Below are 45,631 nucleotides of genomic sequence, written 5' to 3' on the forward strand. Positions count from 1 at the left end.
GAGAGGACTTGAACCTCCACATCCGTAAGGATACTAGCACCTGAAGCTAGCGCGTCTACCAATTCCGCCACCTGGGCGCATCATGCTGTCGTCGTGTTCGGGCGCATCGCATGGAGCGATGGTGCCCAGGAGAGGACTTGAACCTCCACATCCGTAAGGATACTAGCACCTGAAGCTAGCGCGTCTACCAATTCCGCCACCTGGGCGAACACGAATGACTCGAGCTGACAAAGAGCGTGGGAGTGAACTCCCGGATATCCGATCGAAGATCGACGGGATATCGATGGTGCCCAGAAGAGGACTTGAACCTCCACGTCCGTTAGGACACTAGCACCTGAAGCTAGCGCGTCTACCAATTCCGCCATCTGGGCAAGCGAGGCGTATGGTACCGGATTCATTCGGTGATGCAAGCGGGAGAGCGATGGAAAAGCCGGTTTTTTTGTAGCCGGCCGGGAGTTCGTGGCGCCACCATGGTTGGGTGATGGGGGCGCCAGCGCTATACTGCGCGCATGACAAACTACACGAAACGCCAGATGCCACGCGCCGGACGCCGTCCCGGCGCTCTTTTGATCACGCTGCCCATGATGCCGCCAAGGATGCCTTCCGCATGACCCACTGGACGCTCAGCGACGATCCGCACGCGAAACGCGAAGCTCACAAGTACGACAAGCCTGCACCCAGCCGTGAATACCTGCTGGCGCGTCTCGAAGAGGCCGGCAAGCCGCTGACCCACGAGGCGATGAGTCAACAGCTGGGTCTCGAGGACGAGGACCTCCAGGAGGCGGTGCGGCGTCGCCTGGCGGCGATGGAGCGCGATGGGCAGGTGCTGCGCAATCGGCGCAACGCCTATGCGCTGATCGACAAGCTCGATCTGATCAAGGGCAAGGTACTTGGGCATCGTGACGGCTTCGGCTTCCTGCTGCGGGACGACGGCAAGAAACCGGATCTGGTCATGCCGCCCCGCCAGATGCGTCGCGTCTTCCACGGCGACCACGTGCTGGTGCGCGTCAGCGGCCGCGATCGCCGTGGGCGCGACGAGGCGACCATCGTCGAGGTGCTGGCGCGCAACACCCAGGAGATCGTCGGCGTCTATCGGGCCAACACGCCGGAATTCGGGGTGTTGATTCCCGAGAACCCGCGCATCACCCAGGAGATCATCATCCCCCACAGCGCCTTCGGTGGCGCGCAGGATGGCCAGGTGATCTCCGCGAAGATCACCCAGCAGCCCGAGACCCGGGTGCAGCCGGTGGGCGAAGTGATCGAGGTGCTTGGCGAGCGCATGGATCCCGGCATGGAGATCGACATCGCCATTCGCAGCTATGAGATTCCCGCCGAGTTCCCGCCCGAGGTCAACGACCAGATTGCCGGCATGTCGGCCGAGGTGGATGAGGCAGACAAGGGGAACCGCATCGACCTGCGTCACGTGCCGCTGGTGACCATCGATGACGAGACCGCCAAGGACTTCGATGACGCCGTCTGCGCCTGGAAGACCAAGTCGGGCAGCTGGAAGCTGCTGGTGGCCATCGCCGACGTCTCCCACTACGTGCGTCCGGGCAGCGCCCTGGATCAGGAGGCCATCACCCGCGGCAATTCGGTCTACTTCCCGGGGCAGGTGGTGCCGATGCTGCCGGAGCTGCTCTCCAACGGGCTCTGCTCGCTGAATCCGGCCGTCGATCGCCTGGCGCTGGTCTGCGAGATGAACATCTCCCAGAGCGGGGCGATCAGCCGCTACCGCTTCTACGAGGCGGTCTTTCAGTCTCACGCGCGCCTGACCTATAACAAGGTCGCCTCCATCCTCGACGACGAGGGCGAGCAGGGCAAAGCCCTGCGCGAGGAGTACAGCGAGCTGGTGCCGTCACTGAAGAACCTGCACTCGCTCTACCAGCTGCTGCGCGAGGCCCGCGTGGAGCGCGGTGCCCTCGACTTCGAGACCACCGAGACGGCGATCGTCTTCAACGACGAGCGCAAGATCGAGAAGATCGTGCCGCGCAGTCGTAACGACGCCCACAAGATCATCGAGGAGTGCATGCTGGCGGCCAACGTCGCCACGGCGCGCTTCCTCGACAAGCACGACCTGCCGGCGCTCTACCGCATCCACGAGAAGCCCTCGCCGGAGCGGCTCGACAAGCTGCGCCTGTTCCTCAACGAGCTGGGCCTGTCGCTGCCGGGCGGCGACGACCCGAGTCCCCAGGACTATCGCGACCTGGCCGAGGCCATCAAGGGCCGCGACGACGCCGACGTGATCCAGACGGTGATGCTGCGCTCGATGAGCCGGGCGGTCTATTCGCCGCAGAACGACGGCCACTTCGGCCTGGCCTATCCGGCCTATGCGCACTTCACCTCGCCGATCCGCCGCTATCCGGACCTGCTGGTCCACCGCGCCATCCGCTCGGTGATTCGCGGGCCGCGCCAGACCAATACCGTGCTGCGCGCCGAGGGCGCCGCGGTCGAGCCGCCGAGCAAGTGGTCGCCCTACACCTTCGAGCAGATGCTCGAACTCGGTGAGCACTGCTCGATGACCGAGCGTCGTGCCGATGACGCCACCCGCGACGTCGAGGACTGGCTCAAGTGCGAGTTCATGTCCGACAAGCTCGGCGAGGTCTACGACGGCAGCATCGCCTCGGTGACCCAGTTCGGTATCTTCGTGCGCCTCGACGAGGTGTACGTCGAGGGGCTGGTGCACGTCACCTCGCTGCCCTCTGACTACTACCACTACGAGCCCGAGAAGCATCGCCTCAAGGGCGAGCGCAGCGGGATCAGCTATCGCCTCGGCGACGGTGTCTCCGTGCAGGTGGCCCGCGTCGACCTCGACGACCGCAAGATCGATTTCGAGCTGGCCGACGAGAAGCCGCGTCCCAAGCGCCAGCCGCGCAAGCCTCGCGGCGGCTCGGGTGGCGGCGGCGCCGACAAGGGCGGCCGGTCCGACGACAAGGCGGGCAAGGGCGGCAAGCGTCGCCGCGGCCCGCGGCGGTCGAAGGGCCGCGGCTGATGGCGGCAGGGCACAGGAAACCCCGCGCCTCTCGCGGCGCCCCGCGTCGGGCGCCGTCGACGCCCGGCGGGCTCGAGGCCGTGTTCGGCGTGCACGCGGTGCGGGCGCTGCTCGATCGCGGTGAGACGCCCCGTGAGGTCTGGGTGCAGGAGGGCAGCGCCGGGGCCCGCCTGGCCGATCTGGTCGAGGCCGCGCGCCAGGGCGGCGCGCGCCTGCAGTCACGGCCCCGTGACGAGCTCGACCAGCTCGCCCAGGGGGCTTCTCATCAGGGCATCATCGCCTTTGCCACCCCGCTCGCCTTCGAGGGCGAGGCCTCGCTGTGGCTCAGGCTCGAGGGCTGGCCGCATGCGGCGCCGCCGCTGCTGCTGGTGCTCGACGGCGTCACCGACGTGCACAACTTTGGCGCCTGCCTGCGCAGCGCCGATGCCGCCGGGGTCCACGGCGTCATCGTGCCCAAGGACAAGGCGGCGCCGCTCAATGCCGCGGTGCGCAAGGTGGCCTGCGGGGCCGCCGAGAGCATGCCGGTCTATCAGGTCACCAACCTGGCGCGGACCCTGGCCAAGATGAAGGAGTTGGGGGTGTGGATCACCGGCACCGCCGGCGAGGCCGAGGCGAGCCTCTATGAGGCCGACTTCACCGGCCCCGCAGCCCTGGTGATGGGCGCCGAGGGCAAGGGCATGCGACGACTGACCCGCGAGGGCTGCGATACCCTGGTCAAGTTGCCCATGGCCGGCAGCGTCTCCAGCCTCAACGTCTCGGTGGCCACCGGCATTTGCCTGTTCGAGGCGGTGCGCCAGCGACAGGGCAAAAGCCGCTGAGCAGCCTTGCCTTGCCAGTCGGGCCGCAGATCATTAGAATACTTGCGCCCGCTCGCCTTGCGAGCGGGCATTCCTGTCTTCTGACAACCCGTCTTTTGACAATCACTCCTTGCTTCCCCTGAGCGACCCGAGGTTGCCACTGTGGAAGCTGCCAAACCGCAAGGAGATCCCATGCGTCACTACGAGATCGTCTTCATGGTCCACCCGGACCAGAGCGAACAGGTCCCGGCCATGGTCGAGCGCTACACCGGCCTCGTCACCGAGAACGGCGGCACCGTGCATCGCCTCGAAGATTGGGGCCGTCGCCACATGGCCTACCCGATCAACAAGATCCACAAGGCTCACTACGTGCTGATGAACGTCGAGTGCAGCGGCGAGACTCTCGACGAAATCGAGAACATCTTCCGCTTCAACGATGCCATCATCCGCAGCCTGGTGGTTCGCGCCAAGGAAGCCGTCACCGAGGCCTCTCCGATGATGAAGCCGGTGGAAGAGAAGCGTGTCCGTCGCGACGAGAAGCCGCGCAGCACCGAATCCGCCTGAGCACACCCATCGCACCTCTGAAGGAGTCTTCCCATGGCACGCTTTTTCCGTCGCCGTAAGTTCTGCCGCTTTACCGCTGAAGGCGTGAAGCAGATCGACTACAAGGATCTGGACACGCTCAAGGCCTACATCACCGAGACCGGCAAGATCGTTCCCAGCCGCATCACCGGGACCAAGGCCCGTTACCAGCGCCAGCTGTCCACCGCCATCAAGCGGGCACGCTACCTGGCACTGCTGCCCTACACCGACAGCCACCAGTAAGCACTGCGCGTGATGTTGCCCGTCGCCCGCTGGATGATGCGCGGCACGCCCTACGCGGCTCTCGGAGCCGCCGCGGGCATCGCCATTCCCTGGCTGTTCTGGCTGGGGGCCGCCGTGGTGGCCCTGGTCACGCTGCGCCAGGGCATGGCCGCCTCGCTGCCGGTGATTCTCGCCGCGGCGATACCCGCCGGCCTCTGGTGGACCCAGGGAGACGTCATTCCGCTCGCCAGCGTGCTGCTGGTGACGCTGATGGCGGTGGTGTTGCGTGCCCGTCTGAGCTGGAGTGAGGCGATCATCGCCGGCACCCTGGCCGGGTCGGGCATGATCCAGCTGGGCATCTTCCTGCCGCCGGGCGGGGCCGCCTTCGTGCTGGAGCAGCTGCGCCAGGGCTCGCCGGACATCGCGGCGATGCTCAGCGAGCTCTCGGCTCAGGGCATGGACACCGAGCAGCTGGCCGGCCTGATGATCAGCGGCGTGACCGCGCTGATCGTGCTGCTCGCCGCCGTGGCCTGCCTGGCCCTGGCGCGGGGCTGGCAGGCCGGGCTCTACAACCCGGGCGGGTTTCGCGAGGAGTTCCACGCGCTGCGCCTGCTGCCCCGGGAGCTCGCCCTGCTGGTGCTGCTCGGGATTCTCGGCGGCGTGCTGGGGCTTCCGGCCCTGGGCATGCTGGCCTGGGTGCCGCTGCTGGTGGCCGGCATCGCGCTGGTGCATGGTGTTATCGGATTGAAGGGAATGAACGGGCTGTGGCTGGTCGCCTTCTATGTGCTGCTGATCACCACCTGGCCCATGATTCTCATTGTGCTGCTCATGGCCTTCATCGACACGTTCGCGGATTTCCGTGGACGACTGGCCCGCAGCCACTGACAAGAGGTTTACGAGAATGGACGTCATTCTGCTCGACAAGATTGGCAAGCTGGGCGGTCTGGGTGACCAGGTCACCGTCAAGCCCGGTTACGGCCGCAACTACCTGGTGCCCTACGGTCTCGCCGTTCCGGCCACCAAGGACAACATCGAGGCCTTCCAGGCGCAGCGTGCCGAGCTCGAGGCCGAGGCCGCCGAGCGCAAGGCCGTCGCCGAGGCGCGTGCCGAACAGCTCAACGACATCGAACTCTCTCTGGTCTCCAAGGCCGGCGACGAGGGCAAGCTGTTCGGTTCCATCGGTCCGCGCGATCTGGCCGATGCCATCTCCAGCGCCGGGATCGAAGTGGCCAAGAGCGAAGTGCGCATGCCGCAAGGCCCGATCCGCCAGACCGGCGAGTACGACATCGACCTGCGCCTGCATGCCGAAGTCGATGCCACTGTGCGCGTGGTGGTAGTGGCCGAGTAAGGCCATGGCCAGCGGCACGCGCTTCGGGGCGTGCCGTGACCAAGGGGGCGAGGAGCGAATCCTCGCCCTTTTTTTCGTCCCCGTTTTTCGTTCCCTGCCTGTCGTCGCGTTTCGTCCCCTGCGCAGGAGCCGGGCGACGCCCGGGCATGGGGTCGCCGCCGCCCATCGGGTAGAATGTGTTGGCCCCGTCTCCCCCCTGAAGGTCCGCGTACCATGAACGAATCTCTTCCCCTCGATCGGGAAACCGCCGCCCTCAAGGTGCCGCCCCACTCCGTGGAGGCCGAGCAGTCGGTGCTCGGTGGCCTGATGCTCGACAACCAGGCGTGGGACAACGTGGCCGACCGCCTGGTGGCGGACGACTTCCATCGCTACGAGCATCGCCTGGTCTTCAACGTCATGGCGAGCCTGGCCGAGTCGGGACGGCCGCTGGACGTGGTGACCCTCTCCGAGGCGCTGGAGGGGCGCGACCAGCTGGATACCGTGGGGGGGCTGGCCTACCTCGCCGAGCTGGCGCGCAACACGCCCTCGGCCAGCAATATCCGCGCCTATGCCGATATCGTTCGCGAGCGCGCCACCCTGCGCAAGCTGATCCGCGCGGCCAGCCAGATCGCCGACGGCGCCTTCAGCCCCCAGGGGCGCCCCGCCGATGAGCTGGTCGACGAGGCCGAGCGGCTGGTCTTCCAGATCAGCGAGGAGCGTCCCAAGTCGGGTGGCCCCATCGGCATGAGCGAGCTTCTGACCAAGGCGGTCGACCGCATCGACGAGCTGTTCAACATGCAGGGCGAGATGACCGGACTCTCGACCGGCTTTCGCGATCTCGACGAGATGACCTCGGGCCTGCAGCCCTCGGATCTGGTGATCATTGCCGGGCGCCCCTCCATGGGCAAGACCACCTTCGCCATGAACCTGGTCGAGCACGCGGTGATCTCCAGCGACAAGCCGGTGATGGTGTTTTCCATGGAGATGCCCGCAGACTCGCTGATGCTGCGCATGCTCTCCTCGCTGGGTCGCATCGACCAGACCCGGGTGCGCACCGGCCAGCTCGAGGACGAGGACTGGCCGCGGCTGACCTCGGCGGTGAACCTGCTCAAGGACAAGCAGTTGTTCATCGACGACACCGCGGCGCTCTCGCCCAGCGAGATGCGCTCGCGCATCCGCCGCGTGGTGCGCGAACAGGGCAACCTGGGACTGATCATGATCGACTATCTGCAGCTGATGCAGATTCCGGGCTTCTCGGAGAACCGGACCGGCGAGATATCGGAGATATCCCGCTCGCTCAAGGGGCTGGCCAAGGAGTTCGGCTGCCCGGTGGTGGCGCTCTCCCAGCTCAACCGCTCCCTGGAGCAGCGTCCCAACAAGCGCCCGGTGATGTCGGACCTGCGCGAGTCCGGCGCCATCGAGCAGGACGCCGATATCATCGGCTTCGTCTATCGTGACGAGGTCTACAATCCGGATAACCCCGACAATCAGGGGCTGGCCGAGGTGATCATCGGCAAGCAGCGTAACGGTCCCATCGGCACGGTGCACATGGCCTTCATCGGCAAGTACACTCGCTTCGAGGACCTGGCGCCGGACAGCTATCGCGAGGCCTTCGGCGAGTGACGGCGTCCTTGAGTCCCGTTGGCGGCCCCGTATAATGCCGTTCCCTTGAACCACACAGGAAGGAGACACCATGGCAGGCGGATTTCGACGCGGCAATCGCCAGCGCATCCCGAAACTCGAGGGGCGCGGCGAGCTCCAGTCGATGGAGCGTGAGGGTCCCTTCAAGGAGTGGCTGGGGATGCCCGATCTCTATCGCTACTACCTGCAGGTGGACGGCGAGGCCTATAGCTATCAGACCGAGGATTCCGAGCTGCCGGTGAAGGTCGGCGACAAGGTGGTGTTCCGCTACAAGGAGACCAAGGCCGGCAAGTGGGTCGACCGCAACTCCCTGGGCAAGGCCATCGATCCCTCCGAATATCAGTAGCGCCGGAACCTCGCCCGGGAGGCCAGGGTCACTGGAAGGACACATCGGCGACACGCGATCGTCATCGGGATGTCTCAGGCTGTCCCGAGCGTGTACTCCGACACTACCGACCGGACATCAGGAGGATGGCCCATGGATTTCCAGGCGTTGAAGGCCTTCGTGGCTCACCACGACAATTTCGAGATACGCGTGATCGGCCACGCCGGCAGCCGCTTCTACCAGGTCGAACTCGAGAATGTGGAGGGAAGCCGCCACATGCTGACGCGTGCCGGCAAGCCGATCCTGTTCCGCTCGCTGGACGATGTCTACAACGAGCTCCGACGTGCCGGCATCCACCGTGCCTATCTCGTGCAGCAGGTGCCCCACGACGAGGTCATCGGGCGCGAGACGCACTACCACGACCCCTTGACCTCGCGCATGCCGCTGGTCTTCTGAGCCAGCGATTGCTGACCGGCCTTTCGAGCCGGTCCTTCGACTCAGCCCCTCGATCCAGCCTTGCCCCGCCGTTGAAGCCAGCGCCCCAGGCGCAGACGACGGCGGGCGAACCAGCGGTATCCCGCATCCATCATCCCGCCGACCCCCGGCAGGGTGCTCAGCCAGACCAGTCGTCGATAGCCCAGCACCGCATAGAGCGCGCGGCTGGCGTCCATGCCCACGTACCAGCGTCCGTCCTCGTCGCGGACGTGCAGCCGCCCCATCATCGCCGCGAAGCTGCTGTCGAGGCGTTCGGCATCGAAGTCCGGCGCCTGGATATCCACCAGCTTGACGCGTTCACGGCGCGGATGACGCGATAGCCAGGCGACCTCGCGCTGGCACAGCGGGCAGTGGCCGTCGTGAAAGAGGGTCACCGGGGCCCGGGCAAGGAGCGTGGCGCGGCGGCTCATGGCGTCGTCTCCTTGGCGGTGGTGGGGGCGTGGCGGGAGCCGGCATCGCCATAGCCCGCGCGGTGTTCCCCGGCGGGTGCATAGGCGGGCGCGGCATCGAGCTGTTCGAGAAAAGCGCCGGCCTGCTCACGCATGGCGGCGCGCTTGTCATCGCTCATCCGCGACAGGCTGCCGTAGATCAGCTTCATGCGCGGATTGGCGCCGAGGTTCTCGGCGTGGCGCTCGAGGAAGTCCCAGTAGAGGCTGTTGAACGGGCAGGCATCGGGGCCCGTGACCTTTTTCGGGTCGAAGCGGCAGTGTTGGCAGTGATCCGACATGCGATCGATGTACTTGCCCGAGGCGCAGTAGGGCTTGGAGCCCATCAGCCCGCCGTCGGCGTGCAGCACCATCCCCAGGGTGTTGGGCAGCTCCACCCACTCGCAGGCGTCGGCGTAGACGGCCAGATACCAGTCGCAGAGCGCCTCGGGCGCTACGTCGCAGAGCAGCGCGAAGTTGCCGGTGACCATCAGCCGCTGGATGTGGTGGGCATAGGCGTGGTTGCGGGTCATCTCGATGGCGCGACGCAGGCAGCGCATCTCGGTCTCGCCGTTCCAGAAGAAACTCGGCAGGCCGCGGCTGGCGCCCAGGGTGTTGCTGCGCTTGTAGTCGGGCATGCGCGTCCAGTAGAGCCCGCGCACGTACTCCCGCCAGCCCAGCACCTGGCGGATGAAGCCCTCGACGGCATTCAGCGGGGCGCGCCCCTCGGAGTATTCGCGCTCTACGGCCTCGCACACCTCGCGGGGCGAGAGCAGCCCGAGGTTGAGCGCCGCGGCGAGCCGAGAGTGATAGAGGAATGGTTCGCGGTCGCTGATGGCATCCTGGTAGCGCCCGAAGGCGGGCAGCAGGTGCTCGATGAAATGGCGCATGTCGACCAGGGCCTGGCGCCGCGTCACCGGCCAGTGGAAGCCCTCGAGGCTGCCGAAGTGCTCGCCGTAACGCTCGGCCACGAGCATGAGCACCGCCCGGGTGGTGGCGTCGTGGCGATGACGGGGTGGCTTCGGTACCGAGAAGTCGGCCGGTAACGGCTCGCGGTTGTCGTGATCGAAGTTCCACTGGCCGCCGACGGGCTCGCCGTTTTCCATCAAGAGACCGGTCTGGCGGCGCATCAGACGATAGAAGTGCTCCTGGCGCGGCGCCTTGCGGCTCCGGGCCCAGGCGTCGAATTCCTCGGGAGTGCTGAAGAAGCGATCGTCCTCGACGAGCCGCCAGGGCAGTTCGGCCTCGGCCCGCTCGCGCATCGCCTGCCACAGCCGCCATTCACCGGGGCGCACCGCGCGAATCTCGTCGCAGCCATAGTGCGCGGCCAGCCGCTCGGCCTCACGGATCAGGTCCTGGGCGTTGTCGTCGTCTCCCAGGGCGCTGTAGTGCACGAAGCGGCCGCGCTCGCGTAGCGACTCGGCGAAGTGGCGCATGGCCGAGAAGATCAGCGCGATCTTCTGGGGGTGGTGGGGCACGTAGCTCGCCTCGGTGCCTACCTCGCACAGGGCGACGATTGCCTCGTCCGGCAGGTCGCGCAGGGTGGCGAGGTCATGGCTCAGCTGGTCGCCGAGGACCAGGATCAGCGGTGTGGTCATGAGTTAACCAGGAGTTGTACAAATGGTTGCCATAGTATAACTCGATTCCGCGTTGGTGCCCGTCGATGGTAGGCTTTACCCTGCATCGCATACCGCGATCCCCTTCACCCGTGCTTCCACAAGTGCTATCACAAGGATGACCCCATGGCCGCCTCCGAGACGCCGCTCGCCGCCTCCGACCACGACCAGCCCAGGGCGGACCGCCCCCCCCACGCTCCCGCCGATCATCCCGCCGTTGCGCGGGGCAAGGTGGGCGTGGTGCTGGCGAATCTCGGCACGCCGGATGCCACCGACTACTGGTCGATGCGCCGCTACCTGAGCGAGTTTCTTTCCGACAAGCGGGTCGTCGACTACCCCGACTGGAAGTGGCAGCCGCTGCTGCAGCTGATCATCCTCTCGCGCCGGCCGTTCAAGTCCGGCGAAGCCTATCGGGGGATCTGGAACACCGAGAAGAACGAGAGTCCGCTGCTGACCACCACTCGGGAGCAGACACGCAAGGTGGCCGAGGAGCTGACTGAACGCCACGGCGACAAGGTGGTGGTGGATTTCTGCATGCGCTACGGCAATCCCTCCACCGATAGCGTGCTGCGCCGTCTGCAGGCCGAGGGCTGCGAGCGAATACTCTTCTTCCCGCTCTACCCCCAGTACGCCGGGCCGACCACGGCCACCGCCAACGATCAGGCCTTTCGCACCCTGATGAAGCTCAAGTGGCAGCCGTCGCTGCGCACCGTGCCGGCCTACTTCGAACACCCCGCCTATCTCGACGCCCTGGCGAGCTCGGTACGCGAGGCCTATGAGGCCGCCGAGACGCCCCCGGAGGTGCTGGTGGCCTCCTACCATGGCGTGCCCAAGCGCTACCTGCTGGAGGGCGACCCCTACCACTGCCAGTGCCAGAAGACAACGCGCCTGTTGCGCGAGCGCCTGGGCTGGGGCGAGCAGGCCGTGCAGACGGCCTTCCAGTCGAAGTTCGGTCCCGAGGAGTGGGTGGGGCCGGCCACCGTGGAGCACGTCGCCGAGCTGGCCCGCCAGGGCAAGAAGCACATCGCGGTGGTCTCGCCGGCCTTCTCGGCCGACTGCGTGGAGACCCTCGAGGAGATCGAGGAGGAGATCCGCGACGCCTTCCTCGAGGCCGGCGGCGAGACCTTCACCTACATTCCCTGCCTGAACGCTCGCGACGATCACATCGCCGCGCTGCTCTCGGTGATCGAGAACGAGCTTGGCGGTTGGGTCTAGTGGCGCGCCGGCGCGGTGGCTGCGGTCACCGCTCCGGGTGTGGGACGGGCTTCTCGCCGACCTCCTCGCGATAGAGCTCCACGGGCTTGCCGAGGGTCTTGGGCACGTGCTTGAGCTTGAGGTGAAGGCCCGTCTTGGCCAGCAGGTGGGCGCTCACCGGTGCGGTGATGAACAAAAACAGGGTGATCAGCATCTCCTGGATGATGGGTTCGCCCTGGGTGGTCGAGAAGTAGAGCATCGAGCTGATCAGGATGCAGCCGATCCCCAGGGTGGTCGCCTTGGTCGGCCCGTGCAGGCGCATGTAGAAGTCGCGCAGGTGGGCCATGCCCAGCGAGCCGATGAAGGCGAAGAGCCCCCCGGCGATCAGGAAGAAGGCGATGACGCCCTCGAGTATGACGAAGAAGTTCATGATGGCTCCGACGTTGCTGGCCTATTCGATGATGTCACCGCGCAGGATGTACTTGCAGACCGCCACCGTGCTGATGAAGCCGAGCATGGCGATCAGCAGGGCGGCCTCGAAATAGGTCTTGGTGTTCAGCCACAGACCCATCAGCACGATCAGCGCGATGGAGTTCACGTACATGGTGTCCAGCGCCAGGATGCGGTCGGGCATGTCGGGCCCCACCGTCAGCCGGTAGGCGTTCAGCAGGATGGACATCAGGATCAGGGTGATGCTGATCTTCAGGGCGATGTCTAGCATTCGTAGATCTCCTTCAGCGGCCGCTCGTAGCGCTCGCGTATGGTCTCGATCAGCGCGTCCTCATCCTCCATGTCGAGGGTATGGATCAGCAGCGACTTGCCGTCCATGCGCAGGTTGGCCGATACCGTGCCCGGGGTGAGGCTGATGGTGCTGGCCAGCAGGGTGATGGTGAAGCGCTCCTCCAGCATCAGCGGGTACTCGACGAAGGCCGGGCGCATGCGCTGGCGTGGGCTGATGATCAGCCAGGCCACCTGGATGTTGGCGATCAGGATGTCGACGAGCACGCGCGCCACGAAGCGCAGCAGCAGCCAGGGCCGCGCCACGTGGGGCTGGGCGTCCCAGAAACGGTAGGTGGCCAGCGGGATGAGCAGGGCCAGCACTCCGCCCAGCAGGATCTGTCCCGGCGCGATGCTGCGAGCCATCAGCAGCCAGACGACCAGCAGCAGGATCGACAGCAGGGGGAGGGGGAGCCAGCGACGAGGGGTGATCATGGGGACTCTCCGGCATCAGACAGGACGGCACGCACCAGTACATCCGGGTCGGCCAGCTGGTCGGCGGTGGCGCGGGTATAGTCGCTGACCGGGCCCGCCAGGGCGACCAGCAGCGGCGAGGCGGCAAGCAGCCACCCGACCCCCAGCCAGCGCGAGCGCAAGAGTGCCTCGCCGCCGGCCTCGCCGTCGTGGCTGCGCCAGAACAGCGTCGAGCCGGCCCGGGAGAGGGCGACGAGGGTGACCAGGCCCGTGCCGAGCAGGATCGGCCACAGCCACGGCTGCTGCCAGGGCGCGGCGGCGTCGAGCAGCAGGGCCTTGCCGATGGCGCCCGACAGCGGCGGCAGGCCGGCCACGGCGATCGCCCCGACGAAGAACAGCCCGGCCAGCAGGCGGCCATCGCGCAGCGGGCGTCCCTTGACCAGCCGCGTGCCCGCCTTGCCCCGCTGCAGGCCGATCATCTCGGCCAGCAGGAAGAGCGCGCCGGTGATCAGGGTGCTGTGCACCAGGTAGAAGAGCAGGGCGGAGACGGCCTCCGGCGAGCCCATGCCGATGCCGGCCAGCAGCGTGCCCACCGAGATGACCACCAGGTAGGCCACCATCAGGCGCAGGTCGCGGGCGGCCAGCACGCCGATGCCGGCTATCACCATGGTCGCCAGCGACAGCCACCACACCCAGGGGCGCTCGAGGGCCTCCAGCACCCCGGCCTGCTCGCCGAAGATCAGCGAGTAGACCCGCAGGATGGCGTAGATGCCGACCTTGGTCATGATTGCGAAGAGCGCGGCGACCGGCGCCGGGGCGGCGGCATAGGCCCGTGGCAGCCAGAAGTAGAGCGGCAGGATGGCGGCCTTGAGGCCGAACACCACCAGCAGCATCAGGCCGCCCGCGGTGACCAGCCCCCTGTGTTCGGCGGGAAGCTCGGTCAGACGCACGGCCATGTCGGCCATGTTGAGGGTGCCGGTGGCGCCATACAGCACGCCCACGCTGATCAAGAACAGCGACGAGCCGACCAGGTTGAGCACCACGTAGTGCACCGCCGACTGGATCCGCGACTTGCCGCCGCCGTGGATCAGCAGCGCGTAGGAGGCCAGCAGCAGCACCTCGAAGAACACGAAGAGGTTGAACAGGTCGCCGGTCAGGAAGGCGCCGTTGATGCCCACTAGCTGCAGCTGGAAGAGGCCGTGGAAGTTGCTGCCGCGCTCGTCGTCGCCGGCGCAGGCGAAGATCACGCAGCCCAGCGCCAGCACCGAGGTGACCATGATCATCAGGGCCGAGAGGCGGTCGAGCACCAGCACGATGCCGAAGGGCGGCTGCCAGCCGCCCAGCGCGTAGTAGGTGACCTCGCCGCCGGCGGCTCGGGCCAGCATGACCATCGCCACCACGACCAGCAGGGCGGTGGCCGCGACGCCCACCGTACGGTGGGTGCGCATGGCGCCGTGTCGGGTGCGCAGCAGGATCAGACCCACCACCAGCGGCAGGACGACGGGAAGAACGATCAGGTGCTGCATCACCGGTGAGGCTCCTCTCGCTTGCGACCGTCGACGTGGTCATTGCCCAGCTCGCTGCGGGCGCGCATGGCCAGGATGACCACGAAGGCCGTCATGGCGAAGCCGATCACGATGGCGGTCAGCACCAGTGCCTGGGGCAGGGGGTCGGCGAAATGGGACTGGCCATCGATGATCGCCGCGCCGCCGGTCGTCAGCCCGCCCATGGAGAACAGGAAGAGGTTCACCGCATAGGAGAGCAGGGTCAGCCCGACGACGACCGGGAAGGTCCGGCCGCGCAGCGTCAGGTAGAGCCCGCAGGCGGTCAGTACGCCGGTGGTGATGGCGTAGAGGCTTTCCATCAGTGTTTCTCCTTGCTGGAACGAGACAGGTTCTCGTCGGTGGCCGGGGCGCCCTTGGCCGGGCTGTGAGGCGTGGTGACCTTGCCCAGGTTGGCCAGGATCATCAGGGTGGCGCCGACCACCGCCAGGTAGACGCCCAGGTCGAAGAGCATGGCGGTGGCCAGCTCGAAGTCGCCGATCAGCGGCAGGTGGAAGTGCCCGAAGGCCGAGGTCAGGAACGGCTCGCCGAACAGCCAGCTGCCGAGCCCCGTCAGGGTTGCGATGCCGACGCCGGCGATGGCCACCGGCTGATATTCGAACTGCAGTCGCTCCTGGGCCCACTCCACGCCGCGGGCCATGTAGAGCAGGATCATGGCCACGGCGGTGACCAGCCCGGCGATAAAGCCGCCGCCGGGCATGTTGTGGCCGCGCAGGAAGATGAACGCAGAGACCAGCAGGGCCAGCGGCAGCAGGGCCATGGAGATCGAGGTGAGGATCGAGGGGTAGCGGTCCGGCGACCACAGACGGCCCTCGGTATCGCTGTGGGGCATGAACAGGCGCAGGCGCCGCAGCAGCTTGAAGATGGCCAGCCCCGCCAGGGCCAGCACGGTGATCTCGCCCAGGGTATCGAAGCCGCGGAAGTCGACGAGGATGACGTTGACCACGTTGTGGCCCCCGCCGCCCGACACGCTGTTCTCCAGGAAGAAGCTCGAGATACTGGTGGTGTCGCGGGTCAGCACCGCGTAGTTGAGGCTGGCCACCGCCATGCCCAGGGTGCCGGCCAGCACGATGTCGCGGACGTTGCGCGCCGCCGAGGTCTCCCGGGAGGTGCGCTGGGGCAGGAAATAGAGCGCCAGCATCAGCAGGATCATGGTCACCACCTCCACCGACAGCTGAGTCAGTGCCAGGTCGGGCGCCGAGAAGCGCGCGAAGGTCAGCGCCACCACCAGCCCCACTACCGAGAGCATCAGCAGCGAGATCAGTCGGTAGCGGTGGGTGGCGGCGGTGGCGATGCCGCCGAAGATCAGCAGGCCGGCCCCCACCAGCAGTACGCCGTCGACGGGCTGGTTGCCCTGGCTGCCGGTGAGCAGCGGCATGCCGGCGAGGCCGAACCCCGCCACCACCAGGGAGGCCAGTAGCAGCAGGCCCACGTAGCGCTGCTGGGAGCCGTTGTCGATGCCGCGCAGCGTCGTCTCGGACCAGACGGTGAGCCGCTGCACGGCGCCCTCGAACACCAGGCGCGCGTCGACCGGGCGAAAGCCCTTGAGGAAGCGCTGCAGGTCGGAGTGTCGGGCGTACATCGCTACGCCGGCGACCAGCGCCACCCCGCTCATGGCGAGCGGTAGGTTGAACCCGTGCCAGATCGCCAGGTGAAAGCTCATCGCCTCGCCGAGCACCGGCGCGAGCGCCAGGCCCAGCAGGCCCTCGGCCAGCACCGGGGCGAGCCCCACGAGCACGCAGAGTATTACCAGCAGCGCCACCGGGGCGCGCATCAGCCAGGGCGGCTCGTGGGGCGACTTGGGCGGCGCCTCACGGGCCGGCTTGAAGAACACCGCATGCACCAGGCGCAGCGAGTAGGCCACCGAGAGGATGCCGCCCAGGGTGGCGAGCACCGGCAGCAGCCAGCTCAGCCCGCCGAGCACCGGGCTTTCCAGGGTCTCGGTGAAGAACATCTCCTTGGAGAGGAAACCGTTGAACAGCGGCACCCCGGCCATGGCGGCGCCGGCCAGGGTGGTCAGCAGGGCGGTGACCGGCATGGCGCGCCGGAGCCCGCCCAGCCGCTTGAGCTCGCGAGTTCCGGTCTCGTGGTCGATGATCCCCGCGCACATGAACAGTGCCGCCTTGAAGGTGGCGTGGTTGAGGATATGGAAGAGCGCGGCGAGCACCGCCATGGGGCTGCCGATCCCCAGCAGCACGGTGATCAGGCCGAGGTGGCTCACCGTGGAGAAGGCCAGGATGCCCTTGAGGTCGGTCTTCATCAGCGCGAACCAGGCGCCGTAGAGCAGCGTCGCCATGCCGATGAGCGAGACGACCACCGTCCACAGCTCACTGCCGGCGATGGCCGGGTGCAGGCGCGCCATCAGGAAGATGCCCGCCTTGACCATGGTCGCCGAGTGCAGATAGGCCGAGACCGGGGTGGGGGCGGCCATGGCGTGAGGCAGCCAGAACTGGAAGGGAAACTGCGCCGACTTGGTGAAGGCGCCGAGCAGCACCAGCCCCAGCATCCAGGGGTAGCGCGGGTCGGCGAGGATCATGCTGCCGCTCTCGAGTACCACCTGCATGTCGTAGCTGCCGACCATGTCGCCCAGCAGCAGCAGGCCGGCGAGCAGTGCCAGGCCGCCGGCGCCGGTCACGGTCAGCGCCATGCGCGCGCCCTTGCGGGCATCGCTCCGGTGCGACCAGAAGCCGATCAGCAGGAAGGAGGAGAGGCTGGTCAGCTCCCAGAAAAGCCACAGCAGCAGCAGGTTGTCGGCCATCACGATGCCGACCATGGAGGCCATGAACAGGATCAGGTAGGCGTAGAAGCGACCGAAGGGCTCCTCCGGCGACAGGTAGTAGTGCGCGTAGAGCAGGATCAGCAGGCCGATGCCCATGATCAGCAGGTTGAACAGCACCGACAGGCCGTCCAGCCGGAAGGCGAGCTCGAGGCCGAGGGTGGGGACCCAGTCAACGGCGACGCGAAGCGTCTCGCCGGCCGCCAGGGTCGGCAGCTGGCCAAGGGTCATCGCAAGCGCCAGCGCGGGCAGCGCAGCGGTGGCCAGGGAGCAGAAGCGTCGCCCGCGTTGCGCGGTGAACGCGGGCACCAGAACCCCCAGCAGGGGCAGCAGGGCTATCCACAGCAGTGTCATCGATCGGTCATCCTGCGCGGGTTCGGAAACGGGGAGGGCGTCTGAATCACGCGCCCGGGGAATAGGATGAGGCAAGCGACGCTCGATCGCACCCCCGTCCCTGGGTCAAGGCCCCCCATGGTTTGGCTCCCTGCCACTTTAACGCAAAGCGAATTCTCCCGCTGCCTCCTTGCCTTTCAACACTTTGTCTCTCTAGAGTAGGGAACCTCATCGAGGGGGCGCCGCCGTCGCGTGCTCCCTCGTTACAGGGAGGGTGGCCGATGCAACTTGCCGTGCTGGGAGGCTTCGCGATGGCGAGCCTGGCTCCGCTGCTGCACCAGTGGTTCGGGGCTCAGACGCCGCGGGTCATGGCCCTGCTGCCCGCCGCGATCGCCGCCTGGCTGCTCGGCCAGTGGCCGGTAATAGCCGCCGGCGAGGTCCTGCTGCTGGAGTGGGCCTGGGTGCCGGGGCTCGATATCACCCTGACCTTCCTGATCGACGGCCTATCTTGGCTATTTGCCCTGCTGATCACGGTCATCGGCGCCCTGGTGCTGGTCTACTCCGGAGAGTACCTGCACGGCCATCGCGACCTGCCGCGTTTCCTGGTAGTGATCACCGCCTTCATGATGTCGATGCTCGGCCTGGTGCTCGCCGACAACCTGGTCACGCTGTTCGTGTTCTGGGAGCTCACCAGCATCACCTCCTATCTGCTGATCGGCTTCAATCACACCGATCCCGCGGCCCGCAAGGCGGCCCTGCAGGGGCTCTTCGTCACCGTGGGCGGCGGGCTGGCGCTGCTGGCCGGCTTCGTCATGCTCGCCGTGGCCGGCGACAGCTGGTCGCTTGCCGAACTCGTGCAGCGCGGCGAGACGTTGCGCGACCATGCGCTCTACACGCCGCTCCTGCTCTGCGTGCTGATCGGCGCCTTCACCAAGTCGGCGCAGTTCCCCTTCCACTTCTGGCTGCCCAACGCCATGGCTGCCCCCACGCCGGTCTCGGCCTACCTGCACTCGGCGACCATGGTCAAGGCGGGCATCTACCTGCTGGCGCGGCTTCATCCGGCGCTGGGCGGCACCGAGCTCTGGGTGACCACCCTGTCGCTGGTCGGCGCGCTGACCATGGCCACCGGCGCCTTTCTGGCGATCCGGAACACCAACATCAAGACGCTGCTGGCTTACTCCACGGTGATGGCGCTGGGCACCCTGACCATGCTGCTCGGCCTCGGCACCCCCCAGGCGCTCACCGCCTTCGTGGTCTTCCTGCTGGCCCACTCGCTCTACAAGGGGGCGCTGTTCATGGTGGCCGGCATCCTCGACCATGAGACCGGCACCAAGGACGTCACCGCCATGGGTGGTCTGCGTCGGGCGATGCCGCGCACCGCCGCCGTGGCGGGTGTCGCGGCCCTCTCCCTGGCCGGGCTGCCGCCGCTGCTGGGCTTCGTCGGCAAGGAGGCGATGCTCGCCTCGGTGCTGGCCGCCGAGGCCTGGCGGCCGCTGATCCTGCTGCTCGCCTTCACGGCCGCCTTCCTGACCCTGGCCGTCGCCGCCATCGTCGCCCTGCGTCCCTTCTTCGGCGCCCCGCGCGAGACCCCGACCTCGCCCCACGAGGCGCCGTCGGCGATGCTCGCGGGGCCCGCGCTGCTGGCCGCGCTGTCGCTCGTCTTCGGCCTGGCGCCGGGCCTGCTCGACCCGCTGGTGGCTGCCACCCTGGCCGGCATCGGCGCGCCCGCGTCCGGCGTGCACCTGGCGCTGTGGCACGGGCTCAACCTGCCGCTGGCGCTGTCGCTGTTGAGCCTGGCGCTGGGCCTTCTGACCTACCGCTACTGGGATCGCCTGCGGGCGCGGCTGGCGTGCCTCGCGCCGCTCATGGCGCGCGGCCCCGAGGCCGGCTATGAGGCGCTGATGGCCGGCATGGTGGCCGTTGCCGGCTGGCAGACGCGGCTGCTGCAGAACGGACACATTCGCAACTACCTGGCCATGACCCTGCTGGTGCTGGTCGGCCTGGTCGGCCATGCGCTGTTCTTTCGCCACACCTTCACGCTCGACGTCGACCTGGATGTCTACCTCCACGAGGCCGTGGTCGCCGGCCTGATGGTCGCCGGAGCCGTGGCCGCCTGCGTGATGCGCTCGCGCCTGGCGGCGGTGGCGGCGCTGGGCACCATGGGCTTCTCGATCGCCTTGACCTTCGTGCTGTTCAGCGCCCCGGATCTGGCGATCACCCAGCTGCTGGTGGAGACCCTGACGGTCATCCTGCTGGTGCTGGTGCTGTTTCGCCTGCCGCGCTTCGCGACACTCTCCACTCCGCTTGAGCGGCTGCGCGATCTCGCCGTCGCCGCTCTCACCGGCGGGCTGATCACCCTGCTGATGCTCTCGGTGCTCTCCGGGGAGCGCCTGCCGCGCATCTCAGACTACATGGTCGCCAACAGCCAGCCACTCGGTCACGGCCACAACATCGTCAACGTCATCCTGGTCGACTTCCGGGCGCTGGATACCCTGGGCGAGATGTTCGTGCTGGCGCTGGCGGCCACCGGCGTCTATGCCATGCTGCGCTTTCATGCCCGGGACCACGCGGCCGCGCGTCCCGCGCCGCCGAGGGAGAGCGATGATGGCTAAATCGGGCACCTTGATCCTCAACGCCGCGGCGCGGCTACTGCTGCCGCTGCAGCTGCTCTTTTCGCTGTTCCTGCTGCTGCGCGGCCACGACGAGCCGGGCGGGGGCTTCATCGCCGGGCTGGTGGCGGCGGCGGCCTTCGCGCTCTATCTCTTCGCCTTCGGGCGTCGCCCCCTGAGCCGAATGCTTGCGGTGTCGCCCCGCGACCTGGTCGCCATGGGACTGCTGCTCGGGGTGGGCTCGACGCTGCCCGCGTGGTGGGTCGGCGAGCCCTTCTTCACGGCCCAGTGGTGGACCATCCCGATCATCGACTTCAAGGCTTCGACGGTGCTGATCTTCGATGTCGGGGTCTACCTGGTGGTCGTGGGCTCGGTGCTCACGGCCATCACCGCCCTGGTCAAGACCGACCAGCATGAAGACGAACGCTGAGGAGACGCCATGGAACCCCTGATAGCCGTCGCGATCGGCATTCTCTTCGCCGCCGCCGTCTACATGATGCTGCGCCGCTCCATCGTCAAGCTGGTGATCGGGCTGATGCTGATCTCCAACGCCGCCAACCTGCTGATCTTCGCCACGGCGGGCATGGTGCGCGGCGCCCCGCCGCTGGTGCCCGAGGGCCTCTCGGCGCCGGTGGGCCCGGTGGCCGACCCGCTGCCCCAGGCGCTGGTGCTCACGGCCATCGTCATCGCCTTCGGGGTGCTGTCGTTCGCCGTGGTGCTGGTGCGCCGCGCCTGGGAGATCGTGGGCGCCGATGACCTGGACAAGATGAGGGATACCGACACGTGACGCCTCAGATCGCGCTGCCCATCCTCATCCCGCTGCTGTCGGGAACCTTGTCGTTGCTGTTCTGGCGCTCCCGGAGCATGCAGCGCTTCATCGCCGTGGCCGGCACCGCGGGTCTGCTGCTGACCGGCCTGTGGCTCTTGGCCACGGTCCAGCGCGACGGCATCCAGGTGATGCACATGGGGAGCTGGACGGCACCCTTCGGCATCAGCCTGGTGGCCGATCTGCTGGGCGCGATCATGGTGGTGCTCACCGGCATCATCGGCCTCGCCGTGGCGCTCTTCTCACTGGCCACGGTGGGCCGCGGCCACGAGGCCTACGGCTATTTTCCGCTGATGCACCTGCTGCTGGCCGGCGTCGCCGGGGCCTTTCTCACCGGCGACATCTTCAACCTCTACGTCTGGTTCGAGGTGATGCTGGTGGCCTCTTTCGCGCTGCTGATCCTGGGTAGCGAGAAGGCGCAGATGGAGGGGGCGATCAAGTACGTCACCCTCAACCTGGTCTCCTCGGTGACCTTCCTGGTCGCTGTGGGGCTGCTCTACGGCATGGTCGGCACGCTCAACATGGCCGATATCGCCCGTCGCCTGGCGACCCTCGAGGACGACGGCATGGTCGATGTCCTGGCAATGATGTTCATGGTGGCCTTCGGCATCAAGGCGGCGGCCTTCCCGCTGTTCTTCTGGCTGCCGGCCTCCTACCACACCCCGCCGGTGGCGGTCTCGGCGCTGTTCGCCGGCCTGCTGACCAAGGTCGGGGTCTATGCGCTCTACCGGGTGTTCACGCTGATTTTCCACCACAGCCCCGGCTACACCCATGAGATCCTGCTGTGGGGCGCAGGCCTCACCATGCTCTCCGGCGTGCTCGGGGCGGCGGCGCAGTTCGAGTTCCGCCGCATTTTGTCGTTTCACATCGTCAGCCAGATCGGCTATATGATCCTGGGCCTGGCGCTGTTCACGCCGCTGGCGATCATCGGCGGGGTCTTCTACATCATTCATCACATCATCGTGAAGACGAATCTCTTCCTGGTCAGCGGCATCGTCCACCGGCTGCGCGGCACCTACCAGCTCGCTTCGCTGGGCGGCTTCTATCGTAGCCACCCCTGGCTTGCCGTGCTGTTTTTGATCCCGGCGCTGTCGCTTGCCGGCATGCCACCGCTGTCGGGCTTCTTCGCCAAGTTCATCGTGATACGCGCCGGCATCGAGGCCGAGGCCTACGGGGTGACCTTCATCGCCCTGCTGGTGGGGCTGCTCACCCTCTATTCGATGATCAAGATCTGGGCCGAGGTGTTCTGGAAGGCGGCGCCGGAAGAGGAGCTCGAGGCCGTGCCGGCGGTCGAGCCGCGGGCGATGTGGCTGATGTCGGCGACGGTAGCGGGCCTGGCGCTGTGTACCCTGTTCATCGGACTCAACGCCGGACCGATCTACGCCCTGGCCGAGGCCTCGGCCGGCCAACTGCTGGCGCCCGAGCGCTACATCGAGGCGGTTCTTGGATCAGGAATAGAGCCGGGCACGGCGGGGGAGGGCTCGCCATGATCGGAGCCGCCTGGAACCTGATGCTCGGCTTCGCCTGGATCGTGCTCACCGGCGATTTCAGTGGCCGCAACCTGCTGGCCGGGCTGCTCTTCGGCTACCTGGTGCTGGCGCTCATCCAGCCCCAGGTGCCGGCGCTGACCGGGAATGCCCAGCGCCTGCCGCGACTGATCCGCTTCGTCGGCTTCTTCCTCAAGGAGCTGGTGATGGCCAACCTCAAGGTCGCCTTCGATATCATCACTCCGACCTGGTACATGAAGCCGGGGGTGATCGCCATGCCGCTGCGGGCCACCACCGAATTCGAGATCGCCCTGGTCGCCAACTTGATTTCGCTGACGCCGGGCACCCTGAGCCTCGACGTCTCCGACGACCGCCGCGTGCTCTACATCCATGCCATGTTCCTGGACGACGAGCCGGCGCTGCGGCGCAGCCTGGCCGAGCTCGAGCGCCGGGCGCTGGCCCTGTTCCACTAGAGCCGAGCCTTTTCCATTCGACATAGGAGGTGATCCGGTGTCCCCCGTGATCCTTGTGAGCCTGGCGGTGATGGTCCTGGCGCTGTGCCTGGCCTTCGTGCGCCTGTTCCGCGGCCCCACCCTGCCGGATCGAGTGGTTGCCCTGGAGCTCTTCTCGTCGATCCTCGTCGGCATCATCGGGGTGATCGCCATCGCCACCGACGTGCCGAGCCTGTTGGACGTGGCCATCGTCATGGCGCTGATGGCCTTCATGGCCGCCATCGGCTTCGCCCGTTTCCTGGAGCGCGGAGGACCCCGCGATGATTGAGACCCTCGAGGGCGGCCTGATCCTTGCCGGCGCGCTCTTCATGTTCCTGGCGGCGTTGGGGGTGCTGCGCATGCCCGACCTGCTCACCCGCATGCACGCCACCACCAAGGCGGCGACCCTGGGCACCGCCCTGATCATGCTGGCGGTGGCGCTGCACTTCGCCGAGGTGGCGGTGGTGGCGCGCGCCTTCGGGGTGATCCTCTTCATCATGATGACCGCCCCGGTGGCGGCCCACGTGATCGGTCGGGCGGGCTATATCGTCGGTGCCCGGCTGTGGGCGGGCACCGTCAAGGACGAGCTCAAGCCCCACTTCGACCCCCTGACTCGCGACTTGAAGAGCGGCGCGCCGGCCGAAGAGCACGAGCGTCGCCCCCCCGATGGGCCGGACGCCTCCTGACATTCGCGCTCCTCCCATGCGCAACGACCGCCGATGGGGCCGCCTTAGGGCGGCCCCTTCTCGTTGGGTCATGAGGGTTGGCCCCGGAGGAGTGGTCGTGAGCAGCGGCCGCGTTGAATGACTCGTCGCCGTCCTGGTGGCCGCCGGAGTTTTATTTGTACAAATGCTGTACTATTAAAGCATCATGTCCACCTTTGAGGCTGCCTCATGCATCGCAAGCCGCATCTCCCGCACAAGGTCTGCGCCCACTGTGCGCGCTCCTTCGCCTGGCGACGCAAGTGGTCACGCTGCTGGGAGGAGGTTCGCCACTGCAGCGAGCGCTGTCGCCGCGAGGCTCGACGCCAGGAGCGAGTGCTATGAACCGGACCCTGATATGGCTGCGCGGCGACCTGCGCCTGGCCGATAATTCGCTGTTTTTCTTCGCCACGCCCCCGGAGGCGCTGATCTGTGTGTTCGCGCTGGATGAGGCCTGGCTCGAGCCGCCGCCCGGGTTAGAGACGCCGCGCATCGGGCCTGCTCGCCTGCGCTTTTTGTGGGAGAGCCTGATCGAGCTGCGCGGCGAGCTGCTCAAGCGCGGCAGCGACCTGCTGGTGCGCATCGGAGACCCCGTCCAGGTGATGGCAGGACTGATCGACGAGTACGCCCTCGACGAGGTGAGGGTGCGCGCCGACCCCGGCTGGGAGGAGCAGCAGGCCGTGGCGCAGCTGGCCACGCGGCTGGGCGAGGGGGTGACGCTGAGCTGTCATGACACCGGCATGCTGCTCGATGAGGCCTCGCTGCCCACGGCGCTCGACGAGCTGCCGGGGAGCTTTTCCGCATTTCGCCGCCGGGTCGAGCGCGCCTGGGCGATTCCCGATGCCGCCCCGGCGCCGGTGACCCTGCCCGGCTGGCCCGAGGGCGCGCCGCGCGGCTTTCCGCCGCTGGGTCAGGTGTGCGCCCAGGCGGCCGGCTGGGCGCCGGACGCCCGCGGCGAGTTCGCCTTTGCCGGCGGCGAGGCGGCGGGCCTGGCGCGCCTCGATCACTACCTCTGGCAGAGCGGGGCCATCGCCCGCTACAAGCAGACCCGCAACGGCCTGGTGGGTGCTGATTTTTCCACCCGGCTCTCGCCGTGGCTCGCCCACGGCTGCCTGTCGGCGCGTCAGGTACGCGACGCGGTGTGCGCCTGGGAGGCCCGGCACGGGGCCAGCGAGTCGAGCTACTGGGTCGTGTTCGAACTCTTGTGGCGCGAGTACTTCCACTGGGCGGCGCGTCAGGAGGGCTCGGCGCTTTATGGCGACCGTCGGCTGCCGGTGCCGGACGACGGCTTTCGCACCTGGTGCGAGGGGCGTACCGGGGTGCCCTTCGTGGATGCGGCGATGCGCGAGCTCTCTGCCACCGGCTGGCTCTCCAACCGCGCGCGTCAGAACGTGGCGAGCTTCCTGATCAACGAGCTGGAAGGCGACTGGCGGCTGGGGGCGGCCTGGTTCGAGGCCTGCCTGGTCGATTACGATGTGGCCAGCAACTGGGGCAACTGGCGCTATGTGGCCGGGGTGGGGCGCGACACCCGTGATCGCTGGTTCAACGTGCTCAAGCAGGCGCGCGACTACGATCCCGCGGGCAACTACGTCGCCCACTGGCAGCCCGAGCTCGCCGAACTGCCGCCCGGCCAGGCCCGGCATCAGCCCTGGCGGGTGGCGCCCAGGCGCTTCGCCTCGCCCGTGGTGGAGGCGGCGGGCTGGCGCGATTGGCTGCTGCCCCAGGAGACCCGGGATGACTAGCCCGAGGGTGTGCCCGATCCCCAGCACCGCCGCCGCTTCCACTCCCTCTCTCCCTGGATAAGGAGCCGCCATGAACCGTATCGCCACGCCCACCTTGCCCCGGCTGCTGGGCCTGGCCGGCCTGCTTCCGTTCGTCGCGACGGCGGCGGCGACCTGGCTTGCGCCAATCGCCTGGCAGGTCGTCGCCATCCGCGCCTTCCTCGCCTATGCCGCGGTAATCCTCTCCTTCCTGGGCGGGGTGCAGTGGGGCGTGGCCATGTGCCGGGAGCGTCCCGGCGAGGCGCCGTTTCGCGCACGCATGCTGCTTGCCATGGTGCCGAGCCTGCTGGCCTGGCCGGCGCTGCTGCTGCATCCGCTCACCGGCGCCTGGGTGCTGGTCGCGGGCTTTCTGCTGGTGCGCTTCCACGAGCGCTCCCGGGACGGTCGGGCGCAGCTGCCCGACTGGTATCAATCCCTGCGTACGCTCCTGACCCTGGTGGTACTGGCCTGTCATGGTCTGGTGATCTGGCGGCTCACCGGCGCCTGAAGGGGCTTTCCTGGCGGGCGCTTCTGGGCGATGATCGCCCGGTTAAATGGACAATGCCCTGCAGGAGCGACGATGAAACGGATGCTGACCCCCCCTCTGCTATTGGCCCTGCTGGCCGGCTGTCAGGCGGCCCCGCCTAGCGAGGCCCAGGCACAGACGCCTGACGGGGCGACCATGGCGGCCGTCGCCGAGACCGCCCAGCCGGCGGACACGGCGCCGGCCGCGGTGGCGAACTTCCAGGGCTGGCTATCCCGCTTTCGGCGCGAGGCGAGGGCCGAGGGTATCGCCGAGGCGACCCTGGCGCAGGCGCTGGACGGCCTGCGCTACCGCCCGCGGGTGATCGAACTCGACCGATCTCAGCCCGAGTTCGTGCGCCCGATCTGGCAGTACCTGGACAGCGCCGTGTCGTCGACCCGGGTCAGCAACGGGCAGGCGCGTCTGGCCGAGCACCGCGACACGGCTCGTGAGATGGAGCGTCGCTACGGGGTGCCGGCCGAGGTGATCGTCGCCATCTGGGGCATCGAGAGCAACTACGGCGGCAACTTCGGCGACTTCTCGACCCTCGAGGCGCTGGCCACCCTGGCCTTCGAGGGCCGCCGGAGCGACTTCGCCCGCACCGAGCTGCTCGCGGCGCTGCGCATCCTCGAGGCGGGGGATATCTCGCCCGAGCGCATGATCGGCTCCTGGGCCGGCGCCATGGGGCACACCCAGTTCATCCCCTCGAGCTTCGTGGCCTACGCCGTGGACGGCGATGGCGACGGGCGTCGCGATATCTGGGGCAGCATCCCCGACGTGATGGCCTCCACCGCCCACTATCTCGACCGCGCCGGCTGGCAGGCGGGCGAGCCCTGGGGCGTCGAGGTCCGTCTCCCCGAGGGGTTCGACTACGCCCGTACCGAGCTCTCTCATCGCCTCTCGAGCGCCGAGTGGGCCGAGCAGGGCGTGCGCACCCTGAGCGGCGAGCCGCTGCCCGAGTTCGGCGCCGCCTCGGTGATCGTGCCCGCCGGCGCCGAGGGCCCGGCCTTCCTGGTGGGGCGCAACTTCCGGGCGATCCTGCGCTACAACAACGCCACCAGCTATGCCCTGGCGGTGGGTGTGCTCTCCGACGAGATCGCCGGCCGCGAGGGCGTGGTGCAGGCCTGGCCCCGGGAGCAGCAGCCGCTGAGCCGCGGCCAGGTGCGCGAGATGCAGCGCCTGCTCAACGAGCGCGGCTTCGAGGTGGGCGCGCCGGATGGCATCATGGGCCCCAATACCCGGCGCGGCCTGCGCGCCTTTCAGGGCGCCATTGGCGTCACGCCGGATGGCTTCGCGACCCTCACCCTACTCCAGCGCCTGCGGCGCTGAGCACCGTTTCGGAGGTGATCATGATCCCGACCCGTTACCGCCCGCTGCTGCTGGCCGCCCTGCTCTCGAGCGCGGCGCCGGCGGTGCTCGCCGACGACGATGCCGATCGTGTCTTTGGCTGGGTGGAGAAGGCGACGCTGGAACCCTGGGGCGTCGAGGTGAAGGCCAAGCTCGACAGCGGCGCCCTGACCTCGTCGTTGGACGCCCGCAATATCGAGACCTTCGAGAAGGAGGGCGACGACTGGGTGCGCTTTCGCCTGAAACTCGAGGACGAGGCCAGCGGCGAGACCTTCACCGAGCGCATGGAGCTGCCGCTCTACCGCGACCTACGGGTGCGCGGCGCCGGCGGCGTCGACGAGCGGCCGGTGGTGCTGATGAACGTCTGCCTGGGCGATACCGTCTACGAGGAGCAGTTCAGCCTGCGTGATCGCGGGGAGATGAACTATCCGCTGCTGCTCGGGCGCCGCTCCATCGGCCACCTCGGCCTGCTCGACGTGCGCGAGACCTTCCTCACCGAGCCCGACTGCGACGACGACGCCCCCTTCGTGCCCCACGATCCCGACGAGGCAGAGTAGCGCCGCCGTCACATCCTCGCGGCCGGGCCCGAGCGGGCTCGGCCGCGTCTACACTCGACTCAGAAGAGCCGGGCGAGCAGCGCGGTGACCGCGGTCTCCACCCGCAGGATGCGCGGCCCCAGGTGAATCCCCTGGCAGCCGGCCTCGAGCAGTCGCTCCACCTCCCAGGGAATGAAGCCGCCCTCCGGCCCCACCAGCAGCACCGCCGGCTCGTCGAGCCCGCGGGGGCAGTCGTCGGGCATGCCCGGATGGGCCACCAGCCCGCGCCGCCCCGCGAGCAGCCCCGGCAGCCGGTCCTCGACGAAGGGGCGAAAGCCCTTGGCCAGGGTCACCTCGGGCAGCCGGGTGTCGCGGGCCTGCTCCAGGCCCAGCACCAGGTGGCGGTGGATCTTCTCGTCGTCGAGCTCCGGCGACTGCCAGTAGCTCTTCTCCACGCGACGGGTATTGAGCAGGGTGATCTGCTTCACGCCCAGGGCGGTGACGTGCTCCAGGCTGCGCGCCAGCATCCGCGGACGCGGCAGGGCGAGCACCAGGTGCACCGGCAGCGAAGGCGGCGCCGGCTGATCCAGCGCGGAGACGTCGAAGCACGCCTCGTCGTCGTCGAGGCTCAACAGCTCGCCGCGCCCCAGCGCGCCCCCCGCGATGCCCAGTGTCAGGGTGTCCCCGGGGCGAGCGCGATGGACCTCGCGCAGGTGCGCCAGGCGGCGCGGGTCGCGAACCCGGGCCAGGCGATGGTTCTCGACGTCCTCGGGGGAGAGCAGGATCAGGTTCATGGCGCCTCGCCGTGTTTGAGACTGAATAGGGGCTATGCCTTGCATGGATGGTGTCGCGGTGCACAATAGCGCTACGGGGGGCAACCGCCCTCATCGGACAAGGAGCAGCGCCGTGCGCGTGATTCGCAAGTATGCCAACCGCAGGCTCTATGATACCGAACAGAGCCGCTACGTGACCCTCGAGGATCTGCGCGGCCTGATCATCGACGAGGTGCCCTTCCGGGTCGAGGATGCCAAGAGCGGCGAGGACCTGACCCGCACCATCCTGCTGTCGATCATCATCGAGCAGGAGCAGGCCGACGGCGACGCCCAGGTGTTTTCCAACGACCTGCTGGCGCAGTTCATCCGGGTCTACGACATGGCCCAGCCGCTGCCCCTTTCGCGCTATCTGGAGCAGGGCACCCAGCTGATGCTCGAGCAACAGCACCGCATGCAGGATCAGTGGCAGCAGGCCATGCGCCACTCGCCCATGGAGCTGATGCGCGAGATGGCCGAGGAGAACATGAAGTTCTGGCAGAAGACCATCAACCAGGCCGGCACCCCGAACGACGACGACTCGGGCAAGGGCAAGCCGTAGGCGGCGCCGCGCGTCGGTTTCTGACATAATGCCGCGACGTTTCTTGCACGGTTCTGAGGTAGTCAAGCGGATGAAGGTCCTGATCATCGGCGGCGGTGGCCGCGAACACGCCCTGGCCTGGAAGGTCGCCCAGTCACCCCGAGTGGAGAGGGTCTTCGTGGCCCCCGGCAACGCCGGCACGGCCCTGGAGCCGGGGCTCACGAACGTCGCTATCGGCGTCGACGACCTGACGGGCCTGGTGGCCTTCGCCCGGGAGGAGGGTGTCGAGCTGACCATCGTCGGCCCCGAGGCACCGCTGGTCGAGGGCGTGGTCGACCGCTTCCGCGAGGCGGGCCTGGCGATCTTCGGCCCCACGGCCGGCGCGGCCCAGCTCGAGGGCTCCAAGGCGTTCACCAAGGACTTCCTGGCCCGTCACGCCATCCCCTCCGCCGACTATCGCACCTTCACTGCGGTGGAGCCGGCCCTCGAGTACCTGGCCGAGATGGGCGCGCCCATCGTCATCAAGGCCGACGGCCTGGCGGCCGGCAAGGGCGTGATCGTGGCGATGACCGTCGAGGAAGCCGAGGCGGCGGTGCGCGACATGCTCGAGGCCAACGCCTTCGGCGATGCCGGCGCCCGGGTGGTGATCGAGGAGTTCCTGCAGGGCGAGGAGGCGAGCTTCATCGTCATGGTCGACGGCGAGACCATCCTGCCCATGGCGACCAGCCAGGACCACAAGCGCGCCTTCGATGGCGATGCCGGCCCCAACACCGGCGGCATGGGCGCCTACTCCCCGGCGCCGGTGGTCACCGACAGCGTCTTCGAACGCATCATGGAGCGGGTGATCCGCCCCACGGTGCGGGGCATGGCCGAGGAAGGCCACGCCTACACCGGTTTCCTCTACGCCGGCCTGATGATCGACGCCGAGGGCAATCCCAAGGTGATCGAGTACAACTGCCGCTTCGGCGACCCCGAGACCCAGCCGATCATGTTGCGGCTGCGCTCCGACCTGGCCGAGCTGTGCCTGGCCGGCGCGCGCGGCGAGCTGGCGGGACTTCCCTGCGACTGGGAACCGCGCCCCGCGGTGGGCGTGGTGCTGGCCGCCGGCGGCTACCCGGGCAGCTACCGCAAGGGCGATGCCATCGAGGGGCTCGGCGCCGCCGAGGCCACCGGCTGCAAGGTCTTCCACGCCGGCACGGCCGAGCGGGACGGCCAGGTGGTCACCGCCGGCGGCCGGGTGCTCTGCGTCACGGCGCTGGGCGACGACGTGGCGGCGGCGCGTGACCTGGCCTACCGGGGCGTCGCCGAGATCCGCTGGCCCGAGGTGCTCTACCGCCGCGACATCGCCCACCGGGCCATCGCCCGTGAACGTGGTGACGCCTGAGCCCGAGCGATCCCCTACAACACGATGCAGGAGCGAGCATGGAGCGTGTCCGACTGAGCTTTCCCGTCGATGAGGTCATGCACCGTCATCCGCTGACGGTACGCATCACCGACATGAACTACGGTCGCCACCTGGGCCACGATGCGCTGATCTCGCTGCTGCACGAGGCGCGCGTCGCCGCGCTGGCCTCACGAGGGCTCCACGAGTGGGACCTCGGCGGCTTCCCCTGCGTGGCGGCCGATCTCGCCGTGCAGTATCAGGCCGAGACGCGCTGGCCCGATGCGCTGGCGGTGGAGACCGCCATCCCGGCGCCGGCGCGCAAGGCGATCGGCGTCTACCATCGCATCCTGCGCGAGGCCGACGACGTCACGGTCGCCACCGCCCGGATCAATCTGATGCTGATCGACCCCGCCACCGGCCGCCCGGTGGCGATCCCCGAGGCCCTGCGCGATACCCTGGCGGGAGCGCGCTGATGTCGCGGGAGTATCCGATCATCGCCCTCACCGGCTCCTCCGGGGCCGGCACTACGACGGTGAAGCGCACCTTCGAGCGGATGTTCGCCCGGGAGGCCGTGCACGCCGCCTACGTCGACGGCGATGCCTTTCACCGCTATACCCGCCAGGAGCTGGCGCAGATACTTCTCGACGAGCCCGATCGCAAGGACGAGCTCTCCCACTTCGCGGTGGAGGCCAACCTGCTCGATCGGCTCGAGGCGCTGTTCCGGGAGTATGGCCAGCACGGCAACGGCTCCTTCCGCCACTATATCCATGCCGAAGACAAGCAGATGATCGAGGCCGGCTATCAGGTCGGCACCTTCACCGAGTGGCAGTCGCTGCCCTGCGGCACCGACCTGCTGTTCTACGAGGGCCTGCACGGGGGGCTGGTCACCGCCGAGCTCGACATCGCCCGCCACGTCGATCTGCTGGTGGGGGTCGCGCCGACCATGAACCTGGAGTGGATCCAGAAGATCGATCGCGACATGCGCCACCGCGGCTACTCCCAGGAGGCGGTGATCGACACCATCCTGGGACGCATGGACGACTACGTGCGCTACATCCAGCCGCAGTTCTCGCGCACCCACATCAACTTCCAGCGGGTGCCCACGGTGGATACCTCGAACCCCTTCGAGGTCCAGGACATCCCCACCGACGCCGAGTCCTTCGTGGTCATCCGCTTCCGCGATCCCGCGACGGTGGACTTCCCCTACCTGCTGGCGATGATCCAGGATGCCTTCATGAGCCGCCCGCACACCCTGGTGGTGCCGGGTTCGCGGCTGTCGCTGGCCATGGAGTTGATCCTCGGGCCGCTGGTGCGCCACCTGCTGGCCCAGCGGCGCTTTCGCTGACGCCGACACCGACCCTCACGCAAGGAGAACCGCCCATGGATTGCCTGTTCTGCAAGATCATCGAGCGCGAGATTCCCGCCGATATCGTCTATGAAGACGATCACGTGCTCGCCTTCAACGACATCAATCCCCAGGCGCCGACCCACATGCTGATCGTGCCCAAGCGGCACATCGCCACCCTCAACGACATCGAGGAGGAGGGCGATCTGGCGCTGGTGGGGCGTTTACAGTTCACCGCCGCCAGACTCGCGGCCGAGCAGGGCTTCGCCGAAGACGGCTATCGGGTGGTGATGAACTGCAACGATCATGGCGGCCAGACCGTCTATCATATCCACATGCACCTGATGGGCGGTCGTCGCTTTACCTGGCCGGCTGGCTAGCCGGCGCCCTGCGGCCGAGGCCGCGCGCGACCCGGCGTACGACGCATCAGGTGCATTCTCGAGAGATTTCGTCATGACCCGCTCCCTATCCCGTGCCGACAACCTGATCCACCAGTTCGATACCGTGCTGAGGACCCTGGTGCCCCACGCGGCGACTCCCTCGCGCGTCTCGCCGGCGACCCCGGCGGTGCACGACGAGCCGATGAACATGGAGGAGGAGCGTCACGCCGCGGGGCTGATGCGCATCAACCACACCGGCGAGGTGTGCGCCCAGGCGCTCTACCAGGGCCAGGGGCTGACCGCCAAGCTGCCCGAGGTGCGCGGCCAGATGGAGCAGGCCGCCCAGGAGGAGATCGACCACCTGGCCTGGTGTGACGAGCGGCTCCAGGAGCTGCACGACCGCCCGAGCCTGCTCAATCCGCTGTTCTACGCGGCCTCCTTCGGCCTGGGCGCCGCGGCGGGCGCCATCGGTGACCAGGTGAGCCTGGGCTTCGTGGCCGCCACCGAAGAGCAGGTCGGTCATCACCTGGAGGAGCACCTGGTCAAGCTGCCGGCGAGCGATCATCGCTCCCGCGCCGTGCTGCGCCAGATGGCCATCGACGAGGCACACCACGCCCAGCTGGCGCTGGAAGCGGGGGGCAGCCGCTTCCCCGCGCCGGTCAAGCTCGGCATGAAGCTGATGTCCAAGGTGATGACCACCAGCGTCTATCGCGTCTAAACCAGCCTGATCAGTGGATATCGACGGAAGCGGCGCTGGGGACAGGTCGTAGAGGGGGTCCGATGCCAGGGATGGCATCGGTAGCGCCCAAGGAAGGGTTCACAGCGCCCCCTCGTAGACCTGTCGCCAGAATAGCCGCGGAGGCGAAAGGCTCCAGTAAGCGCCTACTCCTCGACGATGGTGAAGGAGTGGGTGATCTCCACGCCGCCCTTGACCAGCATGATGGAGGCGCTGCAGTACTTCTCGGCGGAGAGCTCCACGGCGCGGGCCACCTGCTTCTCCTTCAGGCCGCGGCCGCTGACGGTGAAGTGCACGTGGATCGAGGTGAACACGCTGGGCGTGGCGTCGGCGCGTTCGGCCTCGAGGCTCGCCACACAGTCGGTCACGTCGGCCCGGGCCTTCTCGAGGATGTTGAGGACGTCGAAGGAGGTGCAGGCGCCCATGCCCATCAGCAGCATCTCCATGGGGCGCGCGCCGGTGTTGCGGCCGCCGTGGTCGGGCGGGCCGTCGATGACTACGCTGTGGCCGCTGCCGCTCTCGGCAACGAATTGGCGTCCGTCGGTCCATTTCACGCTGGCTTTCATCGGGTCGGCATCCTTCGATTGAGTTCGGTGACTGCAGGCTCGGCAGCATAGCAGCTGACGAGCGGCGGCTCAGCCTCGTTCGCGGGTTCCGGCGACAGGCCCCGGAGCGCCGGACCGTCGAGGGGGCGCTGTAAACCCGTCCCTGGGCGCTACCGACGCCCTGCGGCGCTCTCGCATCCTGCTCCGCTTGCAGGGCCGGTGCTGGCCATCCATGGCCAGCCCGTTCGAAGCGATGCTTCTCACCCCTGGCGTAGGACCCCCTCTTAGGCCTATCCCCGGCGCCTTACGCTTAGACTCTGGAGTGATGCTCCGCTCGAAGATGTTGGTCCAGTGCCCTCAGCCGCTCTGGCGTGCCGACGTCGACCCAGGCTCCGCGGTGGTGAGTACCGCCGACGCGGCCCTCGGCCATGGCGCGCCGCAGCAGCGGTGCCAGGCCGAAGGCGCCGGGCACCTCGCAAGCCACCAGCGCCGGGTCGAGCAGGCTCACGCCGGCGAAGGTGAGGCGCGGCGTCCCCTCGGCGTGCACCCGGCCGCGCGCGTCCAGGTGGAAGTCGCCCGCCCGGTGATGGTCGGGGTTGTCCACCAGCACCAGGTGGGCGAGGTCATCGCCCAGGGTGGGCAGGCTCGACGGTGCCAGGTCACACCAGACGTCGCCGTTGACCAGCAGGAAGGGTGCGTCGCCGAGCAGCGGGAGTGCCTGGCGGATGCCGCCGCCGGTCTCCAGCGGGGTCGCCTCGCGGCTCCAGGCGATGTTGACGCCATGGGCCGCGCCGTCGCCCAGGGCGTCGATGATCTGCTGTGCCCGGTAGCTGACGTTAATCACCACATCTTTGATGCCCGCGGCGCGCAGGCGCTCGAGGTGGTGAACGATCAGCGGGCGGCCGGCCACTTCCAGGAGCGGCTTGGGGCAGTGGTCGGTGAGCGGGCGCATGCGGGTGCCGAGCCCCGCGGCCAGGATCATCGCCTTCATCCGCGGGCCTCCAGGCGCGCCGCCAGCGCCGGGCGAAAGCTGTCGGCGAGCCAGGTGCGAAAGCCCTCGTGGCCGGGCAGGCCGGCGAGGCTCTGCTCCAGATGATCGAGGAAGTGCGGCAGGCGCTCGAGATAGCCCCGGCGAGCGTCGCGCAGGGTCAGCCGGCAGAAGATGCCGAGCACCTTGAGCGAGCGCTGGGCGGCCATGGCCTGGATGCGGGCGAGGAAGGTCGCGGCGTCGACGTCCTCGGCCAATCGACCGTCGGCGATGGCCTGGACGCGAAAGGCCTCGGTCCAGGCGGCGAAGCGCGCCGGAGCAAAACGGCAGTAGCGTCCGCGCAGCAGCGAGATCAGGTCGTAGCTGATCGGGCCTGCCACGGCGTCCTGGAAGTCGATCAGGTAGAGGGCGTCGTCCTTGATCATCAGGTTCATGGCGTCGAAGTCGCGATGCACCGCGACCACGGGCTGGGCGAGGGCTGATTCGATCAGCGCCTCGCGCAGCGAAGCCCACTCCGGCGGCGGGGCGAGGCCCAGCCACTCGCCCAGGCACCAGTCCGGGAAGAGGTCGAGCTCGCGGCCGAGCAGGGCGGCATCGTAGACCGGCAGGCCGTCGACGGGGGCGCGGTTCTGCAGGTCGTGAATCAGGTCGAGGGCGCGTTCGTGCCAGGCCAGGGTCGCCGGGGCCTCATCGCCCGCGAAGCGGTCCTGCAGAGGCGTGTCGCCGAGGTCGTCGAGCTCGATAAAGCCGGCGTCGAGGTCAACGCCGTGCAGCGCCGGTACCGGCAGGCCGGCGGCTCCCCACTGCTCGGCGATGGTCACGAAGGGGGCGCTGTCCTCCTGCTCGGGCGGGGCGTCCATCAGGATGCGGGTGGTGCCGTCGGGCAGCGTCAGGCGGAAGTAGCGCCGGAAGCTGGCGTCGCCGGCGGCGAAGCGCAGGCTGACGGCCTCCGGGGGCAGGCCGTGGCGCCTGGCCGCCCAGGCCTGCAGCCGCTGCGTTCGCGTGGAATCGGTGGCCTCGGGCATCGTCGTCTGGCTCCTTGTGAGGGGGCGGGTACGGTTGACGGCCCCGTGGGGGCCCCGCATGCTGAGCTCCCGACATCGTCGGCGATGACAGGGCTCGCGCCGGCAACACAGGCCGGGTGCGGCCTGTATAATACCGATTCACCTCCCCAAGGACATCGTGGAGCATGGGCAAGCGACACTCGTGGACATGGACGGCCCTGACAGGCCTGGCCGGCGCCGGCCTGGCGAGCGGGCCACTCTCGGCGGCGCCGCCCGAGTCGCTGCCGGCGGCCCAGCTGGACTGGCAGCCCTGGGGCGAGACGCGCCCGGCGGACGCCCTGTGCCGCGGCCGCTACGTGATGCCGGACTACCGCCTGCCGCCGCCGCCCGGCGAGAAGGTGGCGAGCGAATCCGATCGGGCCGGTTCGGGCGAGGACGGCGAGACGCGCCTCGACGGCGAGGTGCTGCTGCGCCGCGGCGACGCCCAGCTCGAGGCGCCTCGCGTGCGGGTTCCCGCCAGCCGCGAGACCGCCTACGCCGAGGGGCCGCTGACGCTGCGTGACCGCAACCTGCTGGTGCGCGGCGCCTCGGCCGAGTTCTCCCTGAACAGCGACGCCGCGAGCATCGACACGGCCCACTACGTGGCCCACGAGCAGCGCCTGCGCGGCGATGCCGTGCGCCTGGCCCGCCTCGACGGCGAGCGCTACCGCCTCACCGAGGCGAGCTTCACCACCTGCGAGCCAGGCAGCGACCTGTGGCGCCTGGTCGGCAACGACATCCTGCTCGACCGCGAGAGCGGCGTCGGCACCGCCAAGCATGCCCGGCTCGAGGTGGGCAAGGTGCCGGTCTTCTACTGGCCCTGGGTGCGCTTCCCCCTGGACGAGCGTCGCCAGACCGGCTTCCTGTGGCCGCTGCTGGGGCTCTCCGCCGACTCCCTCGACTACGCTCAGCCCTTCTACTGGAACATCGCCCCGGACCAGGACGCCACGATCACGCCGCGCTATATCAGCGATCGCGGCCTGCTGCTGGGCGGCGAGTACCGCTATCTGTTCGAGAACCACGGCGGCCAGATCGAGGGCGCCTACCTGGCCGACGACGACGGCGATCCGGACGACGAGCCGAGCTACGAGGGCGAGGATCGCTGGTACATCGACTACCGGCACGCCGGACGCCTGGATGCCCGCACCCCCTATCGGCTGCGCTATGGGGCGGCCAGCGACGGCAGCTACTTCGACGACTTCGGCCGCGATTTCGGCGAGGGCGACACCGCCTACATGGAGCGCCTGGCCCAGATCGACCATCGCGGCGATACCTGGCGGCTGCAGGCCAAGGCCCAGGGCTACCAGAAGCTCGACGATCCGCTGCTCGAGCGCGACAAGCCCTTCTACCGCCTGCCGAGCCTGACTGCCGACGCCCGCTGGTCTCAGGAGAGCGGTTTCTACCAGCAGTGGCGCTCCAACGTCACCTATTTCTGGCGTGACGTGGACGAAGCGGCACTTCCCGACACCAAACGCTTCGACCGAGAGTCGGCCAACGGTAGCCGCCTGCACCTGGCGCCGGCCACCGGCTGGCGAATGGACGAGAGCTGGGGGTATCTGGAGCCCCGGGTCGAGTGGCTCGCCACCGCCTACCAGCTGGATTACGGCGAGCGCGAGGTCGACCGCGACGAGGAGCTCACCCGCAGCGTGCCGGTGGCCAGCGTCGACGGCGGCCTGGTCTTCGAGCGCGAGCTCGCGCTGGGCGGGCGCGACTACCGCCAGACCCTGGAGCCGCGGATCAACTATGCCTACGTGCCGGCGCGGGACCAGACGGACTTTCCCGACTTCGATACCGCCGAGCGGGCCTTCTCCTGGAACCAGCTCTGGTCGCCCTACCGCTTCAGCGGCAGCGACCGGGTGGGCGACCTGAACCGCGTCTCGCTGGGGCTCGAGTCGCGGCTGCTGGCCGATGAGAGCGGCCGCGAGCGGCTCTCGGTGGGGCTGGGGCAGGCCTACTACCTGGAGGATCGCAGCATCGACATGCTGGGTGATCCCGACACCCTGCCCACGGATCGCGATTCCTACGACTATTACCTTGCCACCCGGGAGCGCTCGCCGCTGGTCGCGCGGGCCGACTGGCAGATCACCGATGCGTGGCGGACCCGCTGGCAGTGGCTCTACGACGACCATCGGGAGCGCACCGAGAGCACCTCGCTGGGCCTGCAGTACCGGGCGCCGGCCGGCCACGTGCTGAACCTCGGCTATCGCTGGCAGGTCCAGGGCTTCGATCCCGCCGAGGACGAAGAGGACGTGGTCAACTACAACCGCGAGGAGTTTGATCTGTCGTTCGCCCTGAAGGCCAGCCGGCAGGTCGACCTGATCGGCCGGTTGCTCTACGACAACACCAACGACCGCGCCCTGGAGCAGCTGGCGGGTGTTCAGTGGAACGACTGCTGCTATGGTCTGCAGCTGGTCTGGCGCGAGTGGATCGACGACAGCGATACCGCCAACGATATCGAGGACGACCAGACCGATCGCGGGATCTTCCTGCGCTTCGTGTTCAAGGGGCTGGGCGGCGTCGGCGGCGAGGCCGACGGCTACTTCCAGCAGGCGGTCCCGGGTTACCGTAGCGCATCTCTGGGCCGCCCTTGAGAGCGCATCCCTGGGCCGTCCGTGAGACATTCGACACCGATGAGAGGAAACAGAGACATGCACAGCCGACGTATCGCCACCCTGGCGCTTGCCCTGTGCCTGAGCGGCCTGCCCCTGGTAGGCCAGGCCCAGGAGTCGGCCTACGCGGGCCGTCAGCCGCTGGACCGCATCGTGGCGGTGGTCAATGAAGGCGCCATCATGGAAAGCCAGCTCGACAACCGTGTCGCCCAGGTGCGCAGTCAGCTCGAGGGTCGGGGACAGGCGACGCCTTCCGACGCGGTGCTGTACGAGCAGGTGCTGGAGCGCATGATCGTCGAGGAAATCCAGCTGCAGATGGCGCGCGAGGCCAACTTGAGCGTCGATGACACCGAGCTCAACCGCCAGGTACGCGCCATCGCCGAGGGCAACGGCATGAGCCTGGAGCAGTTCGCCGATGCGCTCGAGGCCGACGGCCTGTCGCTGGGTGTGGTGCGCGATCAGGTGCGCCGCGAGCTGCTGATGCGCCAGCTGCAGCAGCGCCGGGTCGCCAGTCGGGTCGACCTCTCCGAGCGCGAGGTGGATCGCTTCGTGGAGCAGCAGGGCGCCAGCCGCGATCAGGCGCGTCAGGCGCTGTTCCAGCGCAAGGTCAGCGCCGAGATGGAAGAGTGGATCCAGGAGATCCGTAGCCGCGCCTTCGTCGACGATCGCCTCGAGGCGCGCTGATGTCCCCGGCGGATGCGCCCGTGCTGGCCCTGACCTGCGGCGAGCCGGCGGGCATCGGGCCCGAGCTCGCCGTGATGCTGGCCGCCGACGTGGTCCCCCCAGCCCGAGTGGCGGCGGTGGGCGATCCGGCCCTGCTCGCCGAGCGTGCCGCCATGATCGGCCGCGAGGTCGAGATCCTCGAGCTCGATCATGACGAGGCGCCGCCTGCGCCGCGGCGTGGCGTGCTGCCGGTGTGGCCCGTGGCGCTGCGCGCCCCGGCGCGGCCCGGTGAGCTCAATGTCGCCAACGCCGGCCACGTGCTCGAGACCCTCGACGTGGCGCTTGACGCCTGCCGCGCCGGCCGCGCGGCAGGCATGGTCACCGCGCCGCTGCACAAGGGCGTGATCCTCGATGCCGGCCATGCCGGCTTCACCGGCCACACCGAGTACCTGCGCGACGCCTGTGGCGTCGACGAGGTGGTGATGATGCTGGCGACCGACAGCGCCCTGCACGCCCGCGAGGCGAGCGAGCCGGACGGGGCCGCGCTGCGGGTAGCGCTGGCCACCACCCACCTGCCGCTGCGCGAGGTGGCCGATGCCATCACCGGGCCGCGGCTCACTCGGCTGCTGCATATTCTTCATGACGACCTGCAGCGCTGGTTCGGCGTGGATACGCCGCGCATCGCCGTCTGCGGCCTCAATCCCCACGCGGGGGAGGGCGGTCACCTGGGCCGCGAGGAGCTCGACGTGATCATCCCGGCCCTCGCGGCCCTGCGCGCCGAAGGGCTGACCCTTGACGGCCCCCTGCCGGCCGATACCCTGTTCACCCCGCGCCACCTCGAAGGCGTCGACGCGGTGCTGGCCATGTATCATGACCAGGGCCTCCCCGTGCTCAAGTACGCCGGCTTCGGTCGCGCCGCCAACATTACCCTGGGGCTGCCGCTGGTGCGCACCTCGGTGGATCACGGCACCGCGCTGGATCTGGCCGGCAGCGGCCGCGCCGACCCCGGCAGCCTGCGAGTGGCCGTGGCGCTGGCCGCCGAGATGGCGAGTCGCGACGGCCGTGGCTAGAAGAGACGTCGAGCCGTTCGAGGGGCGTCGGGTCAGCCCCGACACGGCGGCGATGCGACAGTAAGAATCTCCAGAGACATAAGGACACCCCGAATGGCATCCCGCCCCCCGGTTCATCAGGCCCGCAAGCGCTTCGGCCAGAACTTCCTGCGCGACTACGGCGTCATCTCGCGTATCGTGCGTGCCATCGGCCCTCGTCCCGGCGACCGGCTGGTCGAGATCGGTCCGGGCCAGGGCGCCCTGACCGAGCCGCTGCTCGAGGCCGCCGACGGCCACCTCGAGGTGATCGAGCTCGACCGCGACCTGATCCCCGGGCTGCGGGTGCAGTTCTTCGACAAGCCGGGCTTCATCATCCACGAGGGCGACGCCCTCAAGGTGGACTTCCGGGAATTGCGAGGCGACGGCCCAGCGCTGCGCGTGGTGGGTAACCTGCCCTACAATATCTCCACGCCACTGATCGTCCACCTCCTGACGGCCGGCGAGGCCGTGGCCGACATGTACTTCATGCTGCAGAAGGAGGTGGTCGAGCGCCTGGCCGCCGCGCCGGGCGGCCCCGACTGGGGGCGGCTGTCGGTGATGGCGCAGTATCACTGCCGCGTCGATGCCCTGTTCACGGTGCCACCGGAGGCCTTCGTGCCCCGTCCCAAGGTCGACTCGGCCATCGTGCGCCTCACGCCCCACGAGGCCCTGCCCCATCCGGCCAGCGACGAGGCGCTGCTCTTCGACCTGGTGCGCCAGTCCTTCGGCCAGCGGCGCAAGACGCTGCGCAACAACCTCAAGGGGCGCATCGATGCCGCGGCCCTCGAGGCGCTGGGCATCGACCCGGGCCGTCGCCCCCAGACGCTGGATATCGAGGAGTTCGTGCGCATCGCCAACCACCTGGCCGCGGCCGGGGAAGGAGAGGCCTCATGACCCCGACGCTTCCCGAGGGGCTCGAGGGTGCCATTCGCGTCGACGTGGCGCCGGATTTTCGCCTGGACGAGTCCGCCCCCGACGAGCAGCGCTTCGTCTTCAGCTATACCGTCACCGTGCACAACGGCTCCGGCCACAGCGTTCAGCTGCTCGCCCGCTACTGGAAGATCACCCAGGGCAGCGGCAAGGTGCAGGAGGTGCGCGGCAAGGGGGTGGTCGGCCAGCAGCCGCTGATCGGCCCCGGCCAGACCTTCCGCTACACCAGCCGGGCGATCCTCGACGGCCCGGTGGGGGTGATGGAGGGCGCCTACACCTGCGTCGATGCCGCCAGCCAGCGCCCCTTCGAGGTGGCGATCTCCCCCTTCCGGCTGGCCGGGCCCAACCAGGTACACTAGACCCCGTGACACTCACCGCAACGGAGCCGACATGACTACCTATGCCATCGGCGACCTGCAGGGTTGCCACGCGGAGTTCGTCGCCCTGCTCGAGCGGCTCGACTTCGACCCGCGCCGCGACCGGCTGTGGCTGGCCGGCGACCTGGTCAACCGCGGGCCGGGCTCGCTTGCCTGCCTGCGCGAGGCGATGGCGCTGGGCGAGGCCGCCAGCATCGTGCTCGGCAACCACGACCTGCACCTGCTGGCGGTGGCGCGAGGCGGCGCCCGGGAGAGCCGCAAGGACACCCTGGCGCCGATCCTCGCCGCGCCGGATCGCGAGCGCCTGCTCGACTGGCTGCAGGCGCGCCCTCTGCTGGTGCGCCGGGAATCCGCGGCGCAGGGCGAGACCGTCATGACCCACGCCGGCCTGCTGCCGCAGTGGTCGGTGGAAAAGGCCGCGGCGCTTGCCGGCGAGGCCGAGGCGCGGCTCGCGGGCGAAGGGGCCGGCGCCTTCCTCGAGGCGATGTACGGCAACGAGCCGGCCTGCTGGCGCGACGATCTCGACGGCATCCCGCGGCTGAGGATGATCGTCAACGCCTTCACCCGCATGCGCTTCCTCGATGCCGAGGGCTGCCTCGACTTCGCCGCCAAGGAGGGGCTCGACAGCGCCCCGTCCGGCTTCGCCCCCTGGTTCCAGTACCCCCGAGAGGACGATCCCTGGCTGCTGTTCGGCCACTGGGCGGCGCTGGAGGGCGAGACACCCGAGAGCCGCGTGCGCGCCGAGGCGCTGGATACCGGCTGCGTCTGGGGCAGCCGGCTGACCGCCCTGGAGCTCGAGAGCGGTCGGCGCATCAGCGTGCCCAGCCGCCAGTGACCCCCCCGAGACGCTCCCCGACGACGAGATGCCCGTGATGATCAACGCTCCCTTCCGCCACCTCGACATCGCTTCTTTGGCCGATTGGCTCGAGGGCGACGCGCCCCTCACCCTGGTCGATATCCGCGACCCTCAGAGCTTCGCCCAGGGGCATGTGCCCGGCAGCCAGCGCCTGGGTAACGACACCGTCGACGCTTTCCTCGACCAGGCCCCGCGCCAGGCGCCCCTGGTGGTGATCTGCTATCACGGCCACTCCAGCCAGCAGGCGGCGGCCTGGCTGGCCGGCCAGGGTTTCGCCGAGGTCTACAGCCTCGATGGCGGCTTCACCGACTGGCAGCACCGCCTGCCCGACCGCGTGGAGTGCTGAGCCATGAACCCCAGCGACGACCGCTACCTCGAGGGACTCGAGGTCTATCGCGTCGGCGGGGCGGTGCGCGATGCCCGCCTCGGCTGGCCGGTCAAAGACACCGACTGGGTGGTGGTCGGCGCCACCGCCGAGGAGATGCAGCGGCGCGGCTTCAAGCCAGTGGGGCGTGATTTCCCGGTCTTCCTGCATCCGCTGAGCCACGAGGAGTTCGCCCTGGCGCGCACCGAGCGCAAGTCGGGCCACGGCTACACCGGCTTCGTGGTGCATGCGAGCCCCGAGGTCACCCTGGAGGAGGATCTGGCGCGGCGCGATCTGACCGTCAACGCCATGGCCGAGACGCCCCAGGGCGCGCTGGTCGACCCCTACGACGGGCTCGCCGACCTCGAGGCGCGCCGCCTGCGCCACGTCTCGCCGGCCTTCGTCGAGGACCCGCTGCGGGTGCTGCGCACGGCGCGCTTTCTGGCCCGCTACGCCGGACTGGGCTTCGTTATCGCCGAGGAGACCCGCGCGCTGATGCGCTCGCTGGTGAAGAGCGGCGAGCTCGCGCACCTGGTGGCCGAGCGCGTCTGGACCGAGACCGAGAAGGCGCTCTCCGAGCCCTGGCCGGAGGTCTACTTTCAGGTGCTCGACGAGTGCGGGGCACTCGCCGTGCTGATGCCGGAGTTGGCCGAGGATGACGCGGACCTCGACGCGGCGCTGGGGCGCCTGCATCGGCTGCCCGAGGACATCGAGGCCGAGGCGCAGGTGCGCTGGCGCTGGGCGCGCCTGGTCGAGCACCTGGGAGACGACGCGCGCGAGGCGCTGTCCGAGCGGCTGCGCCTGCCGCGGGCTCACCGCGAGCTGGCCACCCAGGCGGCCAGGACCCGGGCGCTGTGTCGGCAGGTCGCGGCGAACGGGCTCTGCGGGGCGCAGGTGATGCGCTGGCTCGACGGCATCGATGCGTGGCGCCGCAGCGACCGGGTGGCGCCGCTGATCAGCCTGGTGAGCCTGGATGCCCCGGCGCTGGCCGAGGACCTGGCCCTGGCCTGGCGGCTGGCGGTGCAGATCCTGCCCAGGGCCCTGGTGGCGGAGGGCTATCAGGGGCGCGAGCTCGGCGAGGAGCTGGCGCGGCGCCGCTGGGAGGCCATCGAGGGGGCGCTCGCCGATCCCGAGGCATGACCCGTGGGCAGGGCTATTCCTCCGCGCGGGAGAGGCGGCGCCCCTGCCAGGTGAAGTCCACCGGCCAGAGGCGCTGCTCATCGGCCTCGAAGCGGGCCCAGTGGTCGCGATAGGTCTCGCCGGTGAGTGGGTGGCGCGCCTCGGGCAGCAGCTCGGCCATCGGCTGGAGCACGAAGGCATGGTGCAGGATCTCGCCGCGCGGCAGCGCGACGCCATCGTGGCGGCCGCTGAGCGCGCCCACGGTGAGCAGGTCGATGTCCAGGGTCCGCGGGCTGAACTTGGGCACGTCCTTGAGCCGGCCGTGGGCGAACTCCAGGCGCTTGCACCAGGCCTGCAGCTCGCCCACCGAGCGCTCGCTCTCGAAGGCCACCACCAGATTGTAGAAGTTGCGACCGTCCTCGAAGCCCACCGGCTCGCTCTCGAAGACCCGCGAGACGGCCAGCCGACCGAAGGTCTCCGCCAGCGCGTCGAGGCACGCCAGGACGTGATGCTCGCGTTCGATGTTGCTGCCGATGCTGACGGTGACCCGGGCCATCAGATGTCTCCCGGCCGGGTGCCGCGCTCGATGGAGACCCCCACCGCGCTGGCCGCGGCCACGGCGCCGGGCTTGCGCACGGTCAGGCGCAGCCAGGCGATGGCGAACTCGGCGCGCAGGATCTCGGCCAGGCGCTCGGCGAAGGTCTCTACCAGGGCAAACTGATGCGCCTCGGCGAAGCCGGCGATACGCTCGCTGATCGCGGCGTAGTCCAGGGTCTGGGCGATGTCGTCGCCCGCCGCGGCGGGGCGGATGTCGGTGCCCAGCTCGAGATCGAGGCGCAGCGTCTGGGTGATGGTGCGCTCCCAGTCGTAGACGCCGATCACGGTATCTACCTCCAGCGCGTCGATCAGCACAAGATCCATCGGGGCTCCCCGGTCGTTGGTTGTTGCGGCCTCAGTCGTTGCGGCCTGGTCGATGCGGACGGGATAGGCGAGGGTCCGCCTGCAGGCACCAGATTGTACGCCAGCGCGCTTCCCGGTGACACCGGGGGCCGCCGGCCTGTCGTCGCCGGTCCCTGGCTGTCAGAATCGAGGCATTATCCCGGAGGAGTCCGCCCGTGGAGGCGCCACTCGACCTCATCCTGCCGCTGATGGCGATCGGCTATCTCAGCGGCACCTGGCTCGGCGCCCTCACGGTGTGCCGCCTTGCCGGCGTGGGCGACCCGCGGCTCGCCGGCTCGGCCAATCCCGGGTTTTCCAATGTGCTGCGCCTTTACGGCCCGCGCCTCGCCCTGGCCACCCTGATGGTGGACGTGATCAAGGGCATGCCGGTGCTGTGGCTCGCCATGGGGGTCGGCCTGCCGCCCTGGGGGCTGGGGCTGGTCGGGCTCGGCGTGCTGCTGGGGCACACCTATCCGGCCTGGCACCGTTTTCGCGGCGGCAAGGGCGTGGCCAGCGCCTTCGGCGTGATGCTTGTCCTCACGCCCTGGGTGGCGCTCTGCTGCGCCGCACTCTGGACCCTGCTGGCCTGGCGGGTGCGCACCGCGGCCGTGGCGTCGCTGGCCAGCGCCGCCGTGGCGCCGCTAGCCAGTATCTGGCTGGCGCCGGAGTTCGTGGGAGTGGTGATGGTCTTTACGCTGTTGGTGCTTGGGCGCCATGCGCTCAATATCCGCCGGCTCGGGCGCGGCGAGGAGTCGGGGTTCTAGTCTTCTCGCGCTTAAAAATGATGTCTGCATGCCCGAGCCAGCCGGATAACGAGACGCGCGATCCCGGGAACGAAACCCTGCCACGTCGCTTGCCGCTCGCACGTCGGGGCACAACATAATCCCTCACGGGTGCCCCTCACTCGACATCCCTGTCGATTGACGTGCGCGGCGGCGCTCGTCGCCAGCGTTCCCGGGCAGATATCGCTTCGCTTCGTTACCCGGCCTTCAATGCGGCCTTGCGCTGGCCCCCCGACCGTAAAGCGCGCGATCATCGCGGGGTTCAGCCCTTGGCGGGTGCCTGCAGCGCGTCCATCGGCCAGCGCGGCACCGCCTTCATGATGCCGGTCTCGTCATGCTCGCCGGCCAGCAGGCGCTGGGCGTTGCGACCATAAAGAG

Annotated in this window: 51 protein-coding genes and 2 tRNA genes; 37 read left to right on the plus strand and 16 right to left on the minus strand. The window is 68.7% G+C overall.

The window, feature by feature from the left end; genetic code table 11:
* Positions 1-119: 119 nt before the first annotated feature.
* Positions 120-206, minus strand: a tRNA-Leu gene (locus RSO68_RS12060).
* A gap of 78 nt (positions 207-284) precedes the next feature.
* Positions 285-371: transfer RNA gene (locus tag RSO68_RS12065), tRNA-Leu, on the minus strand.
* Between the two features lie 236 nt (positions 372-607).
* Here RSO68_RS12065 and rnr point away from each other — a divergent pair.
* The 9 genes from rnr to RSO68_RS12110 all read left to right on the plus strand — a co-directional run bounded on the left by rnr (position 608) and on the right by RSO68_RS12110 (position 8,339).
* Positions 608-2,989 carry a ribonuclease R gene (gene rnr / locus RSO68_RS12070; protein WP_315586752.1) on the plus strand — a complete coding sequence of 794 codons (2,382 nt, stop codon included), beginning with the start codon at positions 608-610 and terminating at the stop codon, positions 2,987-2,989.
* On the plus strand, positions 2,989-3,807 hold the full coding sequence (rlmB, locus tag RSO68_RS12075) for a 23S rRNA (guanosine(2251)-2'-O)-methyltransferase RlmB (protein WP_315586753.1): 819 nt from the start codon (positions 2,989-2,991) through the stop codon (positions 3,805-3,807). The genes rnr and rlmB overlap by 1 nt, the downstream gene beginning before the upstream one ends.
* A 171-nt stretch (positions 3,808-3,978) precedes the next feature.
* Positions 3,979-4,350 (plus strand): 30S ribosomal protein S6, encoded by a 372-nt coding sequence (gene rpsF / locus RSO68_RS12080; RefSeq protein WP_089847456.1) that lies wholly within the window; start codon positions 3,979-3,981, stop codon positions 4,348-4,350.
* 33 nt (positions 4,351-4,383) lie between these two features.
* On the plus strand, positions 4,384-4,611 hold the full coding sequence (gene rpsR, locus RSO68_RS12085) for a 30S ribosomal protein S18 (RefSeq protein WP_016853668.1): 228 nt from the start codon (positions 4,384-4,386) through the stop codon (positions 4,609-4,611).
* 12 nt (positions 4,612-4,623) lie between these two features.
* The gene (locus tag RSO68_RS12090) at positions 4,624-5,475 is read left to right on the plus strand and encodes a hypothetical protein (protein ID WP_315586818.1); all 852 of its coding nucleotides are present in this window, start codon (positions 4,624-4,626) and stop codon (positions 5,473-5,475) included.
* 16 nt (positions 5,476-5,491) lie between these two features.
* The gene (rplI, locus tag RSO68_RS12095; RefSeq protein WP_089847460.1) at positions 5,492-5,938 is read left to right on the plus strand and encodes a 50S ribosomal protein L9; all 447 of its coding nucleotides are present in this window, start codon (positions 5,492-5,494) and stop codon (positions 5,936-5,938) included.
* A 213-nt stretch (positions 5,939-6,151) separates the two neighbouring features.
* Positions 6,152-7,540 (plus strand): replicative DNA helicase, encoded by a 1,389-nt coding sequence (gene dnaB / locus RSO68_RS12100; RefSeq protein ID WP_089847462.1) that lies wholly within the window; start codon positions 6,152-6,154, stop codon positions 7,538-7,540.
* Positions 7,541-7,610: 70 nt separating this feature from the next.
* Positions 7,611-7,904 carry a hypothetical protein gene (locus RSO68_RS12105; RefSeq protein ID WP_089847464.1) on the plus strand — a complete coding sequence of 98 codons (294 nt, stop codon included), beginning with the start codon at positions 7,611-7,613 and terminating at the stop codon, positions 7,902-7,904.
* Between the two features lie 132 nt (positions 7,905-8,036).
* Positions 8,037-8,339, plus strand: coding sequence for a DUF6482 family protein (locus RSO68_RS12110; protein WP_315586754.1), 303 nt, complete (start codon positions 8,037-8,039; stop codon positions 8,337-8,339).
* Between the two features lie 41 nt (positions 8,340-8,380).
* Here RSO68_RS12110 and RSO68_RS12115 read toward each other — a convergent pair whose 3' ends face one another.
* Together RSO68_RS12115 and RSO68_RS12120 are read right to left on the minus strand one after the other, a co-directional pair.
* Positions 8,381-8,788: a thiol-disulfide oxidoreductase DCC family protein gene (locus RSO68_RS12115; RefSeq protein ID WP_089847468.1), complete on the minus strand. Its 408-nt coding sequence runs from the start codon at positions 8,786-8,788 to the stop codon at positions 8,381-8,383.
* Positions 8,785-10,401: a cryptochrome/photolyase family protein gene (locus RSO68_RS12120; RefSeq protein WP_315586755.1), complete on the minus strand. Its 1,617-nt coding sequence runs from the start codon at positions 10,399-10,401 to the stop codon at positions 8,785-8,787. Before RSO68_RS12120 ends, RSO68_RS12115 begins: the two co-directional genes overlap by 4 nt.
* A 144-nt stretch (positions 10,402-10,545) precedes the next feature.
* On the opposite strand from RSO68_RS12120, the gene hemH reads away from it, so the two are divergent.
* Complete coding sequence (gene hemH, locus RSO68_RS12125; RefSeq protein ID WP_315586756.1) at positions 10,546-11,634, plus strand: ferrochelatase; 1,089 nt, start codon at positions 10,546-10,548, stop codon at positions 11,632-11,634.
* A 25-nt stretch (positions 11,635-11,659) separates the two neighbouring features.
* On the opposite strand, the gene RSO68_RS12130 is transcribed toward hemH, so the two are convergent.
* From RSO68_RS12130 to RSO68_RS12155, 6 genes are read right to left on the minus strand one after another with little or no spacing between them, the layout of a single operon-like run.
* Complete coding sequence (locus RSO68_RS12130; RefSeq protein WP_089847475.1) at positions 11,660-12,043, minus strand: Na+/H+ antiporter subunit G; 384 nt, start codon at positions 12,041-12,043, stop codon at positions 11,660-11,662.
* A 21-nt stretch (positions 12,044-12,064) separates the two neighbouring features.
* Positions 12,065-12,334, minus strand: coding sequence for a K+/H+ antiporter subunit F (locus RSO68_RS12135; protein WP_089847477.1), 270 nt, complete (start codon positions 12,332-12,334; stop codon positions 12,065-12,067).
* Positions 12,328-12,825 (minus strand): Na+/H+ antiporter subunit E, encoded by a 498-nt coding sequence (locus tag RSO68_RS12140; protein WP_089847478.1) that lies wholly within the window; start codon positions 12,823-12,825, stop codon positions 12,328-12,330. The genes RSO68_RS12135 and RSO68_RS12140 overlap by 7 nt, the downstream gene beginning before the upstream one ends.
* On the minus strand, positions 12,822-14,333 hold the full coding sequence (locus tag RSO68_RS12145; protein ID WP_089847480.1) for a monovalent cation/H+ antiporter subunit D: 1,512 nt from the start codon (positions 14,331-14,333) through the stop codon (positions 12,822-12,824). The genes RSO68_RS12140 and RSO68_RS12145 overlap by 4 nt, the downstream gene beginning before the upstream one ends.
* On the minus strand, positions 14,330-14,668 hold the full coding sequence (locus RSO68_RS12150; protein ID WP_089847482.1) for a Na+/H+ antiporter subunit C: 339 nt from the start codon (positions 14,666-14,668) through the stop codon (positions 14,330-14,332). The genes RSO68_RS12145 and RSO68_RS12150 overlap by 4 nt, the downstream gene beginning before the upstream one ends.
* On the minus strand, positions 14,668-17,496 hold the full coding sequence (locus tag RSO68_RS12155) for a monovalent cation/H+ antiporter subunit A (RefSeq protein ID WP_089847484.1): 2,829 nt from the start codon (positions 17,494-17,496) through the stop codon (positions 14,668-14,670). The genes RSO68_RS12150 and RSO68_RS12155 overlap by 1 nt, the downstream gene beginning before the upstream one ends.
* A 260-nt stretch (positions 17,497-17,756) precedes the next feature.
* Between RSO68_RS12155 and RSO68_RS12160 the strand changes: the two genes are divergently transcribed.
* The 12 genes from RSO68_RS12160 to rloA3 all read left to right on the plus strand — a co-directional run bounded on the left by RSO68_RS12160 (position 17,757) and on the right by rloA3 (position 27,776).
* Positions 17,757-20,087, plus strand: coding sequence for a putative monovalent cation/H+ antiporter subunit A (locus RSO68_RS12160; RefSeq protein WP_315586757.1), 2,331 nt, complete (start codon positions 17,757-17,759; stop codon positions 20,085-20,087).
* On the plus strand, positions 20,080-20,514 hold the full coding sequence (locus RSO68_RS12165; protein ID WP_089847488.1) for a Na+/H+ antiporter subunit B: 435 nt from the start codon (positions 20,080-20,082) through the stop codon (positions 20,512-20,514). The genes RSO68_RS12160 and RSO68_RS12165 overlap by 8 nt, the downstream gene beginning before the upstream one ends.
* A 9-nt stretch (positions 20,515-20,523) precedes the next feature.
* Positions 20,524-20,871, plus strand: coding sequence for a Na+/H+ antiporter subunit C (locus RSO68_RS12170; protein WP_089847490.1), 348 nt, complete (start codon positions 20,524-20,526; stop codon positions 20,869-20,871).
* Positions 20,868-22,400, plus strand: coding sequence for a Na+/H+ antiporter subunit D (locus tag RSO68_RS12175; RefSeq protein WP_315586758.1), 1,533 nt, complete (start codon positions 20,868-20,870; stop codon positions 22,398-22,400). Before RSO68_RS12170 ends, RSO68_RS12175 begins: the two co-directional genes overlap by 4 nt.
* Complete coding sequence (locus RSO68_RS12180; protein WP_315586759.1) at positions 22,397-22,870, plus strand: Na+/H+ antiporter subunit E; 474 nt, start codon at positions 22,397-22,399, stop codon at positions 22,868-22,870. The genes RSO68_RS12175 and RSO68_RS12180 overlap by 4 nt, the downstream gene beginning before the upstream one ends.
* Positions 22,871-22,907: 37 nt before the next feature.
* Positions 22,908-23,177, plus strand: a complete 270-nt coding sequence (locus RSO68_RS12185) for a monovalent cation/H+ antiporter complex subunit F (RefSeq protein WP_089847496.1) — start codon at positions 22,908-22,910, stop codon at positions 23,175-23,177.
* Positions 23,170-23,574, plus strand: a complete 405-nt coding sequence (mnhG, locus tag RSO68_RS12190; protein ID WP_315586760.1) for a monovalent cation/H(+) antiporter subunit G — start codon at positions 23,170-23,172, stop codon at positions 23,572-23,574. Before RSO68_RS12185 ends, mnhG begins: the two co-directional genes overlap by 8 nt.
* A 207-nt stretch (positions 23,575-23,781) precedes the next feature.
* Positions 23,782-23,934 (plus strand): DUF2256 domain-containing protein, encoded by a 153-nt coding sequence (locus RSO68_RS12195; RefSeq protein ID WP_315586761.1) that lies wholly within the window; start codon positions 23,782-23,784, stop codon positions 23,932-23,934.
* Positions 23,931-25,331 (plus strand): DASH family cryptochrome, encoded by a 1,401-nt coding sequence (locus RSO68_RS12200; RefSeq protein WP_315586762.1) that lies wholly within the window; start codon positions 23,931-23,933, stop codon positions 25,329-25,331. The genes RSO68_RS12195 and RSO68_RS12200 overlap by 4 nt, the downstream gene beginning before the upstream one ends.
* Before the next feature lie 70 nt (positions 25,332-25,401).
* Positions 25,402-25,857, plus strand: coding sequence for a DUF3429 domain-containing protein (locus tag RSO68_RS12205; protein WP_089847503.1), 456 nt, complete (start codon positions 25,402-25,404; stop codon positions 25,855-25,857).
* A gap of 81 nt (positions 25,858-25,938) precedes the next feature.
* Entirely contained in the window at positions 25,939-27,201 is a 1,263-nt protein-coding gene (locus RSO68_RS12210; RefSeq protein ID WP_390882405.1) for a lytic murein transglycosylase, read from the plus strand.
* A gap of 20 nt (positions 27,202-27,221) precedes the next feature.
* Positions 27,222-27,776 (plus strand): retropepsin-like aspartic peptidase RloA3, encoded by a 555-nt coding sequence (gene rloA3, locus RSO68_RS12215; RefSeq protein WP_315586764.1) that lies wholly within the window; start codon positions 27,222-27,224, stop codon positions 27,774-27,776.
* Positions 27,777-27,835: 59 nt separating this feature from the next.
* On the opposite strand, the gene RSO68_RS12220 is transcribed toward rloA3, so the two are convergent.
* Complete coding sequence (locus tag RSO68_RS12220; protein ID WP_315586765.1) at positions 27,836-28,549, minus strand: 16S rRNA (uracil(1498)-N(3))-methyltransferase; 714 nt, start codon at positions 28,547-28,549, stop codon at positions 27,836-27,838.
* A gap of 112 nt (positions 28,550-28,661) precedes the next feature.
* On the opposite strand from RSO68_RS12220, the gene phaR reads away from it, so the two are divergent.
* From phaR to coq7, 6 genes are all read left to right on the plus strand, one after another.
* Entirely contained in the window at positions 28,662-29,126 is a 465-nt protein-coding gene (gene phaR / locus RSO68_RS12225) for a polyhydroxyalkanoate synthesis repressor PhaR (RefSeq protein WP_315586766.1), read from the plus strand.
* Positions 29,127-29,196: 70 nt separating this feature from the next.
* Positions 29,197-30,489, plus strand: coding sequence for a phosphoribosylamine--glycine ligase (gene purD / locus RSO68_RS12230; protein WP_315586767.1), 1,293 nt, complete (start codon positions 29,197-29,199; stop codon positions 30,487-30,489).
* Positions 30,490-30,527: 38 nt separating this feature from the next.
* Positions 30,528-30,962, plus strand: coding sequence for an acyl-CoA thioesterase (locus RSO68_RS12235; protein ID WP_315586768.1), 435 nt, complete (start codon positions 30,528-30,530; stop codon positions 30,960-30,962).
* On the plus strand, positions 30,962-31,834 hold the full coding sequence (locus RSO68_RS12240) for a phosphoribulokinase (protein WP_089847517.1): 873 nt from the start codon (positions 30,962-30,964) through the stop codon (positions 31,832-31,834). The genes RSO68_RS12235 and RSO68_RS12240 overlap by 1 nt, the downstream gene beginning before the upstream one ends.
* Before the next feature lie 35 nt (positions 31,835-31,869).
* Entirely contained in the window at positions 31,870-32,214 is a 345-nt protein-coding gene (locus RSO68_RS12245) for a histidine triad nucleotide-binding protein (protein ID WP_315586769.1), read from the plus strand.
* 73 nt (positions 32,215-32,287) lie between these two features.
* Complete coding sequence (coq7, locus tag RSO68_RS12250; RefSeq protein ID WP_315586770.1) at positions 32,288-32,932, plus strand: 2-polyprenyl-3-methyl-6-methoxy-1,4-benzoquinone monooxygenase; 645 nt, start codon at positions 32,288-32,290, stop codon at positions 32,930-32,932.
* A 164-nt stretch (positions 32,933-33,096) separates the two neighbouring features.
* Here the strand turns inward: coq7 and RSO68_RS12255 are convergent, their stop codons facing one another.
* From RSO68_RS12255 to RSO68_RS12265, 3 genes are all read right to left on the minus strand, one after another.
* Positions 33,097-33,516, minus strand: a complete 420-nt coding sequence (locus RSO68_RS12255) for an OsmC family protein (RefSeq protein WP_089847523.1) — start codon at positions 33,514-33,516, stop codon at positions 33,097-33,099.
* Positions 33,517-33,805: 289 nt separating this feature from the next.
* Positions 33,806-34,486 (minus strand): N-acetylmuramate alpha-1-phosphate uridylyltransferase MurU, encoded by a 681-nt coding sequence (gene murU, locus RSO68_RS12260; RefSeq protein WP_089851933.1) that lies wholly within the window; start codon positions 34,484-34,486, stop codon positions 33,806-33,808.
* Positions 34,483-35,508, minus strand: a complete 1,026-nt coding sequence (locus RSO68_RS12265; protein WP_315586771.1) for an aminoglycoside phosphotransferase family protein — start codon at positions 35,506-35,508, stop codon at positions 34,483-34,485. The genes murU and RSO68_RS12265 overlap by 4 nt, the downstream gene beginning before the upstream one ends.
* Positions 35,509-35,672: 164 nt before the next feature.
* Here RSO68_RS12265 and RSO68_RS12270 point away from each other — a divergent pair, with 164 nt between their 5' ends.
* From RSO68_RS12270 to RSO68_RS12305, 8 genes are all read left to right on the plus strand, one after another.
* Positions 35,673-38,117: an LPS-assembly protein LptD gene (locus RSO68_RS12270; RefSeq protein ID WP_315586772.1), complete on the plus strand. Its 2,445-nt coding sequence runs from the start codon at positions 35,673-35,675 to the stop codon at positions 38,115-38,117.
* A 57-nt stretch (positions 38,118-38,174) separates the two neighbouring features.
* A complete protein-coding gene (locus RSO68_RS12275; RefSeq protein ID WP_315586773.1) occupies positions 38,175-38,819 on the plus strand; it encodes a SurA N-terminal domain-containing protein in 645 nt (214 codons plus the stop codon).
* Positions 38,819-39,868 carry a 4-hydroxythreonine-4-phosphate dehydrogenase PdxA gene (pdxA, locus tag RSO68_RS12280; RefSeq protein ID WP_315586774.1) on the plus strand — a complete coding sequence of 350 codons (1,050 nt, stop codon included), beginning with the start codon at positions 38,819-38,821 and terminating at the stop codon, positions 39,866-39,868. Before RSO68_RS12275 ends, pdxA begins: the two co-directional genes overlap by 1 nt.
* Positions 39,869-39,961: 93 nt before the next feature.
* Positions 39,962-40,780, plus strand: coding sequence for a 16S rRNA (adenine(1518)-N(6)/adenine(1519)-N(6))-dimethyltransferase RsmA (rsmA, locus tag RSO68_RS12285; RefSeq protein ID WP_315586775.1), 819 nt, complete (start codon positions 39,962-39,964; stop codon positions 40,778-40,780).
* Complete coding sequence (gene apaG / locus RSO68_RS12290; RefSeq protein ID WP_315586776.1) at positions 40,777-41,175, plus strand: Co2+/Mg2+ efflux protein ApaG; 399 nt, start codon at positions 40,777-40,779, stop codon at positions 41,173-41,175. Before rsmA ends, apaG begins: the two co-directional genes overlap by 4 nt.
* 31 nt (positions 41,176-41,206) lie before the next feature.
* Positions 41,207-42,028: a symmetrical bis(5'-nucleosyl)-tetraphosphatase gene (locus RSO68_RS12295; RefSeq protein WP_315586777.1), complete on the plus strand. Its 822-nt coding sequence runs from the start codon at positions 41,207-41,209 to the stop codon at positions 42,026-42,028.
* A gap of 37 nt (positions 42,029-42,065) precedes the next feature.
* Positions 42,066-42,395 carry a thiosulfate sulfurtransferase GlpE gene (gene glpE / locus RSO68_RS12300; RefSeq protein WP_315586778.1) on the plus strand — a complete coding sequence of 110 codons (330 nt, stop codon included), beginning with the start codon at positions 42,066-42,068 and terminating at the stop codon, positions 42,393-42,395.
* A 3-nt stretch (positions 42,396-42,398) separates the two neighbouring features.
* A complete protein-coding gene (locus RSO68_RS12305) occupies positions 42,399-43,553 on the plus strand; it encodes a polynucleotide adenylyltransferase (protein ID WP_315586779.1) in 1,155 nt (384 codons plus the stop codon).
* Between the two features lie 13 nt (positions 43,554-43,566).
* On the opposite strand, the gene folK is transcribed toward RSO68_RS12305, so the two are convergent.
* Both folK and folB read right to left on the minus strand, forming a co-directional pair.
* On the minus strand, positions 43,567-44,088 hold the full coding sequence (gene folK, locus RSO68_RS12310; RefSeq protein WP_315586780.1) for a 2-amino-4-hydroxy-6-hydroxymethyldihydropteridine diphosphokinase: 522 nt from the start codon (positions 44,086-44,088) through the stop codon (positions 43,567-43,569).
* Entirely contained in the window at positions 44,088-44,453 is a 366-nt protein-coding gene (gene folB, locus RSO68_RS12315) for a dihydroneopterin aldolase (protein WP_089851910.1), read from the minus strand. The genes folK and folB overlap by 1 nt, the downstream gene beginning before the upstream one ends.
* Positions 44,454-44,671: 218 nt before the next feature.
* On the opposite strand from folB, the gene plsY reads away from it, so the two are divergent.
* On the plus strand, positions 44,672-45,235 hold the full coding sequence (gene plsY, locus RSO68_RS12320) for a glycerol-3-phosphate 1-O-acyltransferase PlsY (protein ID WP_315586819.1): 564 nt from the start codon (positions 44,672-44,674) through the stop codon (positions 45,233-45,235).
* Positions 45,236-45,631: the final 396 nt, after the last annotated feature.

The sequence above is a fragment of the Halomonas saccharevitans genome, from assembly GCF_032333995.1.
Taxonomy (GTDB): Bacteria; Pseudomonadota; Gammaproteobacteria; order Pseudomonadales; family Halomonadaceae; genus Halomonas; species Halomonas saccharevitans.

Excerpts from the sequence above, each read along its gene's own strand:
- rnr (WP_315586752.1), top strand. The coding sequence starts at position 608 with ATGACCCACTGGACGCTCAGCGACGATCCGCACGCGAAACGCGAAGCT.
- rlmB (WP_315586753.1), top strand. The coding sequence starts at position 2,989 with ATGGCGGCAGGGCACAGGAAACCCCGCGCCTCTCGCGGCGCCCCGCGT.
- rpsF (WP_089847456.1), top strand. The coding sequence starts at position 3,979 with ATGCGTCACTACGAGATCGTCTTCATGGTCCACCCGGACCAGAGCGAA.
- rpsR (WP_016853668.1), top strand. The coding sequence starts at position 4,384 with ATGGCACGCTTTTTCCGTCGCCGTAAGTTCTGCCGCTTTACCGCTGAA.
- RSO68_RS12090 (WP_315586818.1), top strand. The coding sequence starts at position 4,624 with ATGTTGCCCGTCGCCCGCTGGATGATGCGCGGCACGCCCTACGCGGCT.
- rplI (WP_089847460.1), top strand. The coding sequence starts at position 5,492 with ATGGACGTCATTCTGCTCGACAAGATTGGCAAGCTGGGCGGTCTGGGT.
- dnaB (WP_089847462.1), top strand. The coding sequence starts at position 6,152 with ATGAACGAATCTCTTCCCCTCGATCGGGAAACCGCCGCCCTCAAGGTG.
- RSO68_RS12105 (WP_089847464.1), top strand. The coding sequence starts at position 7,611 with ATGGCAGGCGGATTTCGACGCGGCAATCGCCAGCGCATCCCGAAACTC.
- RSO68_RS12110 (WP_315586754.1), top strand. The coding sequence starts at position 8,037 with ATGGATTTCCAGGCGTTGAAGGCCTTCGTGGCTCACCACGACAATTTC.
- RSO68_RS12115 (WP_089847468.1), bottom strand. The coding sequence starts at position 8,788 with ATGAGCCGCCGCGCCACGCTCCTTGCCCGGGCCCCGGTGACCCTCTTT.
- RSO68_RS12120 (WP_315586755.1), bottom strand. The coding sequence starts at position 10,401 with ATGACCACACCGCTGATCCTGGTCCTCGGCGACCAGCTGAGCCATGAC.
- hemH (WP_315586756.1), top strand. The coding sequence starts at position 10,546 with ATGGCCGCCTCCGAGACGCCGCTCGCCGCCTCCGACCACGACCAGCCC.
- RSO68_RS12130 (WP_089847475.1), bottom strand. The coding sequence starts at position 12,043 with ATGAACTTCTTCGTCATACTCGAGGGCGTCATCGCCTTCTTCCTGATC.
- RSO68_RS12135 (WP_089847477.1), bottom strand. The coding sequence starts at position 12,334 with ATGCTAGACATCGCCCTGAAGATCAGCATCACCCTGATCCTGATGTCC.
- RSO68_RS12140 (WP_089847478.1), bottom strand. The coding sequence starts at position 12,825 with ATGATCACCCCTCGTCGCTGGCTCCCCCTCCCCCTGCTGTCGATCCTG.
- RSO68_RS12150 (WP_089847482.1), bottom strand. The coding sequence starts at position 14,668 with ATGGAAAGCCTCTACGCCATCACCACCGGCGTACTGACCGCCTGCGGG.
- RSO68_RS12155 (WP_089847484.1), bottom strand. The coding sequence starts at position 17,496 with ATGACACTGCTGTGGATAGCCCTGCTGCCCCTGCTGGGGGTTCTGGTG.
- RSO68_RS12160 (WP_315586757.1), top strand. The coding sequence starts at position 17,757 with ATGCAACTTGCCGTGCTGGGAGGCTTCGCGATGGCGAGCCTGGCTCCG.
- RSO68_RS12165 (WP_089847488.1), top strand. The coding sequence starts at position 20,080 with ATGGCTAAATCGGGCACCTTGATCCTCAACGCCGCGGCGCGGCTACTG.
- RSO68_RS12170 (WP_089847490.1), top strand. The coding sequence starts at position 20,524 with ATGGAACCCCTGATAGCCGTCGCGATCGGCATTCTCTTCGCCGCCGCC.
- RSO68_RS12180 (WP_315586759.1), top strand. The coding sequence starts at position 22,397 with ATGATCGGAGCCGCCTGGAACCTGATGCTCGGCTTCGCCTGGATCGTG.
- mnhG (WP_315586760.1), top strand. The coding sequence starts at position 23,170 with ATGATTGAGACCCTCGAGGGCGGCCTGATCCTTGCCGGCGCGCTCTTC.
- RSO68_RS12195 (WP_315586761.1), top strand. The coding sequence starts at position 23,782 with ATGCATCGCAAGCCGCATCTCCCGCACAAGGTCTGCGCCCACTGTGCG.
- RSO68_RS12200 (WP_315586762.1), top strand. The coding sequence starts at position 23,931 with ATGAACCGGACCCTGATATGGCTGCGCGGCGACCTGCGCCTGGCCGAT.
- RSO68_RS12205 (WP_089847503.1), top strand. The coding sequence starts at position 25,402 with ATGAACCGTATCGCCACGCCCACCTTGCCCCGGCTGCTGGGCCTGGCC.
- RSO68_RS12210 (WP_390882405.1), top strand. The coding sequence starts at position 25,939 with ATGCTGACCCCCCCTCTGCTATTGGCCCTGCTGGCCGGCTGTCAGGCG.
- rloA3 (WP_315586764.1), top strand. The coding sequence starts at position 27,222 with ATGATCCCGACCCGTTACCGCCCGCTGCTGCTGGCCGCCCTGCTCTCG.
- RSO68_RS12220 (WP_315586765.1), bottom strand. The coding sequence starts at position 28,549 with ATGAACCTGATCCTGCTCTCCCCCGAGGACGTCGAGAACCATCGCCTG.
- purD (WP_315586767.1), top strand. The coding sequence starts at position 29,197 with ATGAAGGTCCTGATCATCGGCGGCGGTGGCCGCGAACACGCCCTGGCC.
- RSO68_RS12235 (WP_315586768.1), top strand. The coding sequence starts at position 30,528 with ATGGAGCGTGTCCGACTGAGCTTTCCCGTCGATGAGGTCATGCACCGT.
- RSO68_RS12240 (WP_089847517.1), top strand. The coding sequence starts at position 30,962 with ATGTCGCGGGAGTATCCGATCATCGCCCTCACCGGCTCCTCCGGGGCC.
- RSO68_RS12245 (WP_315586769.1), top strand. The coding sequence starts at position 31,870 with ATGGATTGCCTGTTCTGCAAGATCATCGAGCGCGAGATTCCCGCCGAT.
- coq7 (WP_315586770.1), top strand. The coding sequence starts at position 32,288 with ATGACCCGCTCCCTATCCCGTGCCGACAACCTGATCCACCAGTTCGAT.
- RSO68_RS12255 (WP_089847523.1), bottom strand. The coding sequence starts at position 33,516 with ATGAAAGCCAGCGTGAAATGGACCGACGGACGCCAATTCGTTGCCGAG.
- murU (WP_089851933.1), bottom strand. The coding sequence starts at position 34,486 with ATGAAGGCGATGATCCTGGCCGCGGGGCTCGGCACCCGCATGCGCCCG.
- RSO68_RS12265 (WP_315586771.1), bottom strand. The coding sequence starts at position 35,508 with ATGCCCGAGGCCACCGATTCCACGCGAACGCAGCGGCTGCAGGCCTGG.
- RSO68_RS12270 (WP_315586772.1), top strand. The coding sequence starts at position 35,673 with ATGGGCAAGCGACACTCGTGGACATGGACGGCCCTGACAGGCCTGGCC.
- RSO68_RS12275 (WP_315586773.1), top strand. The coding sequence starts at position 38,175 with ATGCACAGCCGACGTATCGCCACCCTGGCGCTTGCCCTGTGCCTGAGC.
- pdxA (WP_315586774.1), top strand. The coding sequence starts at position 38,819 with ATGTCCCCGGCGGATGCGCCCGTGCTGGCCCTGACCTGCGGCGAGCCG.
- rsmA (WP_315586775.1), top strand. The coding sequence starts at position 39,962 with ATGGCATCCCGCCCCCCGGTTCATCAGGCCCGCAAGCGCTTCGGCCAG.
- apaG (WP_315586776.1), top strand. The coding sequence starts at position 40,777 with ATGACCCCGACGCTTCCCGAGGGGCTCGAGGGTGCCATTCGCGTCGAC.
- RSO68_RS12295 (WP_315586777.1), top strand. The coding sequence starts at position 41,207 with ATGACTACCTATGCCATCGGCGACCTGCAGGGTTGCCACGCGGAGTTC.
- glpE (WP_315586778.1), top strand. The coding sequence starts at position 42,066 with ATGATCAACGCTCCCTTCCGCCACCTCGACATCGCTTCTTTGGCCGAT.
- RSO68_RS12305 (WP_315586779.1), top strand. The coding sequence starts at position 42,399 with ATGAACCCCAGCGACGACCGCTACCTCGAGGGACTCGAGGTCTATCGC.
- folK (WP_315586780.1), bottom strand. The coding sequence starts at position 44,088 with ATGGCCCGGGTCACCGTCAGCATCGGCAGCAACATCGAACGCGAGCAT.
- folB (WP_089851910.1), bottom strand. The coding sequence starts at position 44,453 with ATGGATCTTGTGCTGATCGACGCGCTGGAGGTAGATACCGTGATCGGC.